A 57,011-nucleotide genomic window follows, 5' to 3' on the forward strand; every position below is an offset into this window, starting at 1 on the left:
CGTCCAGCAGGGTGGGGCCGATCAGGATGTCATAGGCGCGCTCGCCCAAAGCGACGTGGACAGTGTGGTCGATCCGGGTCATGGCGGGCCTTCAGGTCTTGAGGTGATGCAGGGCGGCATTGATGACGTCGCTGGCGACCGCCTCGTGGGGCACGTCGCGGCTGAGCACGGTGATGTCGGCCTCCGCATAGATGGGGTAGCGGTCGGCGATCAGCTTTTCCAGCGTGGCACGGGGATTGTCGGTCTTGAGCAGCGGCCGATTGGCGCGACGCGATACCCGCTCGAACAGAATATCGGCATCGGCCTTGAGCCAGACCGACAGCGCGCCGGCCTTGATCAGCGCGCGAGTTTCGAGATTGACGAAGGCGCCGCCGCCAGTGGCCAAGACGATATCGGTATCCTTGAGTACGCGGGCGATGACGCGGGTTTCCCCGGCGCGGAATTCGGGCTCACCGCGCTGCGCGAAAATCTCGGGAATGCTCATATGCGCGGCTTTTTCGATTTCCTCGTCGCTGTCGAGGAATTGCCGGCCCAGCCGGTTGGCGAGGCGCCGCCCTACCGTGGTCTTGCCGGCGCCCATCATCCCCACCAGCACGAGGGGACGCCCGCCCAGACGTTCGGCCAAGGCCCTGGCTCGGGCGTGCCGCCCCGCCGTCTCCGATTTGCTCACCTGGCCGCTCTCCGTTTCAGGCGCTATCAAACGGTCCGGGCGTGGGCTGTCAAGCGCTAGGGCATGCGAGGTTGATCCATGCGGCGGTTTCCGCAACACTGGTCACAACCGGATTGCAACCATTGGGTGTCACACTGCTCTGTGCCGCCGCCTGTGGGATTATCATGCCGACCCTGTTTCGCCTGCTTATCATCGTGTTGTTCCTTGCCGGGCTCGGTTATGCCGGGATGTTCGCGCTCGTCTCCTTCGTGCAGCCGACGCCGAAGGAAGTGAGCCAGCGCATCCCGACGCGCGACCTGTTGGGCGAGCCCGAAGGCGGGCCGCGTCCGGGCCTGCCGGTCCCCAATGTCAGCAGCACGCCGGCGACGGGCGGGCAATGAGCGGGGCGCATCTGGTCGGCGCCTTCCTCGAAATGATGAGCGCCGAGCGCGGGGCCGCCGCCAATACGATCGAAGCCTATCGCCGTGATCTCAGCGATTATTCGGGCTTCGTCGCCGGCCGGGGACAGAGCCTGCTCGATTGTCCGCGCGATACCATCACCGCCTATCTCGAAAATCTCAAGCTGGAGGGGCTGTCTGCCTCCTCCAGCGCTCGCCGGCTTTCGGCCATACGACAATTGCACAAGTTTTTGTGTGCCGATGGACTGCGCGGGGATGATCCCACGCGGATCGTCGCCAGCCCCAAGCCGCGACGCGCTCTGCCCAAGGTGCTTTCGGTTGCCGAGGTCGATCGCCTGCTCACCCTGGCTGAAACCGAAGCCAATGCGCCTGCCAGCCCGGCCAAGCAATTGGCGGCGCGCCGGCTCTATTGCCTGCTCGAAATGCTCTATGCCACCGGGCTGCGCGTCAGCGAACTGGTGAGCCTCAGGCGCAATGCGGTGGTGCGCGATGCCAGTTTCATCACCGTCATCGGCAAGGGCAGCAAGGAGCGCATCGTGCCGATGAACGACCGGGCGCGCGATGCCGTACGCGCCTGGATCGAGACGCTGCCGCCGGGGCCCTGGCTGTTTCCGGCCAATGGCGAGGACGGCTATCTCGCGCGGCAGGTTTTTGCGCGTGATCTCAAGGGGCTGGCGGGGCGTGCCGGCATCAGTGCGGCGCGGGTGGCACCCCATGTGCTGCGCCACGCCTTTGCCAGCCATTTGCTGGCTGGCGGCGCCGACCTGCGCGTGGTGCAGATGCTGCTCGGCCATGCCGATATTTCCACCACGCAGATCTATACCCATGTGCTGGATGAGAAACTGCGCAATCTGGTGGAGCAACACCACCCGCTGGCGCAGGAATAGGCATTCCTTGGACAGGAAAATCCATCCATTTGGCCCCGGCGGCTTGACTCGGCATTGCGCCATCGCCACTTTCCGGCCACTTTAGCAGGCAACAGGCTGGGCTCGATTTTTCGGGGTCGCCTATAACGACCCCTGACGGGCGGGTGGGATGCAGTCTTATCTCGATTTTGAAAAGCCGGTCGCCGATCTCGAAGCCAAGATCGTCGAACTGAAATCTCTGGCGGCAACCGACCAGGCCGTTTCCATCGATGAGGAAGTCAACCGCCTCTCGGCGCGCGCTGACGAAGCCCTGGTTGAAATCTACCGCAAGCTGACCCCGTGGCAGAAGACGCAGGTGGCGCGCCACCCGCAGCGACCGCATTTTTCGGACTATGTGCAGTCCCTGATCACCGAGTGGCAGCCGTTGGCCGGTGACCGCAAGTTCGGTGAAGACGCGGCCCTGCAGGCCGGCTTTGGCCGTTTCAACGGCCAGCCGGTGGCCATTCTGGGCCAGGAAAAGGGCAATTCCACCGAGACGCGCCTCAAGCACAATTTCGGCATGGCCAATCCCGAGGGCTACCGCAAGGCGGTCCGCATCATGGATATGGCTGATCGTTTCTCCATCCCGGTGCTCTCCTTCGTCGACACTGCCGGCGCCTATCCGGGCATCGGCGCCGAGGAGCGTGGCCAGGCCGAAGCCATTGCCCGCTCGACCGAAAAGGCGCTGGAACTGGGCGTGCCCAACCTCGCCATCATCATCGGTGAGGGCGGCTCGGGCGGCGCCATCGCCATCGCCACGGCCAATCGCGTGCTGATGCTGGAAAATGCCATCTATTCGGTGATTTCGCCCGAGGCCGGCGCCTCCATCCTGTTCCGGGACGCAGCGCGCGCCCAGGACATGGCCACGGCGCAGAAGATCACCGCGCAGGACCTGCTCGGCTTCAGCGTCATTGACGGCATCATCCCCGAACCAACCGGCGGCGCGCATCGCCACCATGGCGCGGTGATGGAGTCGGCCCGCATTGCCATCGACACCTTTCTCAGGGACTTCGAAGGCAAATCGCGCCTCGAGACCCGCGAGCATCGTCGCGAGAAATTTCTCGCCATCGGCACCAGTCTCTAGTTGTCCTGGCGCGCCGGCGCAGCTCGCGCCGGCCGGCCGATGGCTAGACCGAGGGCAAATAAAAAGGCCGGCATTGCTGCCGGCCTTTTCGTTTATCGAAGAGAGGGGACTTACGCCGCTTCCTCGTCGCTTTCGGCATCCGCGGCATCGGCCTTGGTGCGCTTGGGGCTCTTGGCGAGCTGCTTTTCGATCAGCTGCACGGCCTCGGTCAGCGTCAGCTTCTTGACGGCGCTGATTTCGCGGCTCATGCGGTCCATGGCCTGTTCGAACAGCTGGCGTTCCGAATAGGACTGCTCGGGCTGTTCCTCGGAGCGATAGAGGTCGCGCACGACTTCGGAAATGGCGATGAGATCGCCCGAATTGATCTTGGCTTCATATTCCTGGGCGCGACGCGACCACATGGTGCGCTTGACACGGGCCCGACCGGTGACGGTATCGAGCGCCTTCTTGACCTCGTCCTCTTCGGCCAGCTTGCGCATGCCGACAGACTTGATCTTGGCGACGGGTACGCGCAGAGTCAGCTTGTCCTGCTCGAAGCTGATGACGAACAGCTCGAGGGTCAGGCCGGCGACTTCCTGCTCTTCGATGGCGACGATGACGCCGACGCCATGGGAGGGATAGACGACGTATTCGCCGGTCTTGTACCCGAGCCGCTGCTGTACCTTCTTGGCTACCATATTACTGGAACTCCTTGTTGACGCCCCATGGTCGGTTCCTTGCGGGAAGGACCCACCATTCCTACTCATGCCTGGCGTCCGACCCGGACGCCGATGCGCAGTCAAGCCATCTGGCCGCATCGGGATCCGCTTGCCCGATGCGCCACACAACCGTCGATGGTGTCAAAAAAATCGTGCCTTGCGGCACGGGCTGGGTGACGAGCTTAACTGCATAGAAGCCCACCATAGCACAAATTTTCAGCAGAATCAAAAGATACGAATCAGGCAGCCGAAAGCGGTCGCTGACGCGCGGCAAATTGACGAAAATCGGGCCGTGACAAGAGGCGTTTAGTCGCCTTCGCCGGGTTCTTCAGAGAAATACTTGTCGAGCTTGCCACCCTCGCCGTCGCGCTCCTTGGCCTCGGGCAGAGGATCGCGGCGTTCGGTCAGATTGGGCCAGATGGCGGCAAACTTGGTGTTGAGCGCCAGCCATTCGTCGAGACCGCTCTCGGTATCGGGCTTGATCGCCTCGGCCGGGCATTCGGGCTCGCAGACGCCACAATCGATGCACTCATCCGGGTGGATGACCAGCATGTTCTCGCCTTCGTAGAAACAGTCCACCGGGCAGACTTCCACGCAGTCGGTGTACTTGCAGGCAATGCAATTGTCGGTGACGATATAGGTCATTCTGGCAGGCAATCCCGTCCATCGCGGCCGACCCTTGGGTAGGTCAAGCCACCTGTCTCAACGGGTCCGGTGCTAAACCCTTTTTTTGCCTGCTGCAAGACCATGGCGAGGGACGGTTTGGCGCAGGATCGGCTTGGGGCGGAATGGTCTGCCAATCGGCAGGGCCAGCGCTAGCCGCGGGCGGCTGGATAATGACGAAAGACCAGATCCTCGGGGTCTTGCCCGATGGCGTCAGGGTCGAGCACCGCGCCCAGCCTGCGCGCCAGGGCAATCGAGCGCTGGTTTTCCGGATCGCAATAGCTGACGAGACTGACGAGGCCCAGGATATCAAAGGCCCAGTGGCGCATCGCTTCGGCCGCTTCAAAGGCATAGCCTTGGCCTTCAAAGCCCTCATAGAGCAGCCAGCCCAGTTCCTTTTCCGGAAAAAGCGGGCCGTGATTGATGCCGATCTGGCCGAGCACGGCGCCGTCGGCGCGGCGCTCGATCATCAGGCAGCCATGGCCGAAGAACTGCCATTGCGCGGTATCGTTGGTGAACATGCCCCAGGCGGTCTTGAGGTCGAAGGGCCCACCCATATGGACCGAACGAGGGGACATCATCAGGGCGCGATAGAGATCGAAATCGGCAGAGATCATCGGCCGAAGACGCAGACGCGTGGTCTCGAGGGTTGGAATGTCAATCATCGTCGCTATCGATGAGGCGATCTGTGTCGCGCCGTCCCTTCTTGGTCGGGCGTCCGCTGCCGGCCGGCCGTTCGGCGATGGCGGCGTCGAAGACCGACAGTTCAGGCTTGGGCGGCATGGGCGGGGAAATGTCCTCGTAGAGCCCCTGCGCTTCGCTGGCCGGACCGCGCCTGGTGCCGGGGTCGAGAATGCGCCAGACAAGGATGCGGCCATGCAGCGACATGGTCAGCACGTCGCCGGCACCGACCTTGTGGTCGGTGCGCTCGGTCTTTTCAGAGTTTACCCTTATGGCGCCGGTCTCGATGAGCTTTTGCGCCAGGGTGCGCGACTTGACGGCGCGGGAGAAGAACAGGAACCGGTCCAGACGTTCCTTGCGGAGAACGGCGCTGTCCGGCCCGCCCAAACCCTAGTCCTTCTTGTTGCGCAAGGCGGCCAAAGCCGCGAAGGGGCTGTCCGGATCAAAGACCGGCTTGCGCTCTTCACGCGGTGGGCGGCGATCGGCCCGTTCGGGGCGCTCATTGCGCTCGGGGCGGCCGCCGCGGCGCTCGTCATCGCGTGGCCGCGCATGGGCCGGCTTGCCATTGCCCTGCGGGCGCTCTTCGCCTTCCGGCCGGCGTTGCCCCTTGGAGGCGGCGGGACGGGTACGGTCGCGATTGGCGCGCTGGCGCGGCTGGCCCTCTGCCGCATCACCCTCGCGACGCTGGCGCGGCTCGTGGCGGCGCTGCTGCTCGTTGCGGCGGCCACCGGGGAACCAGACCTCGTCGAATTCCGGCTCGGCCGGCGTCGCGGCTTCGCTGGCGTCGGCCGCGGCGGGAGCCGCGTCGGCCACCGCTTCTGCCAGGGACGCTTCGACCGGCACGATGATTTCAGCGGTCTCGACGGTTTCAGTCGCCTCGCCCGTGGCCACTTCCGCAGCCTCGTTGCCGGGCTCGAGAGCGGCTGGCGCGTCGGCCAGGACCTCGGCAAGGGCCGTGGCTTCCGCAGAGGCTTTAGCGGGTACGATCGGAGCGGCAACCTTGGGGGTACGGCGCAGGCGATAGCCCAGGGAGGAGAGGATGGAGGCGAAATCTTCGCCCGAGCAGCCCAGAAGGCTGGTCATCTCGACGGTGACGCGGAAGCCGTTACCTTCGGCAGCGCCGGCCGGCAGGTCGCCCTGATAGGGGCGGGCGGCGTCGAGTGCGATCAGCGGACGGATGATGTCGGCGAGGCGCTCGAGGATATCGATGCGCACGGCGCGCTTGCCGGCCACCTTGAAGCCGGCGATCTCGTACAGGCGCGGATCGACTTCAGGATCGACCAGGAACGAGGTGCGGCCCGACAACACGATGTGCGGAATGTCGGTGACGCCGGGCTGGCGGGTGCCGCCATGCTTGAGCGCGAACAGGATCAGCGCCAGCTCGCGCGGTGCGGGCTTGAGCGAGAGCGGCAGATAGATGTGATAGGCGCCGAACTTGATGCCCAGCTTGCGCATCTTGCCGCGCACATCCTGATCGAGCGCCTTGACGTCGTCGGCGACGACAGCGCGGGGCAAGAGGCCCAGATGTTCGAACAGGCGATAGGCGATGCCGCGGGCGGGGCCATCGAGGTCGGCCGGCGCTTCCAGCGCCATGATCGGCTCGAGCACGGTATTGACGTGGTGGCGCAGCCAGAGCGACAGGCGATCCTGTACCTTTTCAAGGTCGGGTCCGGTCAGGGTCTCGTCGGCAAGGGTGATGATGCGGGGGCGATAGAGGCTGTCGCCCTCGGCCAGTTCCGCGACGACTTCCCCGCGCCAGCGCAGGCGGCCATCGGTGGCCAGCACGAATTCCTCGTTGGGGGCGCCAGCCAGGCGCTCGGCGCGATTGTGGATCTCGGGAGCAACCACCGCTTCCGCAGCGCCGCGAATGCCTCGCGCATCCATGTCGCCTTCAGAGCGCGCCAGGGTGAAGCGGAAGCCTTCAAGCGTTCCGATCAAATGGCCTTCCAGCCGTACTTCGCCTTGGCTGTTGATTTCGGGAGATACCATACGTTTGTCTTTCAGGTGGCGGAGTAGCACGCTGGTGCGCCGGTCAACGAACCGCTGGGTCAGCCGCTCGTGCAGAGCGTCGCTCAGGCGATCCTCGATATCACGGGTCTTTTCGCGCCAATAGAGAGGGTCTTCAAGCCAGTTTTTACGATTGGCGACAAAGGTCCAGGTCCGGACCTGCTTGATCCGGTTGCTGAGCGTATCAATATCGCCTTCCGCATTGTCGCAAAAGCGCACCTGCTCGGCAATCCAATCGGCGTTGACGCGGCCCTTTCGACGCAAATCGGTAAAGATGCGGGTAATGATTTCCCCGTGCGCGGCGGGCGAAATGCCCTGATAGTCCGGCAACTGGCAGCATTCCCACAGCACCCGCACGGCATCGAGCCCGCGCACCAGGCTCGCCGCTTCGTTGCGGGCGAGAAATTCGAGCGCCATCTGGTCGGTGGCGATGGGCACGCGGGTCAGGGTCCGGTCCGTGGGGGAGACATCAAGCGAATCGCGCAGCGCATCGAGCGATGAGAAATCCAGCGCGCTGTTGCGCCATTGCACCACCTTTACCGGCTCGAAGTCATGGGTTTCGAGCTGGACGACCAGTTCTTCGTCGAATCCCTCGGTGCCGCCGGTGACCCCGAAGGTGCCATTGTGCCGGTGCCGACCGGCGCGGCCGGCAATCTGGCCGATTTCGGACGGGGTCAGTGGCCGGCTCTGGCGACCGTCGAACTTGGTGTCGTCGGCAAAGGCGATGTGGTGGATATCGAGATTGAGCCCCATGCCGATGGCATCGGTGGCGACCAGGAAATCCACGTCGCCATTCTGGTAGAGTTCCACCTGGGCATTGCGGGTGCGCGGGCTGAGCGCGCCCATGACCACTGCGGCGCCGCCGCGTTCGCGCCGGATCAGCTCGGCAATGGCATAGACCTGGCGGGCGGAGAAGGCGACGATGGCGCTGCGGGCCGGCTGGCGCGAGATTTTCTTGGAGCCGGAATAGGTCAGCTGCGAAAAGCGCGGCCGGTCGATGATCTCGGCATTCGGAATGAGCTTGCGGATCACCCCGGCCATGGTCGCAGAGCCCAGGAGCAGGGTTTCCTGCAGGCCGCGAGCCTTGAGAATTCGATCGGTGAAGATATGGCCGCGATCGAAGTCGATGGCGGTCTGGATTTCATCGACCGCTACGCAGTCGACATGGATGTCCATGGGCATGGCCTCGACCGTCGCCACCCAATAGCGCGGCTTGGCCGGAACGATCCGCTCTTCCCCGGTGACCAGGGCCACAGCCTGTTCGCCGACCCGCTCGACGACGCGCGTATAGACCTCCCGGGCCAGAAGACGCAAAGGCAGGCCGATCATCCCGGTTGGATGGGCCAGCATGCGCTCGATGGCAAAATAGGTCTTGCCGGTATTGGTCGGCCCCAGAATGGCCTTGACCGAGGGGGAGGAAAAAAAGGTCATTGCGCCCAATGTAAGGGGCCGGGGCCGGGGTTGCGAGAGGCAAGAGGATTTGTCCCAAGAAAGGACAGGGATTGATACCTTTTCGCCACGAGTCTTAACGGGTGAAACCAAAGGTGAACGAAGCAGCATCGAATCGGCGCGAATCGGCAAATCCGGCTTTGTTCACCACGAGATGTGGTGGGCTCTGTCGCCCCGGTGGCACAAGCGGATGGCATGATCATGTCCTTGTGGCACAACTGGTCGCCAAAACCGTTTAGAAGGGTTTCGGTTCCGTTAATCCGGCGCAAAAACGTGTAAAGCTGAAGCAGAGGTAAATTCGCCTGGCGTCGATATTTTTCATCCCTTCATGCCCATGGGCCCGGCTTTGCTGGGATTGGCCGGCGCGCATTGAGGAAAAACTGCATTGACGTGCCAGGATGGCACAGGGCCGGCGCGGGCCCGATAACGACGCGAAAGCTGACGGCAAGAGCAAAAGGCGGCAGCCAAGAGTGTTTCGGGCCGAGTCATTGGCGCGCGTCTTGGCACTGTCACAAGGCAAATAGAATGCGGCAATTGTGGAATAGTATTCTTAAATGCCCATTGGGTGGATTGCGCACAACGCTCGGTTAACTGCTTTCTCCTAGCCTCCCCCGCGACAATGAGGAATTCGGATCGCATCCGACTTAGCAGCGCGAAGAGGGGGACAGGTTTTGGGTACGCTTTCCAAGATCATGGGCAATGTGCGCATGACCACAACCATTCTGGTTCTGGTGATGTGCTCGATCATCGGATCGATCACGGCCATGTCGGCATCGATCTACTTTAACCTGCGCGAGCGGTCGCTTGAGGATAGCCGCATCCAGCAGGAGACCAATATCGGCGTCGCGGCCACCATTCTCGAGCGGCGCATCTCCGGCTCGGTGCTGAGCTGGGGCGAAGATGGGTCGATCGGCAATTTCCAGAGCTGGGCCATTCCGCCCTTCTACGACAGCGAAGTCATCGATTCGGTCACGCGCGTCACCAAGCAGGATGCCGGCATTTTCGCGCTCGATCCGCAGACGCAGACCCTGATGGTCAAGACCACGAGCCTTGTTGGCCCCGATGGGCAGCGCGCCCTCAGCGAAACCTTGGGTCCCGATAGCCCTGCCTATGAAGGCCTGATGGCCGGCGAGCCGTTCCAGGGTGAACTCGGCATGATGGGCGAAAGCTATTTCGCCGCGCTGCAGCCGATCCAGAAGGTCAATGGCGAGGTGATGGGTGCAATCTTCGTCGGCACGCCGATGCGCAATGTCGAGGCGGCGGCCAATAGCGTTTTGGGGCTCATCGCCATTGTCGGCGGTGCCGTGATCATCGCGCTGGGTCTGGTGGGCTTTGTGGTGTCCCGCGCCATCACCCGGCCGATTCCGCGCCTGGCCTCGGCCATGGATCTATCGCCCAGGGCCAGTACGACACCGAGGTGCCCTATGCCGATATGGGCAATGAGGTGGGCGGCATGGCACGTGCTGTGGAAGTGTTCCGCCAGAATGGCGAGCGCGTGGCGCAGATGACCGAGGCGGAAGCCGCCCGCATCATTGCTGATCAGGACAATCGCAAGCGCATGATGGCCGAGCTGCAGGCCGCTTTCGGCGAAGTGGTCGATGCCGCCATTGCCGGCGATTTCGACCGGCGCGTGGAAACCGAATTCCCAGATCCAGAGCTCAACAGCCTGGCTTCGGGCGTCAATCGCCTGGTGTCCACCTTCAAGCGTGGCGTCACCGAAATGGGCCAGGTGCTGGGCGCCATGGCCCATACCGACCTGACGCAGCGCATGACCGGCGACTATGAGGGGGCCTTCGCCCGCCTCAAGGACGACACCAATGCCATGGCCGACAAGTTCACCGAGGTGGTGACCCAGTTGCGCGACACTTCGGGTGCACTCAAGACTGCCACCGGGGAAATCCTGTCCGGCGCCAATGACCTCTCCGAGCGCACCACCAAGCAGGCCGCGACCATCGAGGAAACTTCGGCGGCCATGGAACAGCTGGCATCGACCGTGCTCAAGAATGCCGAGCGCGCCCATGAGGCCAGCACCAATGCCCAGGCGGTCACCAATGCGGCCGAGCAGGGGGTGGCGGTGATGGATTCGGCCAATCAGGCGATGGAGCGGATTTCGGCCTCCTCGGGCAAGATTTCCAACATTATCGGGCTGATCGACGATATCGCTTTCCAGACCAACCTCTTGGCGCTCAATGCTTCGGTCGAGGCCGCGCGTGCCGGCGAGGCCGGCAAGGGCTTTGCGGTGGTGGCTGTGGAAGTGCGCCGCCTGGCCCAGAGTGCAGCGCAAGCGTCCTCGGAGGTCAAGGCCCTGATCGAGCAGAGTGCCGGCGAAGTCAGCAATGGCACCAAGCTGGTGGAGTCGGCGGCCGCCAAGATCGCCGGCATGCTGGTGTCCATCCGCGAGAATACCAGCGCGCTCGAGGCCATTGCTCAGGACAGCCGGGAGCAGGCCTCCTCCATCGAGGAAGTCAGTGCCGCGGTGCACCTGATGGACGAGATGACCCAGCACAATGCGGCCCTGGTGGAAGAGACCAATGCCGCCATCGAGCAGACCGAGGCTCAGGCCAACGAGCTTGACCGGATTGTGGATACGTTCAAGGTCGAGGGTGGGCGCGAAGAGGTGGTCGATTGGGCCAATGTCGCGCGCCAGCAGCGCGAACGCCAATCGCGTCCGGCCCCGCGCCCGATGAGCCAGGGCAATGCGGCGCTCGATGCCGATTGGGAAGCCTTCTGAGGCCAGTGCCCCTTTTACCGATCGCTTTGCCCCCGGGATGTCGCCATCCCGGGGTTTTGTTTTCGACCCGATATGCCCGCAAGTGCAGCAAAAGCGGCGATTTTGCCGCAGAATTGCGCAGCCATTTACCGGCAATTAAGTACGAGCTTGGTATTTATTCGGTGAAGGGAAGATCGGAACTGCCCCCGACGGGAGTGGGGACAGTCCATGCGGCCCAATCAGACAGTGATACGTCAGCCTGCCGGCCCCGGCAGACTTCGTCGGACAGGGTGCTGTTCGCCGAGGACATGACCGACATGTCTGGTGGGTCCCGGCCGGAGTGAAGGGTAACATGAATATTCGCGCCAAAGTTTTTGCCGTTGTGGGGCTGATGGGTCTGGCCTCGATCATCATTGGCGGCATGGCTGGCTATATGGTGATGGAATACAACAAGCAGACCAGCCGCCTCGAGAACCTGGCCGATCGGGCCTATCTCGGGGAACGGCTCAACCGCTATGTGACGGCGGTGGTGATGGAGTCCCGGGGCATCTATGCCGCGCCCAACACCGAAAAGGCTGCGCCTTTCGCCGAAGGTATCATGACCTATCTCGACCGCATCGATGCGCTGCTGGCCGAATGGCAGCCGCTGGTCGATGAGGGCGGCATGGAGGCCTTCAATGCCGTGGTCGCCCGCTCCGCCGAGTTCCGCGCCTTCCGCACCGAAACCGCAAGGCTGGGCCGCGATGTCGCGCCGGCCGAGGCCAATGCGCAGGGCAATAACGAAGAAAACCGCGCCAATCGCCGTGCCTATCAGGGCGAGATCGATGCGGTGGTCGAGCGTGATCTCGAGCTGTTCCACGGGGTCAAGGCCGAGATGGGCAGCTTCCAGCAGAACATGATCATGCTGCTGGTGGGCACTATTGTGCTTGGCCTGGGCGCCGGCATCGCCGTGGCCGGCTATGTCGGTACCGTACACCTCTCCCGCCCGGTCAGCCGGCTGACCCGTTCCATGGAGGCGCTGGCGCAAGGCGAACTCGAGACCGAGATCGACTATCTCGACAGCAAGGACGAGATGGGCGCCATGGCCCGCACGCTGCAGGTGTTCCAGGACAATGCCCGCACCGTCGCGGCGCTGAGCCAGGAAGAAAAATCCCGCGCCATCGCCGCTGCCGAGCGGGCGCGGATGATGGATGTGTTCCAGACCCAGTTCGACGAGGCGGTGGCCGCAGCGCTCGAAGGCGATTTCAGCCGTCGCATCACCACCGATTTTGTCGACCAGGACCTGGTCCGCATTGCCGAAAACTTCAACAGCCTCATCGACAGCGTCGATACCGGGCTGGTGGAGGCCGGCAGTGTGCTGGCCGCGCTGGCGCGCACCGATCTCACCCAGCGCATGGTGGGCGAGCATCGCGGTGCCTTCCTCGATCTCAAGACCAATATGAACGTGGTGGCCGAGACGCTGGCCGATGTGGTGACGCGGCTGCGCTCGACCTCGCGCGCCGTCAAGGTGGCCACCGGCGAAATCCTGTCCGGCGCCAATGATCTGTCGGAGCGTACGACGCGGCAGGCCGCGACCATCGAGGAGACCTCGGCTGCCATGGAGCAATTGGCCTCGACCGTGGTCGAAAACGCCAAGCGGGCGCGCGAAGCCAGTGTCATGGCCACCGAGGTGACAGCGACCGCAGAGGATGGCGGCCGGGTGATGGGCGAGGCCAATCAGGCCATGGAACGCATCACCGCGTCCTCCTCCAAGGTCTCCGACATTATCGGCATGATCGACGATATTGCCTTCCAGACCAATTTGCTGGCGCTCAACGCCTCGGTGGAAGCGGCGCGGGCCGGCGAAGCCGGCAAGGGCTTTGCCGTGGTCGCCGTCGAAGTGCGGCGCCTGGCGCAGAGCGCGGCGGAAGCCTCATCCGACGTCAAGGCGCTGATCCGCCAGTCAGCCGACGAGGTCAATGCAGGCACCAAGCTGGTGGCCGAGGCCGCCGGCAAGCTCGAAAAGATGCTCCAGGCGGCGCGCAGCAATACCAGCTTGATGGAAGGCATTGCCCGCGACAGCAATGAGCAGGCCTCGGCCATCGAGGAAGTCACCGTGGCCGTGCGGCAGATGGACGAGATGACCCAGCATAATGCGGCGCTGGTGGAACAGACCAATGCCGCCATCGAGCAGACCGAAAGCCAGGCCAATGAGCTGGATCGGATCGTCGATATCTTCCGGCTCGACACCAGCGAGGCGGCCAAGCCGGCACAGCGTGCGGCGCCTGCGCCGACGCAGCGAGCCAATGCGACACCGGCCCCGGCCCGCCGCGCCGCAGCGACCTATCTCAGCCAGGGCAATGCGGCGATCTCTGCCGATTGGAGCGAGTTCTAGGGCTCGATTTCAACTCGGCTGTAGGGAAACAAGGGGGCGCAAGTGCCCCCTTCGCAGTTTTTATCACGAATAGCATCGTGCTTTACCGCGCCTTAACGCGGCGCGTGATGACGTGATCACGGACGCAGAAGACGATGCACCCGGTTTGACCTGGGTGAGACTGAGAACGGCGTCGCCTTCCTCAGCAGGACCGTCCGGCCGTGCCGCTTCGATGGAAGCGGTCCGCCGTTCGTGGCGACAGTGACCATAGGGCACCCAGAAGGGTAGCCAGTTATGAGGCAGTAAAATGAAGTTCAGCGATCTGTCCATCCGGATGAAGCTGGTGCTGGGCGCAGGCCTGATGTTCCTCCTGGCCATGGGCGGCATCATCGCCGGCGGCCTGGCTCTGATGTACCAGACGGCCGGCAGCGAGGCCGAAGAGCGGGCGCGCACCCTTCTGGGTCAATATTCCAACCTGGCCGAAGGGGAGATGGGCAAGATCATCTCCGCCACCCGCAGCCTCACCGCTTCCATCGAGGGCGTCATCGCCACGGCCCCGGTCGATCGTGACATGCTGGGCCGGCTGGTCTCGGGCGCCATCGTGGCGCAGCCTTCGGTTATCGGCATGACCCTGGCCTTTAATTCCAACGCTCTCGATGGGCAGGACGCCAACTATATCGGCCATCCCTATTCCGACGCGACCGGCCGCTTTGTTCCCTATTTTACCAGCTCGAACGGCAAGATCGCAGTCGAGCTGCTGCAGATGGGGCCTGAAAACGGCACCGAGAGCTGGTACGACCTGCCCATGCGCGAAGATCGCACCGTGGTCACGCCGCCCTACTCCTATCCGGTGAACGGGAAGGACACGCTGCTCTCCACCGTCAGTGTCGTCGTGCACAAGGGTGGCAAGCCCGTCGGCATTCTTACTTCCGACCTGACGCTGGACGCCATTTCCGACGTCATTTCCGCGCTCAAGCCGTTCGGCGTCGGCAGCGTCATGCTGGTCAGCAACAACAATAGCTGGGTGGTCAATTCCGACCCAAGCCTGGCCGGCCAGGCGCTGGAGCCCGATATTGCCGCGGCCCTGCTCAATACCGAGCTGATGGAACGCGGCATGACCTTTCCGGACGAGAACGGGGTCAGCCAGTTCGCGGTAACGGCTCCGGTGCATTTTGCCGATACTGCGGACCAATGGACCATGATCATGACCGTGCCAACGGCAACGGTCTATGCCGGGGTCGATGCCATGCGCAACATGGCGCTGGTTGCTGCCGGCGTGTTGCTGGCCGTCATCCTGGCGCTGGTCTGGCTCGGCTCGGGCATGATTGCCAAGCCCATCCGCCGCATGACCGGGCTGATGAATGAGCTGGCCAAGGGTCGCTACGATATCGAGGTGCCCTATCAGGCGACCCGCAACGAGATCGGCGACATGGCCCGCGCGGTCGAGGTGTTCCGCGAAAATGGCCTGCGCATCAGCCAGATGACCGAGGCCGAAGCGGCGCGTATCATTTCCGATCAGCGGGCGCGCCAGGAGATGATGACCGAGCTGCAGGCGGCGTTCGGCGAGGTGGTCGATGCCGCCATTGCCGGGGATTTCTCCAAGCGCGTGCATGCCAGCTTCCCCGATGCCGAGCTCAATAGCCTTGCCGGCAGCGTCAACAGCCTCGTTGAAACCGTCGACCAGGGGATTGCCGAAACCGGCACCGTGCTCGGGGCCCTGGCCGAGACCGACCTGACCAAGCGCATGCTGGGCGACTATCGCGGTGCCTTTGCCGAGCTCAAGCATCACACCAATACGGTGGCCGAGACGCTGAGCCAGGTGGTGGGCGGGCTCAAGGAGACCTCGCGGGCGCTCAAGACCGCAACCGGGGAAATTCTCTCCGGTGCCAATGACCTGTCCGAGCGCACCACCAAGCAGGCCGCCACCATCGAGCAGACCTCGGCGGCCATGGAGCAGCTGGCCTCGACGGTGCTGCAGAATGCCGATCGGGCACGGGACGCCAATGTCAACGCCCAGACCGTCAGCCATACTGCCGAAGAGGGTGGAGCGGTGATGGCCCAGGCCACCGAGGCCATGGAGCGGATCACGGCCTCGTCTTCTAAGATCTCCAACATCATTGGCCTGATCGACGATATCGCCTTCCAGACCAATCTCTTGGCGCTCAATGCCTCGGTCGAGGCGGCGCGGGCGGGTGACGCCGGCAAGGGCTTTGCCGTGGTGGCCGTGGAGGTGCGGCGCCTGGCGCAGAGCGCCGCCAGTGCCTCCTCGGACGTGAAGGCCCTGATCGAGACCTCGTCTGGCGAAGTGGGGGCCGGCACGCGCCTCGTGGCCGAGGCCGCCGCCAAACTGGAGGCCATGCTCGATGCGGCCAAGGCCAATTCAGCCTTGATGGACGGCATTGCCCGCGACAGTCGCGAGCAGGCCTCGGCCATTGAGGAAGTCTCGGTCGCGGTGCGGCAGATGGACGAGATGACCCAGCACAATGCGGCGCTGGTGGAGCAAACCAATGCCGCTATCGAGCAGACCGAGGCGCAGGCCAGCGAACTCGACCGGATCGTCGCCGTGTTCCGCACCGACGCCAATGCGGCGCCCGCGCCCATGGCCGAGCCGCCGCGGATGACGGAAGCGCCGGCACGGCCACGGGCCGTCTCGGCCAGCGCCAAGACCAGGCAGGCCGCCAATGCCTATCTCAGCCAGGGCAATGCCGCGATCTCGGCCGACTGGAGCGAGTTCTGACGGCTTAGACGCCAAGCGGGCAATAGCTTTGACCCCCGGTGCAAACACAGTTTGTGCCGGGGTTTTTGTTTTTCTTGTATGGAGCAAAACCTGCCAAAACTATCAGATTACGTATATTTACCCACATATAACAATCTATGTTCATAATATTACTTCTCGTATTGTTTTTCATTAACTATTCGCGCGCAGCCTTGCTTGTGAGCCTGTGTCCTCCTCTTGGATGCGGCAAAATTGCGGGACGGTATCATGCGCGGCATTTCCTGGGGCGGAAAACAGCGTGACGATGCGGCCAAGGTGGCCGCCATCATGCGCAGCCAGGCCGTTATCGAGTTCGAACTCGACGGCACCATCATTACGGCAAACGACAACTTCCTCCGTGCCATGGGTTATGAGCTCGTGGCGGTGGCGGGACAGCATCACTCCATGTTCTGCCCACCCGAGGTGGTGCAGAGCACCGAATACAAGACGTTCTGGGGCGATCTGGCCAAGGGCAAGTTCTATTCGGGCGTGTTCAAGCGGCTGGCCAAGGGCGGGCGCGAGGTCTGGATCCAGGCCAGCTACAATCCGGTGCTCGACAGTGCCGGCCGGCCGGTCAAGGTCATCAAGTTCGCCACCGACGTCACCGAACAGTCCGAACGTGCGGCCGACCACGCCGCCCAGATATCGGCCATATCCCGGGTGCAGGCGGTGATCGCCTTCAATCTCGATGGCACGGTGATCGACGCCAATGACAATTTCCTCACCACGGTGGGTTATGGCCGCGAGGAGGTGGTGGGACAGCACCATTCCATGTTCTGCGACCCGGCCTATGTGCGCTCGGACGACTACAAGCGCTTCTGGGCGCAATTGCGCGCGGGCGAATTCGTCGCCGCCGAGTTTCATCGCTTCGGCAAGGGCGGTCGGGAAGTGTGGATCCAGGCCAGCTACAATCCGATTTTCGATGCATCGGGCCGGCCGATAAAGGTCATCAAATACGCGACCGATATCAGCGAGCGCAAACGCGCCGAAGGTATCATCGCCGCCTTGACCGATAGTCTGGCCCGCATGGCCAAGGGCGATTTGGGTGGGCGTATCGACACCGCCTTTACCGGGCAATACGAGCAATTGCGCCAGGCCTTCAATCGCTCGCTGGGGCAGTTGGAGGGGATCGTGGTCGATCTCCGTCAGGCCTCGCGCGCGCTGCGCACGGCGACCGGGGAAATCCTGGCCGGGGCCAACGACCTGTCCGAGCGCACCACCCGCCAGGCGGCGACCATCGAGGAAACCTCGGCGGCGGTGGAACAGGTGAGTGTTGCGGTCGCGGACAATGCCAAGCGCGCCATCTCGGCCAGCGAGCGGGCGCGGCTGCTCGCGACCAATGCCACGGAAGGCGGCACGGTCATGGGCTCGGCAACCCAGGCCATGCAGGCCATCGAGGCCTCGTCTGCCAAGATTTCCAACATTATCGGACTGATCGACGACATTGCCTTCCAGACCAATCTGCTGGCCCTCAACGCTTCGGTAGAAGCTGCGCGCGCCGGTGATGCCGGCAAGGGGTTTGCCGTGGTGGCGGTGGAGGTGCGGCGGCTGGCACAAAGCGCCGCCGGCGCGTCCTCGGAGGTCAAGGCGCTGATCGAGACCAGCGCCGGCGAAGTGCGCACCGGGGCGCAACTGGTCGGTCGGGCCGCCGAGCGGCTCGGCGATATCCTGATCGGTGCCGAGGAAAGTGCCGGGCTGATCGACGAGATTGCCAGGGCCAATGCCGCCCAGTCCGGCGCTTTGGAGGAAGTTTCGGTCGCGGTCCGGCAGATGGACGAGATGACCCAGCACAATGCGGCGCTGGTGGAACAGACCAATGCCGCGATCGAGCAGACCGAAGCCCAGGCCAGCGAGCTCGATCGCATCGTCGATGTGTTCAAGCTCGACCCCAACTCCGCTGACTCCATGGCGGTGAAAGCAAAGGTGTCATCCGGGGTCAAGATTTTGCGCGCGGCAGGGTAGCCGGACGCCCCGATAATCGGGGGATTTATGAGAAATTTACCATAACGTGGTGTTATTTCTTTCATCTGACCAAGTCCGGATTTGGGAGTCTCGATTGGAAAGACTGACACCGAAGGCAGCGAGAGAGGCGGCACATCATGGCCACGCACGCGCAAGACATTCTGCAATCCAGACTTGATTTTATCGGCCTCGACGAGGCGGCGCGGGCCAGGCTCGCCAGCGTGCAGGGCACCATCGATGCCCATCTTGAACCGGCGCTCGACCGGTTCTACAGCAAGATCGCTACGGTCCCGGCGGTCAAGCAGTTCTTCGACGGCCGCCCCCAGATGGACCGCGCCAAGTCCAAGCAGGTGGGGCATTGGCGGGCCATTGCCACCGGACAGTTCGACGACGCCTATATGCAGGCCAGCACCAAGGTCGGTCTGCGCCACGCCCAGATCGGGCTTGAACCGCGCTGGCATATCGGCGGCTATGGCGTGATCATGGAAACCCTGGTCAAGGGCCTGTTGCGGGACGTGATGGATGCCGCGCTCGAGCCAAGAGAGCGCCGCTTCGGCCGGCCGGTGGCACGCAGCAAGGCCGAGGTGCAGCCCGAGGTCGAGGCCATGTCCGAGATCTTGGTGGCAGTGCTCAAATCCATGCTGCTCGATATCGATATCGGTGTTTCCGCCTATTTCGAAAAGCTCACCGGCGATGCGCGCGACGCCGATGATGCCGCCCGGGGCCGTATCCAGCAGGCGGTGGCGGCCACTGGCGCCGTGCTCAAGGACATGGCGCAGGGCGATCTCACCGGGCGGGTAACGGCCGAGCTCGATGCCGAATTCGAACAGATCAAGGTCGATACCAATGCGGTGGCCGAGAAAATGGCCGGCATTGTCGGCCAGCTGCAGCAGACCTCCCGCTCGCTGCGCACCGCGACCGGAGAAATCCTTGCCGGGGCCAATGACCTGGCCGAGCGCACCACGCGCCAGGCGGCGACCATCGAGGAGACCTCGGCAGCGGTCGAGCAATTGAGCGCGGCGGTGGTCGAAAATGCCAGCCGGGCCTCGATGGCCAGCGGCAAGGCGCAGTCCCTTGCGCGCAGTGCCACCGATGGCGGCGCGGTGATGGAGCAGGCCAATGGCGCCATGGGCGCCATCGAAACCTCCTCGGGCAAGATCTCCAATATCATCGGTCTGATCGACGACATTGCCTTCCAGACCAACCTTCTGGCGCTCAATGCCTCGGTGGAAGCGGCGCGCGCCGGCGATGCCGGCAAGGGTTTTGCGGTGGTGGCGGTGGAAGTGCGGCGCCTGGCGCAAAGCGCTGCCAATGCCTCGGCCGAGGTCAAACAGTTGATCGAGGCCAGCGCCGCCGAGGTCAAGACCGGCAGCCAATTGGTGGCACGCGCCGCCGAAATGCTGCTCGACATCCTCTCAGGCGCCGAAGAGAGCGCGACCCTGATCGATACCATCGCCCAGGCCAATAAGAGCCAGTCCGCGGCGCTGGGCGAGGTTGCCGTGGCAGTGCGCCAGATGGACGAGATGACCCAGCACAATGCGGCGCTGGTCGAGGAGATGAATGCCTCCATCGAACAGACAGAGGCCCAGGCCGTGTCGCTGGACGGCATTGTCGAGGTGTTCCGGGTCGATGGCTCGGCCTCGGCTGCGCGGCGGGCGGGGCAGGGGATGCGGCTGGTGCGCGCTGGGTAGCGGGGTCGGACGTAGACAAACGCTTAACCCTAAGCCGATAGCACAGGACCAGGCCTTGGGGCGCCATGCCCCATGGCCAGCGTCAAACTCACTGCGATCGGCTTCTCGGTATGTCTTTTCCGGCCCAACCCAACCTGCAAACACGCCTGGATTTCGTCGGGCTCGACATGGAGGCGCGGGCAAGGCTGGCCCAGTCGCAGGCCCGGGTAGAGGCGCATCTGGAGCCGGCGCTCGATCGCTTCTATGGCCTGCTCGCCGCCGTGCCCGAGGTGGCGCGCTTCTTCGACGGCAAGGCGCAGATGAACCGCGCCCAGGGCAAGCAGATCGGCCATTGGCAGGCCATTGCCGGCGGTCAGTTCGACGACGACTATTTCCAGTCCAGCACCCGCATTGGCCTGCGGCACGCCCAGATCGGGCTCGAGCCGCGCTGGCATATCGGGGGCTATAGCCTCATCATGGAAACCCTGGTCAAGGGCCTGGTGCATGACCTGATGGCCGAGGCCCTGACCCCGCAGAAAGGCTTGTTCGGCCGCGCCGTGCCGCGCGATCCCGAAGCGGTGCTCGCCGATGCCGACGCCATGGCGGAGACGCTGGTGGTGGTGCTTAAGGCGATGATGCTCGACATCGATATCGGCGTCTCCGCCTATTTCGGCAAGCTCACCGAGGACGCGCGGGCGCTCGAAGAGGGGGCGCGCGACAAGATCCGCAAGGCGGTTAGCGCCACCGGGTCGGTGCTGCGCGACGTCGCCGCCGGCGATCTCACCAGCCGGGTGACCGCCGAGCTCGATGCCGAGTTCGACCAGATCAAGGCCGACACCAATGCGGTGGCCGAGCGGCTGGCCGATATCGTGGGCCGGCTGCAGCAGACGTCGCGGTCGCTCAAGACCGCGACCGGGGAAATCCTGGCTGGAGCCAACGATCTCTCCGAGCGCACGACACGGCAGGCCGCGACCATCGAACAGACCTCGGCGGCGATCGAGCAATTGTCCTCCGTCGTCATGGAAAATGCACGTCGCGCCCTTACCGCCAGCGAAAAGGCCAAGGTGGTGGCTCAGAGTGCCACCCAAGGCGGCGAGGTGATGAGGCAAGCCAATGACGCCATGACCGCCATCGAGACCTCATCGGCCAAGATTTCCAACATTATCGGTCTGATCGACGATATCGCCTTCCAGACCAATCTGCTGGCGCTCAACGCCTCGGTGGAAGCGGCGCGCGCCGGGGAGGCCGGCAAGGGTTTTGCCGTTGTCGCGGTGGAAGTGCGCCGCCTGGCCCAGAGTGCCGCCAATGCTTCGGCCGAGGTCAAGGCGCTGATCGATACCAGTGCTGCCGAAGTGCGCGGTGGCAGCCACAAGGTGTCGCAGGCCGCCGAAGTGCTGCTCGACATTCTGGCCGGCACTCAGGAAAGCGCGGAACTGATCGACACCATCGCCCAGGCCAATCGCAGCCAGTCCACCGCGCTGGACGAGGTGACGGTGGCGGTGCGCACCATGGATGAGATGACCCAGCATAATGCGGCGCTGGTGGAAGAGACGAATGCCGCCATCGAGCAGACCGAAGCCCAGGCCAGCGATCTCGACCGCATCATCGACGTGTTCCGCATCGGCGCGGAGGCCTATCGCCCCATGCGCCGGCTGGCGTCTTGAGCGCGTCGGGGCTACTGGTCTTGAGCGTTTCAGGAGAGCTAAAAATGGTTCGTATCGGCCTTGTTGCCCATGACGACAAGAAAGACGATCTCTGCCGCTGGGCCGAGCATCACCGCGACAAGCTCGCCTTGCACGAGCTGTGGGGTACCGGCACCACCGGCAGCCGGATCATGGCGGCCACGGGCCTCGAGGTTACCCTGCTCAAGAGTGGCCCGCTGGGCGGCGACCAGCAATTGGGCGCCATGATCTGCGAGGGACGGCTGGATGTGCTGATCTTTTTCATCGATCCGCTCTCCGCCCAGCCTCATGACGTGGATGTGAAGGCGCTGACGCGGCTGGCAACACTCTACGATGTCCCGCTTGCCAACAATAAATCGACTGCGGACGCGGTTCTGGCGGCTGTCTAACCGGCCGGTTACTGTTGACCGCTCCGTGCTCTTATGAGCAGATGCCACAAAATTGCCCGGATTAAACCGGGCGGCATGGCACTCAGGAATCCGGGACGGTTTTAGTGACCTCCGACTTGGTTATTGACGTTCGCAACGTCACAAAACGCTTTGGCGGCCTGGTGGCCGTCAATAATTGCTCCCTTGCGGTCCGACGCGGCTCCGTCACCGGCCTGATCGGGCCCAATGGTGCGGGCAAGTCGAGCCTGTTCAACATCGTCGCCGGCAATATCGTGCCCGACGACGGGCAGGTGATCTTCGACGGCACGGATGTGACGGGGATGAAGCCGCATCAGCTGTTCGGCATCGGCATGCTGCGCACGTTCCAGATCGCGCATGAATTCAGCCAGATGACGGCGCTGGAAAACCTGATGATGGTTCCAGGCGACCAGCCGGGTGAGCATCTCATCGATACCTGGTTCCGGCCGCGCCTGGTGCGCAGCCGCGAGACCGAGGTGCGCAAGAAGGCGCTCGACGTCATCGATTTTCTCAAGCTCGGCCATGTGCGCAACGAGCTGGCCGGCAATCTCTCTGGTGGCCAGAAGAAGCTGCTCGAACTCGGTCGCACCATGATGGTCGATGCCAAGGTGGTGCTGCTCGACGAGGTGGCGGCGGGCGTCAACAAGACGCTGCTCAACGATCTGGCCGCCAATATCGAGCGGATGAACCGCGAGCTGGGCTACACCTTCTTCGTCATCGAGCACGATATGGACCTGATCGGGCGGTTGTGCGATCCCGTGATCGTCATGGCGCAGGGCGAAAAGATTGCCGAGGGCCCAATGGCCGACATTCGGGCCAATCCGGCCATCGTCGAAGCCTATTTCGGCACGCCGGTGGAGGCTGCTTGATGCCCCTGATCGAATTGAAACACGTCGTGGGCGGCTATGGCGGCGCGCCCATCCTCAATGGCGTCAACATGGCCATCGACAAGAGCGATATCGGCGTCATCGTTGGCCCCAATGGTGCCGGCAAGTCGACCACGCTCAAGGCTATTTTCGGCCTGCTCAAGGTCACCGGCGGGACCATCGAATTTGGTGGCGAGAACATCGCCAATTCCCTGCCCGACAGGCTGGTGCCCAAGGGGCTTTCCTTCGTGCCGCAGGAGAAGAATGTCTTCACCTCGATGAGCGTCGAGGAAAACCTGGAAATGGGTGCATTCACCCGCACCGACGATTTCTCCGAGACCATGCAGTGGGTCTATGAAATGTTCCCGGTGCTGGCGGAAAAGCGCCGCCAGCCCGCGGGGGAACTCTCGGGCGGTCAGCGGCAGATGGTGGCCATGGGCCGCGCGCTGATGAGCCGGCCGAGCCTGCTCATGCTCGATGAACCCTCTGCCGGCCTCAGCCCGCGCTATGTCATCGAAATCTTCGAGACCATCGTGCGCGTCAACCAGGAAGGCGTCGGCATTCTCATGGTCGAGCAGAATGCCCGCCAGGCGCTGGCCTTTGCGTCCAAGGGATTTGTGCTGGCCCAGGGCCAGAACCGTTTCACCGGCACCGGGCCGGAACTGATTGCCGACCCCGAGGTCGCCAAGTCTTTCCTGGGGGGCTGAGCCATGACCGAGCTGATTTTCTTCATCAACCAGGTGGTGATCTCCGGTCTGGTCCTGGGCTGCATCTATGCGCTGGGGGCGGTCGGCATCACGCTGATCTTCGGCATTCTGCGCTTTGCGCACTTTGCCCATTCCGAGCTGATGACCTCGGGCGCTTTCTTTGCCTTTCTGTTGGCCGGCGCCTTTGCTGCCTGGGGCATTGTCACGCCGATCCCTACCGGCTTCGTCGTCCTGCCCATCGCTATGGTGTTGTCGGCGATCCTGGCGCTGGGGATCGACAAGGGCTTTTATGCACCGCTGCGCAAACGTGGCGCCAAGCCGGTGACGCTGCTGATCGCCTCGATCGGCGTGACGCTGATGATCCAGGGCCTTATCCGCCTGTTCTTCGGCGCCGGCTCCTACTCCTTTTTCGAGAACGAGCCCAAGGATGTGTTCCGCATCGACCTCAACATGCTCGGCTCGACCCGGCCGCTGGTGATCACCGAGCCGCAGGTGCTGATGATCGTGCTGACGCTGATCGCGGTTTTGGCGCTGCACTTCTTCCTCACCCGCACGCGGCTGGGCAAGGCGATGCGCGCCATGGCCGACAATGCCGATCTGGCGCAGGTGTCGGGCATCAACACGGCTCTGGTGGTGCGGGTCACCTGGATCATTGCCGGAGCGTTGGGGTGCCTGGCCGGTACGCTGCTGGCGCTCGATGTGACGCTGAAGCCGGACTTGGCCTTCAACATCATCATCCCGATCTTTGCCGCCGCCATCGTCGGTGGGCTGGGCCAGTCCTATGGCGCCATTGCCGGGGGGCTGCTCATCGGCTTTGCCGAGACGCTGGCTGTCTTCAACTGGACCATGGTTCTGCGCCCGCTCAACGCCATCCTGCCCGACTGGATGCAACTGCCCCCAACCCTGGCGCTGGTGCCGACGGAATATAAGCTCACCGTGGCTTTCGTCATCCTGGTCATCACCCTTCTGGTCCGACCGACGGGTATCTTCAAGGGAGCCTCGTCATGATCGCTCGTTCCCTCTCGCTGTTTGGCGGCCTGTTCGTACTCATCCTGGTGATCGGCTGGGTCATGGGCGCGCCCTTTACCTCGTCGCGCCTCGTCGAAGCGGCCGCCTATGCGCTCATCGCCCTCGGCCTCAATATCCAGTGGGGTTATGGCGGCCTGTTCAATTTCGGCATTATGGGCTTCCTGATGGTGGGCGGCGCTGCCGTCACCTTCATATCCTATCCGGTCAATGCAGTGTTCTGGGGCTCGGAAGGTCCCGCCATGCTGGGGCGGGCGCTGCTGGCCTTCTTTGTGGGCGCGTTGATCGTGCTCGCCGCGCGGCAGAGCCATCGCGTCGGTATCACCGGCAAATGGAAGACGGCGCTCACCGTACTCGCCTGGTTCCTGGCCTATGTGCTCTATCGCAGCCAGCTCGATCCGGCCGCGGCCTATATCGAAAGCGCCGCCGGTGGCGGCTGGGTCGGGGGGCTGGGTGCCCATCCGCTCTTGGGCTGGGTGTTCGGTGGGGTTCTGGCTGCCGGCATCGCCTATGTCATCGGCAAGATCTGCCTTGGCCTGCGCACCGATTATCTGGCCATTGCCACGATCGGTATTTCCGAGATCCTGCGCGCGCTGATCAAGAACATGGACTGGCTGACCCGCGGTACGCTCACCGTCTCGCCCATTCCATGGCCGACGCCCCTGCCACAAGCCTACCAGGCGCAGGGCCTGGACACCGCCACGGCGCTGATCGCGGCTCGCGCCGGCTATCTGGCCTTGGCTGTATTGGTGCTGGCGATTGTCGTCTGGCTGATTTCGCGCGCCTATGCCGGGCCCTGGGGCCGGATGATGCGCGCCATCCGCGACAACCACATTGCCGCCTCCTCGATGGGCAAGAATGTTACGGCCCGCCAGCTCGAGATTTTCGTCTTCGGCTCCGTGCTGATGGGCATTGGCGGCGCCATGCTGGTCAGTTTCGTGCAGATTTTCGATCCCTCCAGCTACCAGCCGATCAACCACACATTCCTCATCTGGGTGATGGTGATCGTGGGCGGCGCTGGTAATAATTGGGGTGCGATCTTCGGGGCGGTGTTGATCTGGCTGATCTGGGTCATTTCCGAACCGCTGTCCAAGGCGATCTTCGATTTTGTCAGCACCTGGTCCAGCCATGCCGGCTGGGGGGCCATTCCCGATATCGAGGCCCGCTCGGCGCAAATGCGGGTTTTTGTGCTGGGCCTGGTCATTACCATCGCCCTGCGCTTCGCGCCGAAGGGATTGATCCCGGAAGTGGTCAAGCGCGACAATTAAAGTCCAAATTTGGACATTTGACTTGCAACCATGTCTGATTTGGGCCATTTACATGTCAAGGAGACAGTGAATGGCCCAGGGGTTCAGTGACATGTATCAGGCTGGTTTTTCGGTTGCCGATGCCCTGCCCGCTCCGGCGGGGCGCTTTGAGCCTGCAACGCGCCGGCGGCTGAGCGGTCCGGCGCTGCGCAGCTTTGCCGCTATCGCTGAGCTTTGGGGGCTGAGCGAAGAGCAGCGCCGGCTGGTGCTTGGCTATCCCTCGCGCTCGACCTATCACAACTGGATGAAACAGGCGCGCATCGCAGCCGAGGTGACGCTCGACGTCGATACCTTGACCCGCCTCTCGGCCGTGTTCGGCATTCATCAGGCGCTTGGCGTGCTGTTCGCCACGCCAGAGGCGGGGGTGGAGTGGCTGAGAGGCCCGCATCAAGCGCCGGTGTTCGGCGGGCAGGCGCCACTAACCCTGGCCACCAATGGCACGCTCGATGGCTTGATGCTGGTGCGGCGGTTTCTTGATGCGGCGCGGGGTGGGCTCTATATGGCGCCCAATGCCATCGACGCCGTCTTCGCGCCCAGCAGCGACCAGGACATTGTCTGGCGGTGACGCCCCGTTCTCCGGCGCCGGTGCCGAGCCACCGGCTGATCCCGTCGCAATTTCCGCCCGTTGCGTTGTTCGAAACCGTCACCCGTCCCGAAGATCTCGAGGCGGTGATGGAATTGGCCGGCTGGACCAATGACCGGCTGGTGGCCGAGCGCCTGGCCCGGCTGCCCAGGGCCGATTGGGTGCATGGCCGGCCCAATGCCTCCATCGTGCTGGCGGCTTTTCTGCACGCTCCGCCTTCGGGTGGCCGCTTTTCCGGGCCGGATCTGGGCGCCTGGTATGCGGCGGCGCGGCTGGAAACCGCGATTGCGGAGGTGGCGCACCATCTGCGGCGCGAGGCTTTTGCCCGCGGCAAGGCCGAGGCCCGCCGTACCTATCGCGCCTATCGCGCCACGCTTGAGGGCGACTATGTCGATCTGCGCGATGGCAGCCGCCCCGAACTCATGGGCAATGCCGACTATGGTCCCAGCCAGGCTTATGGCGAGGGGCTGCGGGCCATTGGCGAGGACGGCATTCTCTATCCCAGCCTGCGCCACCGCAATGGCAGCTGCATCTGTGCTTATCGGCCCCGCCGGGTTTTGAACGTCATGCAGGCCGAGCATCTCGATATCACCGTGCGCACCGACGGTCCGCAGATATTCGTCACGCAACTGAGTGCTTGAAGGGAAAAGGCCCGGGATTGCTCCCGGACCTTTCACAGTCATGCCCATTGGAGATACCCACTGGGGTACTCCGGAAGAGTCAGATCAGTCGATCAGGCCCTTCTCGACGAAGGCGCCGCCTTCGACAGCCAGCTCGACGATGATGCCGTCGACGTCGCCAGCGGCGTCGAAATCAAGCGAACCACCGGCGCCCTCATAGTTGATGTCGGTGCCGGCCTTGATCAGCTCGACGGCCTTCTGCCATTCGCCAGGGCGGATGATTTCGCCGGGAGCGGACGAGACGTCGCGCAGCGCGGCCGACAGGCCGTCGCGGCTGGTCGAGCCGTTCTTCTCGATGGCCAGCGCCATCAGGAAGGCAGCGTCATAGGCTTGGGGAGCATAGGTGGCGTCGGCCTTGAAGGCATCGCTGGCAAAGCCGTTGTAGATGTCGACCGACTCGCCGCTCGGCGCACCGGCGCGGGTCGCGATCAGACCTTCGACGGCAGCAGCGTCGATGCCGTTGAGCAGGTCGTTGCCGACCATGCCGTCACCGCCGACATAGGTGGTGAAATTGCCCGATTCCACGGCCTGGCGCAGGATGGTGTTACCGGAGGCATTGGCATAGGCCAGGATCACCAGGTTCTGCGAAGCCACCAGATTGCCCAGCTCGGCGCGGTAGTCGGCCTTGCCTTCTTCATGGGCGAGGTTGGCTGCCACGGTGCCGCCACCGGCGGTGAAGGCAGCGCTGACGGCGTCGGCGAAGCCCTTGCCGTAGTCGTTGTTCACATAGGTGATGGCGATATCGTTGATGCCCTTGGAGAGCAGAAGGTTGGCCAGCTTGACACCCTGCAGGGCGTCCGAAGGGGTGGTGCGGTAGACGAGGTCGTTGTCGTCCAGCGTGGTCAGGGCCGGAGCCGAAGAGGCCGGCGAGATGAACACGACATTGCCCGACAGGCCCGAACCGTTAAAGGCGCCGATGGTCTCGCCGGTGCACAGGGCGCCGACAATGCCGGTGACGTTGTCGGTGTTGATCAGGCGGTCAGCGGCGGCGGCGGCAGCGGTCGCGTCGCAGGCGCCGTCGGCGGAAAGCAGCTTGAGCTCGCCGCCCAGGATGCCGCCTTGTTCGTTGACCTGCTTCACCACCAGTTCCGCACCGGCGAAAATCGGCGGGGTCAGCGATTCGATGGGGCCGGTGAAGCCACCGATGAAACCGATCGTGGCGCCGCTGTCCTGGGCCAGGGCCGGAGCCGCAATGGCCAGGGTGGAAGCTGCGACCGCCAGGGTCAGGGTTTTCTTGATTTGCAACATAGACGTCCCTCTGATGGGTTGCGCGCCCGATGGCCTTGCCAGCCTCATTCTTACGGCGCCGCAACGGCTAAAGGGGGCACGACGAGCGCCCCGCTGGGCCAGACTGTTGCATATTCTGCGATCAAAAGTCACCGGGATTTGCGCGTCAATCCGGCAAGCCGTCGCGGTTGCTTAACGGGTGCCCTTTCGGCATAGACTGGGCCCGGATTTGGTGGGGATTATGCATGATGGTTCGCCGGCTCGCAGCGCCCTTGATCGCGATCGCCATGGCGGCGGCGCCTTTCGGCACGGCCCATGCTCAGTTCACGGTGCTCGATCAGGCCCAGGACGGCGGGACCCCGCAGTCTCAATTGACGCCGCCCTCCGACAGCTCAGGTGTTGAGCCGGCGCTCCCTGCCGCAGCGGACCCGGCACCGGTCGCTGGCGCGGCGCCTGCCGGCCCCTGCGGCAGCCAGCCTTTCAGCATCGCCCGGATGAGCTGGCCGTCGGCGGCGCTGCTGGCTGAAATCCACGCCCGCATCCTCACCCAGGCCTATCAGTGCCAGGTGCGCTTTGTCTCCGGCGATCTGGGGGCCACGGCCTCGTCCATGGGCTCGACCGGGCAACCGGCCATGGCTCCGGAAATGTGGGTGACCCGCATTGCCGATGTGTGGAATGGCGCCACCGAAGCCCAATTGGTGCGCAGTGCGGCCCCGAGCTATGTCGAGACCAGCTTCGAGGGTTGGTACATGCCCACCTATGCGGCTGCAGGCCTGCCCGCGGCGCCGGCCGCAGCGCGATTGACGATGGACCTGCCGGTGCTGCAGCCAGAGGGCAAGGTGCGCTTCATCTCCTGCCCGATGGATTGGGCCTGCTCGGTGATCAATCGCAATCTGCTGGCGGCCCATGGGCTGGATGCCCTGGTCGAGATCGTCGAGCCGGCCAACCGTTTCGAGATGGACCGGCTGATCGCCGAAGCGGTCAGTCGGCGCGAGCCGTTTCTGTTCTATTACTGGCAACCCAATGCCGTGCTGGCGCAGGTTGATGTGGTGGCGCTCGACATGGGGGCCTATGACCCCGATGCCGCCAAGTGCCTTGCCGATCGGGACTGCGCCGATCCCAAGATTTCGGCCTTCCCCACCGAAATGGTGGTGATCGCGGTGGCCGAGCGGGTGTTCGCCGATATTCCGGTGGTGGCCGGCTATTTCCAGCGCGCCAGCCTGCCCCTGGCGGAGATGGATGCCATGCTGGCCCAGCTCAATGAAGCCGGTGCCACACCCGAAAGCGTTGCCGATCGGTTCATCGCCGAAAAGACGTCGATCTGGCAGGGCTGGGTGGGCAACAGCGCACCCTGAAAGCGCAGGGCCAAAAAGGTTCCGCGAATTTTTCGAAATTCTTTTGATTTGGTTTTTAGTTGTGCAGCAGCATGTCGAGTGCGGCGCTCGAGTTGCTGGGCGTTGCGTTCAGTTTAATTCGGCGTTCGAATAGTCTGTCATGCAAGAAAAGAGCGGCATGATTGTCTGTTGTTGATCAAATATTGCCAAATTTGACACACAATTCTGCCATGTTTATGGTCCGCTGCATTCCATAACAGCAGGAGTTAGCCTGATGATTTTCAAATCCGGTGGCATTGCCGCCGCGATGGCTGTTGCCTTTTTCGCGGCAACCAGCCTTCCCGCCACTGCCCAGGATGATGCCGCCCAGTGCGGTACCGATCGCACCATCGACATTGCCGAGATGACCTGGCCCTCCGCTGCTGCTCTGGCGCATATTCATGCGACGATCCTGGACAAGGGATTTGGCTGCAGCGTCGAGATCGTCACTGGCGATACCGTGCCGACCTCGTCCTCCATGCTCACCCGCGGCACGCCTGCCGTTGCGCCAGAACTCTGGACCAGTGCTATCGAAGACGCCTGGGCCAAGGGCGTCGAAGAGGGCACTGTCGTGCAGTTGGCCGACGCCATCACCGATGGTACGGTCGAGGGCTGGTTCATTCCCCAGTATACGCAGGCCGAGTATCCCGAATTGACCACCGCCGAGGCGGTGATCGCGCGTCCGGACATTTTCCCCGACCCCGAGGACAGCAGCAAGGGCCGTCTCTATTCCTGCCCGCCGGGCTGGGCCTGTGAACTCTCCACGTCCGCGCTCTACGAGGCCTATGACATGGCCGATAGCTGGAACCTGTTCTCGCCGGGTTCGGGCGGTGCGCTCGACGCATCGATTGCGCGCGCTTTCACCCGAGAAGAGCCCATCCTGTTCTACTATTGGGGTCCGACCGCAATTCTCGGAAAATATCCGGCGGTTCAGCTCGAGCAGGGTGAAACCAAGCCTGACGTCTATGCCTGCAACACCGATCCCGATTGCACGGATCCGGCCGGCGTGACCGCCTATCCATCCAGCCCCGCCGTGGTGGGTGCTGCCGCCTGGGTGCGGGACGAGGCGCCCCATGTCGCGGACTATTTCTCCAAGGTTGGCCTGACCAATGCCGAAATCAGCGAACTGCTGGTCTATGGCGACGAGAACCAGGCCGACGCTGCCGCAACGGCGGAAAACTTCCTGCGCACCAAGCAGGATGTGTGGACCAGCTGGGTCCCCGATGCCGTGGCCGAGAAGGTCCTGGCAGAGCTGGGCTGAGCCCATTGCAGTGATGAGCGGTGCGGCCGGGTTTCGACCTGGCCGCTCTGCGTTCCACCTGCCCAACGCAGCCCGTGCCCTCCCTGGGCGATGACGCCGACATTATCGGCTCATCGGCTGCAGCAATGAGAACAAACATGTTTCCTGAATTGATTGATACGCGCCCCCTGCGCCGGGCCATCGACGATGGCCTCAACTGGGTCGTGCGCAACTGGGGCGGCGAACTGGAAGCGGCGGCCTATCCGCTGCTCATGCTGCTCAACGGCATCGAGCGCCTGCTTGTCGCCACCCCATTCTGGCTGATCATGGCCATACTGGTTGGCATTGCCTGGCTGGCTACCCGCAGCTGGAAATTGCCGGCGCTGGTGCTGGTCTCGCTGCTGTTCCTCGGCATCATGGGTCTTTGGCGCGATGCCATGGCCACCATGGCCCTGATGATCTCAGCCACGCTCACCGTCATCGTTGCCTCGATCCCCATCGGGGTGTGGATGAGCCGATCGCAGCGCGTGCGCCAGATCATCACACCCATTCTCGACCTGATGCAAACCCTGCCCAGCTTCGTCTATCTGATCCCGACGGTGATGATTTTCGGTCCCGGCAAGATCCCGGCACTGCTGGCCACGATCGTCTATGCCGCGCCGCCTTTGGTCCGCCTTACCGATCTCGGCCTGCGCTCGGTCGATCCGGCGGTCATGGAGGCCAGCCGCTCCTTCGGCACCACGCCGAGCCAGCGCCTGTTCGGCGTGCAGATCCCATTGGCACTGCCCACCATTCTGGCCGGGGTCAACCAGACCACGATGATGGCGCTGGCCATGGTGGTGATCGCTTCGATGATCGGCGCTGGCGGCCTGGGTTACCAGGTGTTGCAGGGCATCGGTCGGCTCGAGGTCAGCCGCGGCCTGTTTGCCGGTCTGGGCATCGTGGTTCTCGCTATCATCTTCGACCGCATCACCCAATCTTTCGGCAAACAGCTACAGGCCAAGATCGGCCTGGCGGAGGCGCGTTGACATGAACGCCATTGATACGACCACCGACCTCGCCATTTCCATGCGTGGCGTCACCAAGATTTTCGGTGACAATCCGCAAGCGGCGCTGGAGCTGTTGCGCAGCGGCAAGTCCAAGTCGGAGGTGCAGGCTGAAACCAACCATGTGGTGGGGCTCGACAATGTCTCGCTCGATATCGCCCGCGGCCAGATTTTCGTGGTCATGGGCTTGTCGGGGTCCGGCAAGTCGACGCTGATCCGCCACGTCAACCGGCTCATCGATCCCACGGCGGGCGAAATCTTCGTCGAGGGAGGCGATGTGCTCAAGATGAGCCTGCCCGAATTGCGGACTTACCGCCGCAACACCGTGGCGATGGTGTTCCAGAAATTCGGCCTCTTGCCGCATCGTTCCGTGATCGACAACGTGGCCTATGGCCTCGAGGTCAAGGGCGTCGCCAAGGCCGAACGGTTGGAGCGCGCGGCCAAATGGATCGAGACCGTGGGGCTCTCCGGCTATGAGAACAGCCGGCCGCGGCAATTGTCGGGTGGCCAGCAGCAGCGCGTGGGCCTGGCCCGTGCCCTGGCGCTCGACACCGACATCATTCTCATGGACGAGGCCTTCTCCGCCCTCGATCCGCTGATCCGCTCGGGCATGCAGGATCAGTTGATGGAGCTGCAAAAATCGCTGGGCAAGACCATCCTGTTCATCACCCATGATTTCGACGAGGCACTCAAGATCGCCGACCGGATCGCGGTGCTCAAGGATGGTGCGGTGCAGCAAGAGGGCAAGCCCGAGGATATCGTGCTCAAGCCCGCCAATGACCACATCGAGGAGTTCGTGCGCGAGGTGAACAAGGCCCGCGCCATCCATGTGCGCTCGATCATGGAGCGGGGCGAATTCGAGCCCTGCGAATTCACCGTGCCCGAAACGGCGCGCTGCGAAGACGTGTTGCCCTATTTCGCCGAGCACCAATGGGTCGGAGTGGTGGACGAGACCGGACACCAGATTGGCCGCGTTACTGCCAAGCGGGTGATCAAGGCCCTGGCGCGCTATACGCCGGGCGCCAATGAGGGCTGATTGAAATGGGGTGCGGCGCTGTCATGCACGCGTCACGGCCAAGCGGTAGTGTCGTGCCCCAATTTTCCCCTGAATCGCATATTTATCTTTCTATATCAGCAATTTAGCATTCCTTCAGACTTGTTCGTCAATGCTGGCGCATCTGTTCCTGCCGGTAGCGTCATGAAGGTTCGTCCCGCTTTTGATCGAGTCAACGCCACCTATGCCCGCCTGCGCGGAATCGTGGGCGCCATGGCCATTGCCGTTATGGTGCTGGGGATCAGCAATATCGTCCGACCCGATCTCGATGGTGTGGCCTGGGGCATTGTGGGCCTTTCGGGACTGATCCTGGTGATGATGGCGATCACGCAGCGTCTGATGCGCCAGCGGCTGGGGGAGACCGCGCTCGCCATGGCCGATGCGCTGGCCCGCGCCAATCGCGATGCGCTGACCGGTGCCTTTACCCGCTCCTACTTCCTCGATCAGCTGTCGGGTCATGCCCAGGCCGGCGCGCTGGGCGCCATGGGTTATCTCCAGGTCGACATGGATAATCTCAAGGTCCTCAACGACAGCGTCGGCCATGGGGCGGGCGATGCGGCCCTGGTGGCGCTGGTGCGCGAGATCCGCGCGCTGATGCCCGATGCCATCATCGGGCGGCTGGGCGGCGACGAGTTTGGCGTCCTGGTGCCCGGCCATGACAACAAACCGGCTTTGTGCCGCGTCGGGCAGCGCCTGCTGCGCCAGCTCGACGAGCCGCGAAGCATTGGCGGCAGGATGACCCGGCTTTCGGCGACGATAGGCGTGGCGCTTGCACCGCTCGATACCGACGATCCCAACGAGCTGATCGCCATTGCCGACCTGGCCCTCTACAAGGGCAAGCAGGCGGGGCGGGGCAGCGTCGTGCCCTTCGATCCCGACATGCTGGGCGAGGAGCGGCATCGGCGCTTCGTCGAGCGCGAGCTGCGCGCCGCCTTGCTGATGGACGAGCTCGAACTGCACTACCAGCCAGTGGTCGGCGCCCGTGACGGCCAGGTGGTGTCGCATGAAGCATTGCTGCGCTGGCGCCATCAGGTGCGCGGCATGATCGCCCCCAATAGCTTCATACCGGTCGCCGAACAGAGCAGCCTTATCGATCGGTTGGGTGAGTGGGTCTTGCGCCAGGCCTGTCTCGATCAACCCCGTCTGGGCACGCCGGTGGGCGTCAATGTGTCCCCCGTGCAATTGCGGCGGCAGGACTTCGTCGCCCGCTTCACCTCCATTCTCGAGGACACCGCCACCAACCCGGCCCTGATCATCGTCGAAGTCACCGAAAACGCGCCGCTGGCAAAGGGCAGTGTCGAAATGGACAATCTTGCCCGGCTGCGGGCGATCGGCGTGCGGGTTGCCATCGATGATTTCGGGGCAGGGCATGCGAGCCTGCATTATCTGCGCGACTTCGTCTTCGACATCATCAAGATCGACCGCACCTATGTCGCCGACTATGCCGTCAATCCCGTCAATGCCATGGTGGTGGCCGCGGTCTGCGACATTGCCCGCAGCCTGCGCCTCGATGTGATTGCCGAGGGCGTCGAGACCGAGGAACAGCGCCGGCAACTGGCTTCGGCCGGCTGCACCGGTCTTCAAGGCTATCTGCTTGGCCGTCCCGAACCGCTGGTCCGTCGCCACACGGCTGAGGCCGCCTGAGGTCGTAGAACGACAGTCTCATGACAGCTTTGCATTCGGGCAGTTGCGTCATGGCCAAGCGCTTGGCTATAACGGGCGCGGGAAGCCAATGGGCGGCAGGGAGTGCAGGCTTTGGATTTGAAGCGGATCAACGATCACGTCAGTGTTTCCGGGCAGATCGAGCCCGATGATCTGGCAACGCTCAAAGCCCTGGGATTTGTCGCCGTCATCAATAATCGGCCGGACGGGGAATCGCCCGAACAACCGGCAGGGACTGACATCGAGGCCGCCGCCAAGGCTGCCGGGCTTGCCTATCATGCCATTCCGCTGGGACGCGAGGGGGTCAACCCCGACCTCGTCGCCAGGACCAAGGCCGCGCTTGAGGGGAGCGATGGTCCGGTTCTGTGCTTCTGCCGGTCCGGCACCCGCTCGACCACGCTGTGGGCCTTGAGCCAGGCGGGTGAGCAATCGGCCGAGGACATCATCGCCCAGGCCGCTGAAGCCGGCTACGAAATGAGCCATCTGGCCGGGTATCTCGGCCGGAACTGACTATCTGGGAATTCGGCGTTCAGGCGGACGTCGGTCCGTTTCGTCGAGCCTTGCTGAGCCTGGCCTGATTTCAGGCCATTCGCCCCTCCTGCTCGGAATGTAAATTTATGCCCATCAAGAAGATCCTCGTCGCCAATCGCAGCGAAATCGCCATTCGCGTGTTCCGCGCCGCCAACGAGCTCGGTCTCAAGACCGTTGCGGCCTATGCCGAGGAAGACAAGCTGGCGCTGCATCGCTTCAAGGCCGACGAGGCCTATCTCATCGGCAAGGGCAAGGGCCCGGTCGAAGCCTATCTGCAGATCGACGAATATATCCGCATCGCCCGCATTTCCGGCGCCGATGCGATCCATCCCGGCTATGGCCTGCTCTCGGAAAGCCCTGAATTCGTCGATGCCTGCGAGGATGCCGGCATTATCTTCATCGGCCCGCGTGCCCAGACCATGCGCGATCTCGGCAATAAGGTCGCCGCCCGCAACATGGCGCTGGCCTCCAATGTGCCGGTGGTTCCCGCGACCGAAGCACTGCCCGACGATCCGGAAACCATCAAGAAGCTGGCGGCCGAGATCGGCTATCCGCTGATGCTCAAAGCCTCCTGGGGTGGCGGCGGTCGCGGCATGCGCCGCATCATGGACGAAAAGACGCTGCTGTCCGAGGTTTCCGAGGGCAAGCGCGAGGCCAAGGCTGCTTTCGGCAAGGACGAGATGTATCTCGAAAAGCTGATCGAGCGGGCCCGCCATGTGGAAGTGCAGCTGATCGGCGACGACCACGGCAATCTCGTGCATCTTTATGAGCGCGACTGCTCGGTGCAGCGCCGCAACCAGAAGGTGGTCGAGCGCGCGCCCGCGCCCTATCTCGATGACAAGGTGCGCAAGGACCTCACCGACGCCGCTGTGCGGCTGGGAAAGGCCGCCAATTATCGCGGCGCCGGCACCGTCGAATTCCTCATGGATGCAGACACCGACAAGTTCTACTTCATCGAAGTGAACCCGCGCATCCAGGTCGAGCACACCGTCACCGAAGAGGTGACGGGGATCGACATCGTCAAGGCGCAGATCCATCTGCTCGACGGCGCTGTGATCGGTACCCCCGAATCCGGCGTCCCGCTGCAGGAAAACATCCGCCTCAACGGCAATGCCATCCAGTGCCGCGTCACCACCGAAGACCCCGAGCAGAACTTCATTCCCGACTATGGCCGCATCACCGCCTATCGTGGTGCCACCGGCTTCGGCGTGCGTCTCGATGGCGGCACCGCCTATTCGGGTGCGGTGATCACCCGCTATTATGATCCGCTCTTGGAAAAGGTCACCTGCTGGGCCCCGAGTGCCGACGAGGCGATTGCCCGCATGCATCGCGCCCTGCGTGAATTCCGTATTCGTGGCGTGGCGACCAATCTCGCCTTCCTCGAAAACATCATCACCCATCCCGACTTCCTCGAGAATCGCTATACGACGCGCTTCATCGACACGACGCCGGACCTGTTCAACTTCAAGCCGCGCAAGGACCGGGCGACCAAGCTGCTGTCCTATATTGCCGACGTGACCGTGAACGGTCATCCCGAAGTGCGCGACCGTCCGCGTCCGCCTGCCGATGCTGCCGCCCCCATCGTGCCGGAATTCGAGCCGTTGACGATTATCGACGGCAGCCGCCAGGTGTTGGACCGCGATGGTCCGACGGGCCTCGCCAACTGGATGAAGGCACAGAGCCGCGTCCTTTTTACCGACACCACCATGCGCGACGCGCATCAGTCGCTCTTGGCGACGCGCATGCGTTCTTTCGACATTACCCGCATCGCCCAGGCCTATAGCCGCGGTCTGCCCAACCTGTTCTCGCTCGAATGCTGGGGCGGGGCGACCTTCGACGTCTCCATGCGTTTCCTCAACGAGGATCCGTGGGAGCGCCTCGCCAAGGTGCGCGAAGGCGCGCCGAATATCCTGACGCAGATGCTGCTGCGCGGCTCCAATGGCGTGGGCTACACCAATTACCCCGACAATGTGGTGCAGTTCTTCGTCAAGCAGGCGGCCAAGGGCGGCGTCGATATCTTCCGCATCTTCGACTGCCTCAACTGGGTCGAAAACATGCGCGTCTCCATCGACGCGGTCGCCGCCGAAGGCAAGGTGGCCGAAGGCGCCATCTGCTATACCGGCGATCTCTTCGATCCCGATCGCAGCAAGTACGACCTCAAATACTATGTCGGCCTGGCCAAGGAACTGGAAGTCGCTGGTGTCCATGTCCTGGGCATCAAGGACATGGCCGGGCTCTTGAAGCCTGCTGCCGCCAAGAAGCTGGTCGAGGTGCTGAAGCAGGAAGTCGGCCTGCCCATCCACCTGCACACCCACGACACCTCTGGCGCCTCCGCTGCCACGGTGCTGGCGGCGGTGGCGGCCGGGGTCGACGCCGTCGACGCGGCCATGGACGCTCTCTCCTCCACAACCAGCCAGCCGACCCTTGGCTCGCTCGTAGCGGCGCTCGAGGGCGATGCCCATGATCCCGAGCTCGACGCCAAGGCGATCCGGCAGATATCTTTCTACTGGGAAGCCGTGCGCAACCAGTATGCGGCCTTCGAGAGCAATCTCAAGGGCGGCGCTTCGGAAGTCTATCTGCACGAAATGCCAGGCGGCCAGTTCACCAATCTCAAGGAACAGGCGCGCTCGCTGGGTCTAGAAACCCGCTGGCACGAGGTCGCCCAGACCTATGCCGACGTCAACCAGATGTTCGGCGATATCGTCAAGGTGACGCCCTCTTCCAAGGTGGTCGGCGACATGGCCCTGGCCATGGTTTCGGCCGGGATCACCCGAAGCGATGTCGAAAATCCGGACAAGGACATTGCCTTCCCCGATTCGGTCGTCGGTTTCTTTGCCGGTGACTTGGGCCAGCCCCCGGGCGGCTTCCCGGAAAAACTGCAGAAGAAGGTTTTGAAGGGCAAGACCGCGCTCACCGAGCGTCCCGGTTCCTATCTCAAGCCCATTGATCTGGAAGCGGAACGCAAGAAGATCGCCGAGGAAGTCGGCCAGCCGGTCGACGATTTCCGCCTCGCTTCCTACCTCATGTATCCAAAGGTCTATTCGGATTTCGAAAAGACCCAGGATCGCTACGGCCCGACCGAAGTGCTGCCGACGCCGGTCTATTTCTACGGCCTCGAAGAAGGCGACGAGCTGCTCGTCGATATCGAAAAGGGCAAGACGCTGGTCGTGACCTATCAGGGTCGTGCCGAGACCAATGAGAAGGGCGAAGTTCGCGTCTTCTTCGACCTCAATGGCCAGCCGCGCACCATTACCGTGCCGGATCGTTTGAAGGCCGGGGAGGTCAAGGTGCGCGCCAAGGCTGCTGCCGGTGACCCCAAGCAGGTCGGCGCACCCATGCCGGGTGTGATTTCGACCCTCGCCGTCAAGGAAGGCCAGAAGGTCACCGCCGGCGACGTGCTGTGCTCGATCGAAGCCATGAAGATGGAAACCGCCATCCATGCCGAAGTCGATGGCACCGTGGCGGAACTGCTGATCAAGCCCGGCGACCAGATCGACGCCAAGGACCTGCTGGTGCGGTTGGATTGATTTCCAACCCCGTGGCCGTACAAGCCAGCGCCTAAAAGCAAAGGCCCGGAGCGATCCGGGCCTTTTCCTTATCGGTGTCAGAAGCGGCGGTTACATCCGCCGCGCATGGCCGTCGACGGTCTTGCCATACTTGCCGGCATAGGCGCGGGCCGGAACCGGCAGGCGGCTGACGATCCAGCTGACCATCAGCGGGATGAGGACGATATCGTCCACCCAGCCGAGCAGGGGAATGACATCGGGGATGATGTCGAAGGGATTGACCAGATAGAAAGCGGCAAACAGCGTCGCCGCCTTGAGATAGAGCGGGGTCTCGCGCGCCCAGAAAGCGGTCCAGAGCTGCACGACTTCCTTGCGGAAGAGAAAAATGCGGGGAAGGAGCCTGTTCATCATGCTCAATAAATGGCCCCGCGCTGCTCGCATTCAAGATCATGCCGATCACGATTTTGGCGATGACATCTTCCCGATCCGGGACAGTTTCGACCTGCGGTCGTCGGCGCCGTTAACGCAGCGATCAAAACCGGAACGAACAGAGACAGAATCGCGGCAAGGCGCGCAATCGTGCTTTGTTCACCGCCAGATATGGTGTGGCGCCGAACCCTTACCCACAAGCGCCGGACGCTGTGCCGGCAATGCGCCAAAAATTGGCGAAAACCCGTTCATCAGGGTCAACAAAGGGTAAATTTCGGACCTCGAGGCGGCTTTCCTGCCAAGCTCTTTCGGTTCCAGGCCGGCGGGGTACGGTGCCCATTAACGATTTGCCCCAGGCCTTGCGGGACCCGGGGCAGATAAAATTGGCAAAAAAGGCTTTGACCGTCCGAAATCGGGACAGCCGGATCAGGAGCTGGCGCTGACCAGCACCATGGAAAGGTCGCCGGCCGAAGTGCCGAGCAGCACGCGATAGGGGATGAAATAGCCGGTTGCGCCCAGGGGTGCGAACCAGACCAGGATGCGGCTGGTATCGGCAAGATAGGTGGTCATCTCGGACGAGGCATAGTGCCCCGAAATCGGCTGGTACTTGATTGAACACAGCACCACCGGACCCTGATAGCCGGTGCGCGGCGAGGTGGCCTCATCGGTCTTGACGAAGCTCATGGCCAGATTGAAACGCTCCACACCGGTAAAGATGTTCATGCGCCGCTCGCAGATGGACTTGTCGAGCGCACCGGCCTTGATGACGAAGGCGGAGACGAAATCACCCACCCCGGTTAGATGGCTGCGCTCCAGCGCCACCCGATCCCAGCTGTCGAGCACCGGGGGATCGACCTTGAAGGCGGAGACTGACTTGTTGGCAAAGCTGACGGTGACGTCGAAAGTTTCGCCATTGGCCTTGGTCTGGAGATCGAAACTATCGGCAACCAGGCTATTGCCGGCCGAATTGCCGCTGGCGCTGGCCTTGGCGGTGCCGCTGGCCACCAGTGTTCCGAGGCCGGCGACATTGGCATTCACATCGAGATCGTAGCGACGCCCGGTGTCGTTGAGATCGACCTGCATGCGCGCCACATTGATGCCGCCCAGCGTCAGGACATAATTGGCGCTGGCCTTGGTCTGGGCCAGTGCGGGATGGGCCAGGCCGAGAAAGGCGATGGCGGTAGCAAGGGTGGATCGGATCAAGGCAATCTGCTCATATGCTATACACCCACCGGTGACGCTTCCGGGCGGGGCGAATCAGACAATCGGCTCCACGGTGCCGACAGCAAAAGGCGCTGGCAAGGCGCTCTCGGGCCTTTGAGGCCGCATTTGCTTGACGGCAAGGGCCTAAGGCTCTAAAGACCGCCCCATTCAACACAACCGAGGCCCGTTGCGGGATCGCCCGCCACGCAGGACCTTTACACAAACAGGATATATTCACATGGCACGTCGCTGCGAACTGACCGGCAAGGGCGTTATGGTGGGCAACAATGTTTCCCACGCTCTCAACCGTACCCGTCGTCGTTTCCTCCCGAACCTCGTCAACGTCACCCTGCTGTCCGACGCGCTGAACCGTCCGGTCAAGCTGCGCATCTCTGCCGCTGCCCTGCGCTCGGTCGAGCATCGCGGTGGCCTCGATGCATTCCTGATCAAGCAGGACGACGCCGATCTGAGCCCCCTGGCTCTGGGCATCAAGAAGGAAGTGCGCGCCGCCCTCGCCGGCTGAGCCTTTCCGGATTAAAGTTTTTGGCCGCGTGGCGCCCCGGTGCCGCGCGGCCTTTGTTTTTTGAAGGGGTGCTTCGTGCCCCGACATCATCCGCGCCGGTCTTTTGCCGGAACGCGGCTCATAGAAGGTACAGTCTGATGCTGTCTCGTTTCCTCGCGGCCGTGGTCGCCATGGTGGCCATTGTCGCCGCTTCCAATTTTCTCGTGCAGTTTCCGGTCGATGTGACCCTGGGCAGCGTGCATGTGGGCGAAATCCTCACCTGGGGCGCCTTTACCTATCCGGTCGCTTTCCTTGTCACCGACCTCTCCAACCGCACCTTTGGTCCAGCCAAGGCCCGTCTGGTCGTGGTCGCCGGCTTTGTCGTCGCCGTGCTACTGTCGATCTGGCTGGCCACTCCGCGCATCGCCATCGCCTCCGGCACGGCCTTCCTCGTCGCGCAATTGCTCGATGTGTCGATCTTCCATCGCCTGCGCCACGGCGCCTGGTGGCATGCGCCGATGTTTTCCTCGCTGGTGAGTTCGGCGCTTGATACCGCCATCTTCTTCACCCTCGCCATGGCCCCGGCCTTTGCCGGCATCGACACATTCTTCGGGATGGAAGATTCCTCTCTGCCGTTCCCGGCGCAGCTTTTGGGTGTGGGCCCCGAAGTCGAGCTCTGGCAGTCCCTGGCGCTGGGCGATTTCCTGGTCAAGCTGGTGCTCGCCGTGGTGATGCTGGCGCCCTACAAGACCATTCGCGACCTGCTATTGCCGCATCTGCCGGCCAGCGCGCGCTGAGAACGTCCGATACAAGGCGGCATCAGCGCTGCCTTGTGTCTAGGACTTGTCGCCGAGCATCTGGGTCATGCTGACCTTGGCGCTGCCGGGCCGCAGCGGCTTCTGCTGGCTTTCATGCGGCACCCAGCCGGCGATCCAGACGATCTCCAGCGTGGCGCGAATACGCCCATCGGCATCGGCGTCCTTCTGGGCATAGGCCTCCGCCGCCGCCGCGAGCAAAGTGCGGGTGGCAAAGCGCCGTGGCCGGTCGACCAGCGGATTGGCGGCGCCCAGCGCCTTGAGTTCGGCCATCAGCGCAAACGGGGTGCCATAGCGCACCACATGGGTTTCGACATCGGCCACCGGCAAGGCAAAGCCGGCACGCTGCAGCAAAGCCCCGGCGTCGCGTACCTGCACCATGGGCGCGATGCGGGCGGAGGCGCCGCCCGATATGGCGAGGTCGGCACTCAGGAAGGCCTCGCGCAGTTCGGTGAGGCTTTCGCCGCCGATAAAGGCGGCCATCAACAGCCCATCAGGCGCCAGTTGCGCCCGCAGCCGCGCCAGATGGCCGGGCACATCGTCCACCGCCTGCAGGTGCAGCAGTGAGATGATGAGATCGTGCGGCCCCTCAGGCACATCCGGAAATTCGGTACCGGAAAAGGCCTCGACCACGCTTAGGTTGACCGGCCCACTGCCGGTATGGAGCGTTTTCGGCAGGCGATCGGCATCCGGCCCGATCAGCACTGCGCGCGAAAAGGCGCGCATATGCGCACCCAACCGGTCGGCCAGATCGTCGAGCACGAGGTCGAGCACGAAATTGTCGCTGGCCGGGCGGCGCTGGAGATTGCGGGCGATCTGGGCGGGGTCGAACAGGCGGGGCAGCTGGGACATGGTTGGGCTTTCGCCGGGGCTGGCCAAAGGGGCTGGACGTGGCAATATGGTGCTTATGGAGAGCGGGGCGCGCGAAGTCAAAGCCGGGTTTGGAGCTGCAGCGCTGGGTGCGGGCCTCGCCCGGCTTGGCACCATGGTTCTCGACCAGCTCTACCCGCCCTGCTGTGCCGGTTGCGGCGTGCCGCTGATGGGCGATGATGGGCTCTGCGCCCGCTGCTTTGTTGCCCTGCGCCCGATCACCGCGCCCTATTGTCCGGTGCTGGGCCTGCCCTTCGAGGTCGATCTTGGTGCGGAGGCGCGTTCGGCTGAAGCGCTGGCCGACCCGCCACCCTTCGAGCGGGCCCGGGCTGCCGTGCAATATGGCGAGGTGGCCGGCACGCTGGTCAGCCGGCTCAAATATGGCGACCGTCCCGAACTGGCGCGGCTTTGCGCCAGGTTGATGGTCGGGGCAGGCGCCGATTTCTGGGCCGACAAGCCAGTGCTGGTGCCGGTGCCGCTGCATGCCAGCCGGCTGCGCTTTCGCCGCTACAACCAGTCCATGCTTCTCGCGCGCGAGATCGCCCATTTGGTGGGCCTGAGGGTCGATCCGCATCTGGTGCGCCGCAAGCGCCGGACCCGACAGCAGGTCGGCCTTTCCGAAGACGGCCGGGCGCGCAATGTGCAGGGGGCGTTCGAAGCCCATCCCCAGCTGCTGGAACGGTTGCGCGGAAGCCGGGTTGTGCTGGTCGACGATGTCTATACCACCGGCGCGACGGTCAAGGCGGCGACGCGCGCCTTGCGCAAAGCCGGCGTCACGCAAGTCGATGTGCTTACCTTTGCCCGCGTTGTCATCGGGCAGGATGTGACCATATAAGACCACAGAGAACCAATGGCGGAGCCCGAAATGGCCAAGGTCGAAATCTACACTACCCCAACCTGCCCCTATTGCCACGCCGCCAAGGCGCTGCTGGCGGACAAGGGCGTCGACTATACCGAAATCACCGTACTCGATCCGGCCCTGCGCGAGGCGATGACAGCGCGCGCCAATGGCCGCCGCACCGTGCCGCAGATCTTTATCGGCACCACCCATGTGGGCGGTTATGACGACATGGCTGCGCTCGATCGTCAGGGCGGCCTCGACCCCTTGCTGGCCCAGTAGGCATCATGAAGATCGCCGCCATCCAGATGCAGTCCGGTCTTGATCCGGACGCCAATCTTGCTGCGCTCGTGCCGCTTCTCGCAGAAGCCAAGGGGCAGGGGGCAGACTATGCGCTGACCCCCGAGGTGACGCTGATCTTCCCGGAAAACCGCGAGCAGCTGCGCGCGGTGGCGGCCCCCTTCGAGAACCATCCGCAATTGGCAGCGGTGGGGCGGCTCGCCAAAGAGCACGCCATGTTCGTCCAGATCGGCTCGCTGCCCATTCCGCTCGAGGACGGGCGCTTCGCCAATCGCTCGGTCTTGTTCGGCCCGGATGGCACGCAGCGCGCCACCTATGACAAGATCCACCTTTTCGATGCCGATATTGCCGGGCTCAATGCCTATCGCGAAAGCGCCACCTATAGGGGTGGCGAACAGGCGGTAACAGCGCCGGTCGGCGACATGGTGCTGGGCTTTTCCATTTGCTATGACATGCGCTTTCCGCGCCTTTACAACAGCCTTGCCAATGCTGGCGCCAATCTCATCGCCGTGCCGGCGGCCTTCACCGTGCCCACGGGCCAGGCGCATTGGCACGTGCTGCTCCGCGCCCGTGCCATCGAAACCGGCTCCTATGTCATCGCTGCCGCCCAAGGCGGCCAGCATGAGAATGGCCGCGCCACCTATGGCCATTCGCTTATTGTCGATCCCTGGGGCAGGATCATCGCCGAGCTCGATCACGATCGACCCGGTGTGCTGGTCGCCGAGATCGATCCGGCGGCGGTCACTGAAGCGCGCGGCCGCGTGCCGGCCCTGGCCAATGCGCGGGATTTTTCGCCCCCGGGTTTGCAGAGCTGAGCTGCGGACCTATATGCTGAACCGATTGGCGCGGTCCTGCGCCGCAAAAGAACGACGAGAGCCGTGATCCAGTATTCGCTTCAGTGCTCGAAGGGACATCGCTTCGACGCCTTGTTCAAGAGCGCCGCTGCCTTTGACGAACAGCAGGCCCGCGGCCTGGTCGAATGCGCCGTGTGCGGCGCGAGCCCGGTCGAAAAGGCACTGATGGCCCCGGCCATTGCTCGCAGCGATTCTGAGCGGGTGCCGCTCTCGGCTGCCCATCCCGATTTCGTCCGCTTCCGCGAAATGCTGCGCGATTATCGCAAGAAGGTGATGACCGAGGCCGATTATGTCGGCGATCGCTTTGCCGAGGAAGCGCGCAAGATGCATTTCGACGAGGTCGAGGCCCGCGGCATCTATGGCGAGGCGACGCGCGAGGAGGTGGTGAGCCTGCTCGAAGAGGGCATCGACTTCCTGCCCCTGCCCGATATGGGCGAAGACAACTGAATTCTTCCGTTCAAGGAGACTGATATGGCCAAGCTCGACGCATCCCTGTCGGGGACGTTTTCCATTGGCGGCGACCTCACGGTCAATCGCCTCGGCTTTGGCGCGATGCGCCTCACCGGTGATGGCATCTGGGGTCCGCCCAAGGATCGCGACGAAGCCATTCGCGTGCTCAAGCGCCTGCCCGAAATCGGGGTCGACTTCATCGACACCGCCGAAAGCTATGGCCCCTATGTCAGCGAAGAGCTGATAGGCGAGGCGCTCGCCCCCTATGACAAGGGCACCATCATTGCCACCAAGAGCGGGCTGACCCGCAGCGGTCCCAATCAATGGCCACCGCTGGGGCGTCCGGAATTCCTGCGCCAGGGTGTCATGACCAGCCTGCGCCGGCTCAAGCTCGAGCGCCTCGATCTCTGGCAATTGCACCGCATCGACGCCAAGACGCCGCGTGCCGAGCAGTTCGAGGTCATTGCCGCAATGCAGAAAGAAGGCCTGATCCGCCATGCCGGGCTTTCCGAGGTCAGCGTCGCCGACATCGAGGAGGCCAGCAAATATTTCAAGGTCACCACGGTGCAGAACCTCTACAATTTCGCCAATCGCAAGAGCGAAGCGGTGCTGGACTATTGCGAAAAGCACGGCATCGGCTTCATCCCGTGGTTCCCGCTGGCCGGCGGTGATCTGGTGGAGGGTCATGAAAAGGCCCGCGCCGTCATGGAAAAGCATGGCGCCAGCGGCAGCCAGATTGCGCTCGCCTGGCTGCTCAAGCGCTCCCCCGTCATGCTGCCCATTCCCGGCACCAGCAAGGTCAAGCATCTCGAGGACAATTTGGCCGCTGCCGCCATCGATCTCAGCGACGAGGACTTCGCCGCACTTGATGCCATCGGCCGCGCCTGACGCATAAATTTGGCCGCAGCAAATCCGCTGGCGCGCGCGGGCCGTATAGGCTCCAATAGCGTCAAAAGGCTGGTGTGCTGTGGCCACTCCCGAAAAATCCTCCCGTCCCGTCCTCAAGCGGCGCAAGCGTCGTTGGGGATGGCTGGTGCTCGCGCTGCTGCTGGTCGGCGGCGGGGGCACCTATGCCTGGTTCGAACGCCCCTGGGAGGCCAAGGCCAACCTGGTGGCTGCCGAAACCGTGACAGCGGGGCCAGTGTCGCAGGTTCTCGCGGTCAATGGGCGCATCGCCGCCCGCACCTCGGTCACGGTGCGCGCCGCGGTCTCCTCGCAGGCGGTGCTGATCGGTGCTGCCGAAGGCGATGAGGTTTCGGCGGGGCAGGTGCTGGTCGAACTCGATACGGCTCTCGTGCAGGCGCAGTGGCAGCAGGCCAAGGCGGCGCTCGAGGCCCAGCAGGTCAAGCAGAGCCAGGCCGCCGCCACCGCCGAGCGCACCCGGGCCCTGGGCGACAATACCACCCGTTCCAGCCTGCAGGATGCCGAGCTGGCGCTGGCTGCCGCCGCCAATGAGACCGCGCGCCTGCAGGCCGCTCTGGATCAGGTGGAGCAGCAGCGCGCCCAATACACGATCACCGCGCCGATCTCGGGCGTGGTTCTGTCGCGCGGTGTCGACCAGGGGCAATTGGTCGATCCGCAGACCCAGCTTTTCGTCGTCGCCGATACCAGTGACCTCGTGGTCGAAACCGATGTCGACGAGCTCTATTCCTCCCGCGTCACCAGCGGCCTCAAGGCGCTGCTGAAGCCGGTCGGTGCCACCGTCGCCCAACATGGCACAGTGGTGTTCGCTGCCCCCACCGTGGATGCGTCCACCGGCGGTCGCGCCATCAAGATCGCCTTTGACGACAAGGTGTCCCTCCCGGTGGGGCTGACTGTCAACGCCAATGTCATCGTCGAGGAAGTGCCCGACGCGCTGTCCATCCCGCGCGGCGCCATCGTGACCGAGGGCACGCAGAGCCATGTCCTGGTAATCGAAAACGGCATTGCCACGACACGGCAGATAGATTTCGACGACTGGCCGGCCGAGCGTGTCATCGTCACGTCCGGCCTCAAGGCCGGTGACGTGGTCATTCTCGATCCCAGCGCCGTCGAGGCGGGCGACATGGCGGCGGCGGAGTAGGGCGGTGATCTACGGCTTCAAGATCGCCTGGCGCTATCTCACCTCCAACAAGGCGCAAACGGGCCTGCTTATTGCCGGAGTGGCGGTGGGCGTCTTCGTCTTCATCTTCATGAGCGCGCTGATCGGCGGGCTGGCCAGCTATCTGGTGCAGCGCACCGTCGGCGATATTTCCCACGTCACCATTGAGGCGCCGAGCCGCGAGGCGGGCCTGTTGCTGCCCGAGGCCGATGCGCTGCTGGTGCAGCAGCGGGCGAGCGGGCAACGCGAGACGCTGCGCACCGCCGAAGCCTTCCTCCCCTCCATTGAGGCCATGGCCGGGGTCAAGGCCGTGTCGCCGCAGATCGTGGGCAATGGCTTCGTCATTCGCGGCCATTCCCGTGCCCCGGTCGGCGTCACCGGCGTCGAGGCCGACAAGGTGTCCGCCATTGCCGATCTGGGCAAGCGCATCGTGGCCGGCGATACCGTGCTCACCAATTCCACCGTCATCATCGGCAAGACGCTGGCCGATGATCTCGGCATCGGCGTCGGCCAGGTCATTCGGCTGCAATCGGATCGCAATGTCGAGCGGCCCCTGGTGGTCACCGGCATTTTCTCGATCGGCCTTGATGCCCTCGATGCCCGCGCTGCCTTTGTCAGCACCGCGACCGCGCGAACCCTGTTCGAATTGCCGCAGGGGCTGAGCCGCGTCGAAATCAAGCTCGACGATCTCAACCGCGCCGCCGAGTTTGCCCGTCGCATCGCCGCCGATACCGGGCTCAAGGCGACACCCTGGACCGAGGGCAATGCGCAATTGCTCGATGGGCTGAGGGCCCAGGCCAGTTCGGGCAATCTCATCAAGGCCTTTGCGCTTATTACCATCGTCATTGGCGTGGCCTCGGCGCTGCTGCTGTCCACCTATCGACGCCGGCCCGAGATCGGCATCATGCGCGCCTTCGGGGCCAGCCGCGGTTTCGTGGTGCTGGTCTTCGTGGTGCAGGGCGCCTTGATCGGCATTCTGGGTGGGCTGATCGGCGCGGGGCTGGGCTATCTCGCCCTTTCGCCCTTCCCGGTGCCGGAAAATGCCCAGCCCGGCGGCTTGCCTGTCGATGTGCGACAGGGCGCCTATGGCCTTGCCATCGCGCTCACCGCCATTGGCGCCATCCTCGCCTCAATCCTGCCTGCCCGAGCGGCGGCGCGGGTGGACCCGGTTTCGGTGATCGGCCAATGAGTGCGCTCGTTACCGTGCGCGATCTGGTCAAGACCTATGGCGAGGGCGAGGCGGAAACGCGCGTGCTCAAGGGCCTGGACATGGAATTGGCCGAGGGCGATCTGGCCGCGCTTCTTGGTCCCTCCGGCTCGGGCAAGTCCACCCTCCTCACCATTTTGGGCACGCTGATGCAGCCGACGAGCGGGCAGCACATCATGCTGGGCGAGGACCTGACCCGGGCGCGGGATGCGGCGCTGACCGAGTTCCGCAATCGCCATATCGGCTTCGTATTCCAGTTCCACCATCTGCTGCCCGATTTCACTGCGCTCGAAAACGTCATCTTCCCCACCGCCATTGCCGAGGGGCGGGAAACCGCCGGTGCGCGGCGGCGGGGCGAGCAATTGCTGGATCGCGTGGGTCTCGCCCATCGCATGGATTTTCGTGCCACCGCCCTGTCGGGTGGTCAGAAGCAGCGCGTGGCCATCGCAAGGGCCCTGATGAACCAGCCCGAACTGGTCGTGGCAGACGAGCCTACCGGCAATCTCGATCGCGAATCGGCCGAGCAGGTCATGGGCCTGATCGCTGAGATCAATGAACAGGAAAAGACCACCTTCCTCATCTCCACCCATGACGAAAAGATCGCTGCCGCCTGCAAAAGGCAGATCAAGGTGGTCGACGGCAAGACCGTCTCGGATTGATGGCAATGTTGGGGGGATTAGGGTCGGTTCGATAGGGAGGGTGGAATCCCCGCTATCGAACCTGACCAGTTCAGCTGTCTTGGCAGACCGCTGAGTGGCTAGTCGGGGTGTTAGCACCGGCCGGGGGGCTTGTCACGACAATTTCATGACGCCGGCGGCGCTGGGCCGAAAACCACAGCCGCGATAGAAGGCGTCGAGATGCGGCTCGCAATCGACATGCAGCCATTCGGCGCCGCGCTCGCGCGCGAGGAGGGCGGCCTGCCGCACCAGTTCGGTCGCAATGCCACGGCGCTGGAAGTCGGGGTCGGTACAGGTGTCGAGGATGAAGGCGTGCACGCCGCCATCCCAGGCAATGTTGACGAAGCCGACCAATTGCTTGCCGTGATAACACCCGACATGGCCAAGGCTTCGCGCCAGGACCGGCTGATAGGATCGCCCCAGCGGCGCGGTCCAGGCGCGCCGCCAGAGGCTGTCGAGTTCCTGATCGGATGGATGCGGGTCGATCCGATAGACGATCACGTCTGGGATCAGTCCATCATCTTGTTGATGGCGTCGACGTCGCGCACGGCACCCTTGGATGCGGACGTCACGAAGGCGGCATAGGCCTTGAGCGCGGTGGTCACCTTGCGCTTGCGCGGCTGGGCCGGCTTCCAGCCGATCCTGTCCTGCTCGGCGCGGCGCGCTGCCAGTTCGGCATCGGTCACCAGCACGTTGACGGTGCGGTTGGGGATGTCGATTTCGATGATGTCGCCTTCGCGCACCAGCCCGATGGCGCCGCCTTCGGCCGCTTCGGGCGAAGCATGGCCGATGGAGAGGCCCGACGTACCACCCGAGAAGCGGCCATCGGTCAGCAGCGCACAGGCTTTGCCGAGGCCCTTGGATTTCAGGTAACTCGTCGGATAGAGCATTTCCTGCATGCCGGGGCCGCCGCGCGGACCTTCATAGCGGATGACGATGACGTCGCCTTCCTTGATCTCGTTGCTGAGAATGGCCTTGACGGTGGAGTCCTGGCTTTCAAACACGCGGGCCGGGCCGGTGAATTTCAGGATCGAATCGTCGACGCCCGCCGTCTTCACGATACAGCCATCGAGCGCGATATTACCCTTGAGCACGGCGAGCCCGCCGTCCTTGGAAAACGGGTTATCGGCCGAGCGGATGGCGCCATTGGTGCGGTCGGTGTCCAGCTCCGCCCAGCGATTGGACTGGGAGAAAGCCTGCGTTGTGCGCACGCCGCCGGGAGCGGCCATGTAGAAATTGCGCACGCTTTCCGAATTGGTGCGGGAAATATCCCACTTGTCGATGGCGTCGCCCATGGTCGTGGCATGGACAGTGGGTTCCTTGCGATTGATCAGCCCGGCGCGATCAAGCTGGCCGAGAATGGCAAAGATGCCGCCGGCACGGTGCACGTCTTCCATGTGCACGTCGTTCTTGGCCGGAGCGACCTTGGACAGCACCGGGACGCGACGGCTCAGCGCATCGATATCGTCCATGGTGAAATCGACGCCGCCCTCATGCGCGGCGGCCAGAATGTGCAGCACGGTATTGGTCGAGCCGCCCATGGCGATGTCGAGCGCCATGGCGTTCTCGAAAGCCTGCTTGGTGGCGATGGAGCGCGGCAAAACGCTCTCGTCTTCCTGTTCGTAATAGCGGCGCGCCAGATCGACGATCAGGTGCCCGGCCTCCTGGAACAGGCGCTTGCGATCGGAGTGGGTGGCCAGCGTCGAGCCATTGCCCGGCAGGCTGAGGCCCAGCGCTTCGGTGAGGCAGTTCATCGAATTGGCGGTGAACATGCCCGAGCAGGAGCCACAGGTGGGGCAGGCATTTTCCTCGACGGCCTGCACCTCCTCGTCGGTATAATGATCATCGGCGGCCATCACCATGGCATCGACCAAGTCGAGCGCCTGCAGCTTGCCCTTGACGATAGCCTTGCCGGCTTCCATCGGCCCGCCGGAGACGAAGACCACGGGAATATTGAGGCGCATGGCGGCATTGAGCATGCCGGGAGTGATCTTGTCGCAATTGGAGATGCAAACCATGGCGTCGGCGCAGTGCGCATTGACCATATATTCCACCGAGTCCGCGATGATGTCGCGGCTGGGCAGGGAATAGAGCATGCCGTCATGGCCCATGGCGATGCCGTCATCGACCGCAATGGTGTTGAATTCCTTGGCGACGCCGCCGGCCGCTTCAATCTCGCGGGCAACGAGCTGGCCGAGATCTTTCAGGTGCACATGGCCAGGCACGAACTGGGTGAAACTATTCACCACGGCGATGATCGGCTTGCCGAAATCCTCGTTCTTCATGCCCGTGGCGCGCCACAATCCGCGCGCGCCGGCCATGTTGCGGCCATGGGTGGTGGTGCGTGAACGATAGGCGGGCATGGCGAAGTCCTCGAAAGCTGCCGGTGGGGCCGGTTCTATAATGGCCCTGTTTAGACCCATTCCAGCCCGGCGGCAAGAATTTTCCGTACCGTACCGTACGGTACGGTTGTACGGTTCCGAGCGCCCAGCCAAGTTGCGCAGATGCGGTCTGCCTGCACCGAAGCGCCCTCGGGCTCGACCCGGGGCCACACACCCCTGCCTCGATCCCCGCACGTTTGAAATGATCCAGACGTCATGCCTCCGCCCCCCTCCACAGAATGAAACCTGGTGGTTCGGAGGAATTGGTCGCCTGTCTCAAATCAAGCCTGAGGCTACCGAGGGTTCAGCCGCTTTCAAAAACTTATCCACCCTCCCCAACTGCCGGACCATACTCGCAGCATTCCCGCACATGCTGCGCGGTCGCGACGAACGGTCGGTGCGGGAATGGCGGATGATCATGGGGTCGCCCACGGTCCTTCGGCGGTTGGATGATCCGGGACCGATTCGAGCGCCCGGTCCGGGAGCAAGGCTCCAGCGTTTGGCACGCGCTTAAGCCACGGACGGTCCACCCCGAAGAGTCTCCGTCAGTGATGGGGCGAGGTTTTCCTCACCATCTATTTTTCGCCGGACGACCGGCATCGAGGCGAAGCTCGCCCCATCCCGCAGTACCCGCAGGCGCCAGGCGCCGTGCGGAGATTTCGCTTGCGCAGGACACTATGCAGGCTCGCCTCACTAGAATTTATAGCGCACGCCCAGCGTCGCCGCATTGGACCCATCGATATGAGCAATCGAGCCAAAACCGCCCGAGCGGTGCTGGATGCGCGCAAAGGCCTCCAGTTGCGGATGTTCGACATGCGAAACGGCGATTTCCGGGCCGAGATAGTATAGGATCGGCACGCCGCGATTGATGCTTTGCGCGCGTTCGGTCTCGATGCCGATCGTGTCGGTCACCACAGAAAATCCTGCCGTCAGCGACGGGGTGATGCGGATGTCGCCCAGTTGGAACATGTCGAAACGGGCCACGCCGCCGGCCCAAAGCTCGGCCGAGGTCCGGTCGCCAGCGCGAAGGCCCAGGCCGGCTTCGACGCCGAACTTGAAGCCGGCATCATTGGCATAGATGAAATGCTGGTAGCCCACGCCTGCAAAGAAGTTGGATTCATAGTGATCCTGCCAGAACAGGAAGGAATCGCCAAAATAGCCGGTCGTGAAGGGACCGCCCATGACGAAGACATTGCTCTCGGAAAACGGCTCGGTCCCCTGGGATTGGGCCAGGGCAGGCGAGGCAAAAAGCGCTGCCGCCCCGAACGCCAGCAGCGCGCAGGCAGTCGATTTCATGTTCAATCACTCGATTTGTTTCCAGGGCTAATGCCCCGAAACGTCTCAAGGTTCAGCCCAGGGCGATCACAATTGCGTCCGCCGGCGCACCGACAAAAAGGTGAAGGAACACTCCTCTGCTCCTGCCGTTCTGCCTCTATAGAAACGAGGAGAACCCAAATGCACGCTATTCCCGAGAACATTCGCGAAGGCATGAAGGTCTATGACAGCGCCATGCATGCCATTGGTACGGTTGAAAGTTTCCGTGCCACTGACGAGGCGCCGGACCATCCGGATGTCGACGCTGCCGGCGTCAGCCCGGTGCTCGAAGAAAACCCGCGCACCCTGCCCAATCTCATCGCCGATGTCTTTCGTCCCGATGACGAGCTGCCCACCGAGATGAAGGAACGGGCCCTGCGCGAAGGTTTCGTCGTGCTGGACGCGGACGGCTTCCTGGCCTCCGACCGCTATATCTTTCCCGAGCATATCGACCGCGTCGAAGGCGACAGCCTGGTGCTGTCCGTGCGCAAGGACGATCTGCTGAAGGTCTGACGCCAGCAACCGGCAATGCGGGGCCGTACAATTCCGCATTGCCGGACTAAGCCTCTCGAAACGCTGATCGGCCATTCTGGGTCAGGACAACCTGGAGCGGTTCATGCGCTGCGATCTCGTTCATATCGAGCAGGTCCCCCTGGGCGAATGCGCCCTGCGCCTGTTTGTTGCCGATGCCGAACTCACGGCCAGCATCATCGAACATCGCTGCGATGGTCGCCTGGTTCTGTCGGATGCCCCCAAGCCGGGGCTTGACGGTATAGTTCCGACGATCACCCTGCTGCTGCAGCGCCGCCCCGATCATCTCTATGTGGTGCTCGAACAGGACGCCTACTGGCCGGAAACCTTCCCCAAGCTGCATGGCGCCTGACGCCCCTCATTGTGCGGTCCGGCAAGTCAAAATCGGTTAACCGATAAAATTCTATTCAGATTAACCGGATTAAAATCTATTAACTCCAATCCCTGTTGTGCCAAAATCTAAGTAGAGGCGCGGATATTTTTGTCCGCTCTGCTCCGGAATGATTTCCCCATAGGAGGCGCTTGGTCGCCGGAAGTGGAGGTAGTCATGATTTCTCGGAAGAATTTGACGGCCATTGTTGTGGTGGCGGCACTGATGCCGTCCGCTGCATTCGCAGATGGCCTTTTGGGCGGCCTGCTGGGCGGCGGCTCCGATGGTGGCAGTTCCAGCAGCTCAAGCCTGTTGGGCGTCATCGGTGGCTCCGATAGCGGCGCGCTGGTGACCCTGGGGAGCGGCAATGCCGGCAGCAGTGGTCTGGTCAATGTCGGCCTCGGCGGCAGTGAAGGCCTCGTCACCACCAATGTCGGCGGCGGCTCCAAGCCTCTGGTCGACGCCTCGGTGCTCGGCTCCAACGGCATTGTCGACGTCAATGCCAATCTCGGTTCGCTCGGTGCCAACGTCAATGTTGGTGGCCCCAACGGCCTGGTCAATGTCGATATCGGCAACAATTCCGGCGGCGGTGGCAATAATGGCGGTGGCAATAATGGCGGCGGCGGAAATGGCGGCAATGGTGGAAACGGCGGCAATGGCGGCGGCGGTAACGGTGGCGGCAATGGCGGTGGTGGAAATGGCGGCGGTGGCGGGTCCGGCGGCGGCAATGGAGGGAATGGGGGCAATGGCAGCAATGGCGGGAATTCCAGCCATGTCGGCTCCGGTTCCGGCGGCTTCAGCAGCAATGGCTCGGCCGCCTGCGCCGGCAGCAATCCCAACCAGCTGGTGACGCTGTTCCGCCAGTCCAATCTCAACAACTGGAACCGCGCCAGCAGTATCCAGCTGATCCCGATCCGCGTCTGTGCCCAGGTGCGCCAGCAGATCGCCAACTGGCTGGCGTCCAATGGCGATTACCACCGCATGGTGAGCCAGGTTGCGTCCGATGCGCTGATCAACGCAGCGCTGGGCCGGACCAAATATCAGGCCGGCCACGTCCTGGGCGTGCAGCGCCAGGGTGGAACGCTCATGGTCTATGTGTTCTGACCTGCCCAGTCAGGCACATGACGCCGGCCGCCATGCCCGTGGCGGCCGGCACCTATTTGGCGGCAGGCCGTTCGGCCAAAATCATGTAATTGATCGCCATGTCAGGCGAGAGGCCCCAGCTGTCGGCAATGGGATTAAAGGTCACGCCGATCTCGTCGATCACCGAAAGCCCGTTGCGACGCAACTGGGCGGTGATCTCCTCGGGGGTGAGGAATTTCTTCCAGTCATGGGTGCCACGCGGCAGCCAGCGCAGGATGTATTCGGCGCCGATCACCGCCAGGGCCCAGCTCCTCGCGGTCCGGTTGAGCGTGGCGGTGAACATCAATCCGCCGGGGGCCACGAGGTCGGCGCAGGACTTCATGTAAAGCGGCACATTGTCGACATGCTCGACCACTTCCATGTTGAGCACGACATCGTATTTTTCGCCGGCGGCCACCAGGGCCTCGCTGGTGGTGGCGCGATAGTCGATATCCAGCCTCGACTGTTCGGCATGGATTTGCGCGATCCGGATATTGCGCTCGGCCGCGTCGATGCCGGTCACCTTGGCCCCCAACCGCGTCAGCGGTTCGCACAACAGGCCGCCGCCGCAGCCGACGTCGAGGATGGAGAGACCCTCGAAGGGGCGGATCGAGGCCGGGTCGCGGCCGAAATGGCGCACGAGGTTGTCGCGGATATAGCTCAACCGCACCGGGTTGAACTTGTGCAGCGGCTTGAACTTGCCCTTGGGGTCCCACCACTGCTCGGCCATCGCGGTGAATTTGGCGACTTCGGCATCGTTGACGGTGGTGGCGGTCATGGGCAGGCTCCTTGCGGTCCCCATATGACCTCTCCACCCCCTCGCGGGCAAGGCGCTCCGTGTCGCAGCCCTATTGGCTGGACTTGTAGGTCATCCAGTTGTGGAGAATATAGGTGAATCCGGTCTGGATCTGGTTGTTGTCCGGCATCGGCATGGCGGGATTGGCGGCGCTGGAAACGAAGAAGCGATAGGACTGGTTGGCTGAGTCGGCCAATATGGTGTCGAGCGCTTCCTTGGGGAAGACGAAACACGGCCCGCCGATGCAGGTCTCCTCGGAAACCTGCGCGGTAAAAACCTCGCATCGTCCAACCAGTCCTGGCTGCGAATGTAGGAAAAGCTGGTCGTTTGCTCGGGGCTGAGCTTATTGGGATTGGCGAGCACTGTCAGCGAACCGCTGGCCAGCAGCGTTCTGGCGTTCTCTCCCCAGGTCATGGCCAGCAATTCACCCTCTGGTGTCGAGGCGAAGATCAGGTTCACCGGTCCGGTCCCCTCGAGCGTCTCGTAGGCGCCGGGAATGTCGATGAGTTCATAGCGGGTCGTGCCATTGCCATCGACCATCAGGTCAATGGCGGTGTCATTGGGCAGATAGGCCGAGCGCACCCGGTAGCCGGCTTCGCCGGCGGTCAGGTCGAACAGCATGGCATCAATGATGCGGGTTGCGTCCTTGCGCAATGCTTCCACATAGACGCCGTCGTCAGTAAGGCCATAGGCCTCCAATTCGGCCTTCATCTCGGGGTCGTCATCCCACATGCCGGCAAGGGGGTTTGAGTCGTCGTCCTTCTGGGCGGCCTGATTGTACCTGATCTGCGCCTGGCTACGGGCATAGTCGACAAAGCGCGGCCAGGTCTCGCCGTAGAGTGGCGAGATCATTGCCTCGTAGATTTGCGCGGCCTGGCGCTGTTCGTCACTCAACCCGTTGCCGTCGAAGGCGATGATCAGATCCGAATAGATGAGGATGGCTGTCAGTTCGCGCAGCTTGAGGATGAAAGGCGCCGCCTTGGCTTGGTAGGCGCAGTCGATTCCTGCCGCCTTGGCCCGCCCCGCTTCGGCGAGCTTCTCATAGGCAGCCAAATATTCCCCGTCATCGATCTTGCCGCTATCATGGGCCGCGGTAAACCAGAGGGGGGCCAGCAGATTGAGTTCCACATTGCGCATGGTGCTGAGTTCGAAATAGCGCAGGAAGTGGCATTGCGCGTCGATGGCGCGCGCTGTGTGATAATCGATGAAAGCTTGTTCGGCGGCATCCTGTGCTGCGGCAGGGGCCGCAAGGGCTACACAAGAGGTCAGGGCAAGGCAGAGGCGACGCAGCATCGGCTAATCTCCGGAAGAGTTTAGACCCTGCCGCAGCTTTTCCCACCAGGCACCCCGCATATGAGGGGTGCGCCAGC

General features: G+C 63.3%; 53 protein-coding genes (1 of these 53 cut by a window edge). 37 read left to right on the forward strand and 16 right to left on the reverse strand.

Annotated elements, in window-relative coordinates; genetic code table 11:
• A protein-coding gene (gene aroB, locus DEVEQU_RS10325; protein ID WP_126150487.1) for a 3-dehydroquinate synthase crosses the window boundary here: on the reverse strand, positions 1-82 show its start. The gene continues 1,034 nt to the left of window position 1, outside the view; 82 of the gene's 1,116 nt are visible here — the first part of the coding sequence; the start codon lies at positions 80-82; its stop codon lies off the left edge, out of view.
• Between the two features lie 9 nt (positions 83-91).
• Positions 92-670 (reverse strand): shikimate kinase, encoded by a 579-nt coding sequence (locus tag DEVEQU_RS10330; protein ID WP_126150488.1) that lies wholly within the window; start codon positions 668-670, stop codon positions 92-94.
• 164 nt (positions 671-834) lie between these two features.
• On the opposite strand from DEVEQU_RS10330, the gene DEVEQU_RS20275 reads away from it, so the two are divergent.
• The 3 genes from DEVEQU_RS20275 (at position 835) to DEVEQU_RS10345 (ending at position 3,057) form a co-directional block, all read left to right on the forward strand.
• The gene (locus DEVEQU_RS20275) at positions 835-1,050 is read left to right on the forward strand and encodes a histidine kinase (protein WP_329601459.1); all 216 of its coding nucleotides are present in this window, start codon (positions 835-837) and stop codon (positions 1,048-1,050) included.
• Positions 1,047-1,955, forward strand: a complete 909-nt coding sequence (locus DEVEQU_RS10340) for a site-specific tyrosine recombinase XerD (protein WP_126150489.1) — start codon at positions 1,047-1,049, stop codon at positions 1,953-1,955. Before DEVEQU_RS20275 ends, DEVEQU_RS10340 begins: the two co-directional genes overlap by 4 nt.
• Before the next feature lie 148 nt (positions 1,956-2,103).
• On the forward strand, positions 2,104-3,057 hold the full coding sequence (locus DEVEQU_RS10345) for an acetyl-CoA carboxylase carboxyltransferase subunit alpha (protein WP_126150490.1): 954 nt from the start codon (positions 2,104-2,106) through the stop codon (positions 3,055-3,057).
• Positions 3,058-3,167: 110 nt separating this feature from the next.
• Here the strand turns inward: DEVEQU_RS10345 and DEVEQU_RS10350 are convergent, their stop codons facing one another.
• From DEVEQU_RS10350 to DEVEQU_RS10370, 5 genes are all read right to left on the reverse strand, one after another.
• Positions 3,168-3,734 (reverse strand): CarD family transcriptional regulator, encoded by a 567-nt coding sequence (locus DEVEQU_RS10350; protein WP_126150491.1) that lies wholly within the window; start codon positions 3,732-3,734, stop codon positions 3,168-3,170.
• Between the two features lie 327 nt (positions 3,735-4,061).
• A complete protein-coding gene (fdxA, locus tag DEVEQU_RS10355) occupies positions 4,062-4,400 on the reverse strand; it encodes a ferredoxin FdxA (RefSeq protein ID WP_126150492.1) in 339 nt (112 codons plus the stop codon).
• A 170-nt stretch (positions 4,401-4,570) separates the two neighbouring features.
• A complete protein-coding gene (locus DEVEQU_RS10360; RefSeq protein WP_126150493.1) occupies positions 4,571-5,083 on the reverse strand; it encodes a GNAT family N-acetyltransferase in 513 nt (170 codons plus the stop codon).
• The gene (locus DEVEQU_RS10365; protein WP_126150494.1) at positions 5,076-5,486 is read right to left on the reverse strand and encodes an RNA-binding S4 domain-containing protein; all 411 of its coding nucleotides are present in this window, start codon (positions 5,484-5,486) and stop codon (positions 5,076-5,078) included. Before DEVEQU_RS10365 ends, DEVEQU_RS10360 begins: the two co-directional genes overlap by 8 nt.
• Before the next feature lie 3 nt (positions 5,487-5,489).
• A complete protein-coding gene (locus tag DEVEQU_RS10370; RefSeq protein ID WP_126150495.1) occupies positions 5,490-8,537 on the reverse strand; it encodes a helicase-related protein in 3,048 nt (1,015 codons plus the stop codon).
• A 689-nt stretch (positions 8,538-9,226) separates the two neighbouring features.
• Between DEVEQU_RS10370 and DEVEQU_RS10375 the strand changes: the two genes are divergently transcribed.
• The 14 genes from DEVEQU_RS10375 to DEVEQU_RS10440 all read left to right on the forward strand — a co-directional run bounded on the left by DEVEQU_RS10375 (position 9,227) and on the right by DEVEQU_RS10440 (position 27,224).
• A complete protein-coding gene (locus DEVEQU_RS10375; protein WP_126150496.1) occupies positions 9,227-10,063 on the forward strand; it encodes a Cache 3/Cache 2 fusion domain-containing protein in 837 nt (278 codons plus the stop codon).
• Positions 10,009-11,286, forward strand: coding sequence for a methyl-accepting chemotaxis protein (locus DEVEQU_RS10380; RefSeq protein WP_223214174.1), 1,278 nt, complete (start codon positions 10,009-10,011; stop codon positions 11,284-11,286). Before DEVEQU_RS10375 ends, DEVEQU_RS10380 begins: the two co-directional genes overlap by 55 nt.
• 331 nt (positions 11,287-11,617) lie before the next feature.
• Positions 11,618-13,639, forward strand: coding sequence for a methyl-accepting chemotaxis protein (locus DEVEQU_RS10385; protein WP_126150497.1), 2,022 nt, complete (start codon positions 11,618-11,620; stop codon positions 13,637-13,639).
• 286 nt (positions 13,640-13,925) lie between these two features.
• Entirely contained in the window at positions 13,926-16,355 is a 2,430-nt protein-coding gene (locus tag DEVEQU_RS10390) for a methyl-accepting chemotaxis protein (RefSeq protein ID WP_126150498.1), read from the forward strand.
• Between the two features lie 246 nt (positions 16,356-16,601).
• Positions 16,602-18,335 carry a methyl-accepting chemotaxis protein gene (locus tag DEVEQU_RS10395; RefSeq protein ID WP_126150499.1) on the forward strand — a complete coding sequence of 578 codons (1,734 nt, stop codon included), beginning with the start codon at positions 16,602-16,604 and terminating at the stop codon, positions 18,333-18,335.
• A 137-nt stretch (positions 18,336-18,472) separates the two neighbouring features.
• A complete protein-coding gene (locus tag DEVEQU_RS10400; RefSeq protein ID WP_126150500.1) occupies positions 18,473-20,026 on the forward strand; it encodes a globin-coupled sensor protein in 1,554 nt (517 codons plus the stop codon).
• 110 nt (positions 20,027-20,136) lie between these two features.
• Positions 20,137-21,669 carry a methyl-accepting chemotaxis protein gene (locus tag DEVEQU_RS10405; protein ID WP_223214175.1) on the forward strand — a complete coding sequence of 511 codons (1,533 nt, stop codon included), beginning with the start codon at positions 20,137-20,139 and terminating at the stop codon, positions 21,667-21,669.
• Between the two features lie 44 nt (positions 21,670-21,713).
• On the forward strand, positions 21,714-22,076 hold the full coding sequence (locus tag DEVEQU_RS10410; protein ID WP_126150502.1) for a methylglyoxal synthase: 363 nt from the start codon (positions 21,714-21,716) through the stop codon (positions 22,074-22,076).
• 116 nt (positions 22,077-22,192) lie between these two features.
• Positions 22,193-22,963: an ABC transporter ATP-binding protein gene (locus DEVEQU_RS10415; RefSeq protein WP_223214176.1), complete on the forward strand. Its 771-nt coding sequence runs from the start codon at positions 22,193-22,195 to the stop codon at positions 22,961-22,963.
• Positions 22,963-23,667, forward strand: a complete 705-nt coding sequence (locus DEVEQU_RS10420) for an ABC transporter ATP-binding protein (RefSeq protein WP_126150504.1) — start codon at positions 22,963-22,965, stop codon at positions 23,665-23,667. The genes DEVEQU_RS10415 and DEVEQU_RS10420 overlap by 1 nt, the downstream gene beginning before the upstream one ends.
• Positions 23,668-23,670: 3 nt before the next feature.
• Positions 23,671-24,675, forward strand: a complete 1,005-nt coding sequence (locus DEVEQU_RS10425) for a branched-chain amino acid ABC transporter permease (RefSeq protein WP_126150505.1) — start codon at positions 23,671-23,673, stop codon at positions 24,673-24,675.
• Positions 24,672-25,961 carry a branched-chain amino acid ABC transporter permease gene (locus DEVEQU_RS10430; RefSeq protein ID WP_126150506.1) on the forward strand — a complete coding sequence of 430 codons (1,290 nt, stop codon included), beginning with the start codon at positions 24,672-24,674 and terminating at the stop codon, positions 25,959-25,961. Before DEVEQU_RS10425 ends, DEVEQU_RS10430 begins: the two co-directional genes overlap by 4 nt.
• A 91-nt stretch (positions 25,962-26,052) precedes the next feature.
• Positions 26,053-26,565, forward strand: coding sequence for an MbcA/ParS/Xre antitoxin family protein (locus DEVEQU_RS10435; protein ID WP_126150554.1), 513 nt, complete (start codon positions 26,053-26,055; stop codon positions 26,563-26,565).
• Positions 26,562-27,224, forward strand: a complete 663-nt coding sequence (locus DEVEQU_RS10440; protein ID WP_126150507.1) for an RES family NAD+ phosphorylase — start codon at positions 26,562-26,564, stop codon at positions 27,222-27,224. The genes DEVEQU_RS10435 and DEVEQU_RS10440 overlap by 4 nt, the downstream gene beginning before the upstream one ends.
• 84 nt (positions 27,225-27,308) lie before the next feature.
• On the opposite strand, the gene DEVEQU_RS10445 is transcribed toward DEVEQU_RS10440, so the two are convergent.
• On the reverse strand, positions 27,309-28,511 hold the full coding sequence (locus tag DEVEQU_RS10445) for an ABC transporter substrate-binding protein (RefSeq protein ID WP_206437823.1): 1,203 nt from the start codon (positions 28,509-28,511) through the stop codon (positions 27,309-27,311).
• Between the two features lie 224 nt (positions 28,512-28,735).
• On the opposite strand from DEVEQU_RS10445, the gene DEVEQU_RS10450 reads away from it, so the two are divergent.
• From DEVEQU_RS10450 to pyc, 7 genes are all read left to right on the forward strand, one after another.
• Entirely contained in the window at positions 28,736-29,845 is a 1,110-nt protein-coding gene (locus tag DEVEQU_RS10450; protein WP_126150508.1) for a glycine betaine ABC transporter substrate-binding protein, read from the forward strand.
• 253 nt (positions 29,846-30,098) lie between these two features.
• Positions 30,099-31,124, forward strand: a complete 1,026-nt coding sequence (locus tag DEVEQU_RS10455; protein WP_126150509.1) for a glycine betaine ABC transporter substrate-binding protein — start codon at positions 30,099-30,101, stop codon at positions 31,122-31,124.
• A gap of 137 nt (positions 31,125-31,261) precedes the next feature.
• The gene (locus DEVEQU_RS10460) at positions 31,262-32,131 is read left to right on the forward strand and encodes an ABC transporter permease (RefSeq protein ID WP_126150510.1); all 870 of its coding nucleotides are present in this window, start codon (positions 31,262-31,264) and stop codon (positions 32,129-32,131) included.
• Position 32,132: 1 nt separating this feature from the next.
• On the forward strand, positions 32,133-33,185 hold the full coding sequence (locus tag DEVEQU_RS10465) for a quaternary amine ABC transporter ATP-binding protein (protein ID WP_126150511.1): 1,053 nt from the start codon (positions 32,133-32,135) through the stop codon (positions 33,183-33,185).
• A 162-nt stretch (positions 33,186-33,347) separates the two neighbouring features.
• Positions 33,348-34,847 (forward strand): putative bifunctional diguanylate cyclase/phosphodiesterase, encoded by a 1,500-nt coding sequence (locus DEVEQU_RS10470; protein ID WP_126150512.1) that lies wholly within the window; start codon positions 33,348-33,350, stop codon positions 34,845-34,847.
• Positions 34,848-34,958: 111 nt separating this feature from the next.
• Positions 34,959-35,375: a TIGR01244 family sulfur transferase gene (locus tag DEVEQU_RS10475; RefSeq protein ID WP_126150513.1), complete on the forward strand. Its 417-nt coding sequence runs from the start codon at positions 34,959-34,961 to the stop codon at positions 35,373-35,375.
• A 107-nt stretch (positions 35,376-35,482) separates the two neighbouring features.
• Entirely contained in the window at positions 35,483-38,923 is a 3,441-nt protein-coding gene (pyc, locus tag DEVEQU_RS10480; protein ID WP_126150514.1) for a pyruvate carboxylase, read from the forward strand.
• A gap of 90 nt (positions 38,924-39,013) precedes the next feature.
• On the opposite strand, the gene DEVEQU_RS10485 is transcribed toward pyc, so the two are convergent.
• Complete coding sequence (locus tag DEVEQU_RS10485; RefSeq protein WP_164550344.1) at positions 39,014-39,313, reverse strand: YkvA family protein; 300 nt, start codon at positions 39,311-39,313, stop codon at positions 39,014-39,016.
• A gap of 444 nt (positions 39,314-39,757) precedes the next feature.
• Positions 39,758-40,534 (reverse strand): DUF3108 domain-containing protein, encoded by a 777-nt coding sequence (locus tag DEVEQU_RS10490; RefSeq protein ID WP_164550345.1) that lies wholly within the window; start codon positions 40,532-40,534, stop codon positions 39,758-39,760.
• A gap of 238 nt (positions 40,535-40,772) precedes the next feature.
• Here DEVEQU_RS10490 and rpmB point away from each other — a divergent pair, with 238 nt between their 5' ends.
• Together rpmB and DEVEQU_RS10500 are read left to right on the forward strand one after the other, a co-directional pair.
• On the forward strand, positions 40,773-41,057 hold the full coding sequence (rpmB, locus tag DEVEQU_RS10495; protein ID WP_126150517.1) for a 50S ribosomal protein L28: 285 nt from the start codon (positions 40,773-40,775) through the stop codon (positions 41,055-41,057).
• A gap of 137 nt (positions 41,058-41,194) precedes the next feature.
• A complete protein-coding gene (locus DEVEQU_RS10500; RefSeq protein WP_126150518.1) occupies positions 41,195-41,833 on the forward strand; it encodes a VUT family protein in 639 nt (212 codons plus the stop codon).
• Positions 41,834-41,872: 39 nt separating this feature from the next.
• On the opposite strand, the gene DEVEQU_RS10505 is transcribed toward DEVEQU_RS10500, so the two are convergent.
• Positions 41,873-42,703, reverse strand: a complete 831-nt coding sequence (locus tag DEVEQU_RS10505) for a class I SAM-dependent methyltransferase (protein WP_126150519.1) — start codon at positions 42,701-42,703, stop codon at positions 41,873-41,875.
• Between DEVEQU_RS10505 and DEVEQU_RS10510 the strand changes: the two genes are divergently transcribed.
• The 8 genes from DEVEQU_RS10510 (at position 42,702) to DEVEQU_RS10545 (ending at position 49,109) form a co-directional block, all read left to right on the forward strand.
• Positions 42,702-43,556: a ComF family protein gene (locus DEVEQU_RS10510; RefSeq protein WP_223214177.1), complete on the forward strand. Its 855-nt coding sequence runs from the start codon at positions 42,702-42,704 to the stop codon at positions 43,554-43,556. The genes DEVEQU_RS10505 and DEVEQU_RS10510 overlap by 2 nt on opposite strands.
• 30 nt (positions 43,557-43,586) lie before the next feature.
• Entirely contained in the window at positions 43,587-43,841 is a 255-nt protein-coding gene (grxC, locus tag DEVEQU_RS10515; RefSeq protein WP_126150520.1) for a glutaredoxin 3, read from the forward strand.
• A 5-nt stretch (positions 43,842-43,846) separates the two neighbouring features.
• Positions 43,847-44,674 carry a carbon-nitrogen hydrolase family protein gene (locus DEVEQU_RS10520; protein ID WP_126150521.1) on the forward strand — a complete coding sequence of 276 codons (828 nt, stop codon included), beginning with the start codon at positions 43,847-43,849 and terminating at the stop codon, positions 44,672-44,674.
• A 63-nt stretch (positions 44,675-44,737) separates the two neighbouring features.
• Positions 44,738-45,160 (forward strand): DUF1178 family protein, encoded by a 423-nt coding sequence (locus DEVEQU_RS10525; protein ID WP_126150522.1) that lies wholly within the window; start codon positions 44,738-44,740, stop codon positions 45,158-45,160.
• A gap of 24 nt (positions 45,161-45,184) precedes the next feature.
• A complete protein-coding gene (locus DEVEQU_RS10530; protein WP_126150523.1) occupies positions 45,185-46,051 on the forward strand; it encodes an aldo/keto reductase in 867 nt (288 codons plus the stop codon).
• Positions 46,052-46,130: 79 nt separating this feature from the next.
• Positions 46,131-47,225, forward strand: a complete 1,095-nt coding sequence (locus DEVEQU_RS10535; protein ID WP_164550346.1) for an efflux RND transporter periplasmic adaptor subunit — start codon at positions 46,131-46,133, stop codon at positions 47,223-47,225.
• Between the two features lie 4 nt (positions 47,226-47,229).
• Positions 47,230-48,432 (forward strand): ABC transporter permease, encoded by a 1,203-nt coding sequence (locus DEVEQU_RS10540; protein WP_126150525.1) that lies wholly within the window; start codon positions 47,230-47,232, stop codon positions 48,430-48,432.
• A complete protein-coding gene (locus DEVEQU_RS10545) occupies positions 48,429-49,109 on the forward strand; it encodes an ABC transporter ATP-binding protein (protein ID WP_126150526.1) in 681 nt (226 codons plus the stop codon). The genes DEVEQU_RS10540 and DEVEQU_RS10545 overlap by 4 nt, the downstream gene beginning before the upstream one ends.
• Before the next feature lie 132 nt (positions 49,110-49,241).
• Here the strand turns inward: DEVEQU_RS10545 and DEVEQU_RS10550 are convergent, their stop codons facing one another.
• From DEVEQU_RS10550 to DEVEQU_RS10560, 3 genes are all read right to left on the reverse strand, one after another.
• A complete protein-coding gene (locus tag DEVEQU_RS10550; protein ID WP_386849561.1) occupies positions 49,242-49,628 on the reverse strand; it encodes a GNAT family N-acetyltransferase in 387 nt (128 codons plus the stop codon).
• A gap of 8 nt (positions 49,629-49,636) precedes the next feature.
• A complete protein-coding gene (gene ilvD, locus DEVEQU_RS10555) occupies positions 49,637-51,490 on the reverse strand; it encodes a dihydroxy-acid dehydratase (RefSeq protein ID WP_126150528.1) in 1,854 nt (617 codons plus the stop codon).
• Between the two features lie 711 nt (positions 51,491-52,201).
• On the reverse strand, positions 52,202-52,804 hold the full coding sequence (locus DEVEQU_RS10560) for a hypothetical protein (protein ID WP_126150529.1): 603 nt from the start codon (positions 52,802-52,804) through the stop codon (positions 52,202-52,204).
• Positions 52,805-52,963: 159 nt separating this feature from the next.
• On the opposite strand from DEVEQU_RS10560, the gene DEVEQU_RS10565 reads away from it, so the two are divergent.
• The 3 genes from DEVEQU_RS10565 to DEVEQU_RS19895 all read left to right on the forward strand — a co-directional run bounded on the left by DEVEQU_RS10565 (position 52,964) and on the right by DEVEQU_RS19895 (position 54,827).
• Positions 52,964-53,335, forward strand: a complete 372-nt coding sequence (locus tag DEVEQU_RS10565; RefSeq protein ID WP_126150530.1) for a hypothetical protein — start codon at positions 52,964-52,966, stop codon at positions 53,333-53,335.
• A 103-nt stretch (positions 53,336-53,438) separates the two neighbouring features.
• A complete protein-coding gene (locus DEVEQU_RS10570; RefSeq protein ID WP_126150531.1) occupies positions 53,439-53,705 on the forward strand; it encodes a hypothetical protein in 267 nt (88 codons plus the stop codon).
• Between the two features lie 195 nt (positions 53,706-53,900).
• Entirely contained in the window at positions 53,901-54,827 is a 927-nt protein-coding gene (locus DEVEQU_RS19895) for a hypothetical protein (RefSeq protein WP_164550347.1), read from the forward strand.
• Positions 54,828-54,879: 52 nt separating this feature from the next.
• On the opposite strand, the gene ubiG is transcribed toward DEVEQU_RS19895, so the two are convergent.
• Both ubiG and DEVEQU_RS10585 read right to left on the reverse strand, forming a co-directional pair.
• Entirely contained in the window at positions 54,880-55,623 is a 744-nt protein-coding gene (gene ubiG, locus DEVEQU_RS10580; RefSeq protein WP_386849560.1) for a bifunctional 2-polyprenyl-6-hydroxyphenol methylase/3-demethylubiquinol 3-O-methyltransferase UbiG, read from the reverse strand.
• A 90-nt stretch (positions 55,624-55,713) separates the two neighbouring features.
• Positions 55,714-56,934, reverse strand: a complete 1,221-nt coding sequence (locus tag DEVEQU_RS10585; RefSeq protein WP_126150532.1) for a hypothetical protein — start codon at positions 56,932-56,934, stop codon at positions 55,714-55,716.
• Positions 56,935-57,011 lie beyond the last annotated feature (77 nt).

This window comes from Devosia equisanguinis (assembly GCF_900631955.1).
GTDB lineage: Bacteria > Pseudomonadota > Alphaproteobacteria > Rhizobiales > Devosiaceae > Devosia > Devosia equisanguinis.

Bases quoted from the DNA above. Each gene is read 5' to 3' on its own strand.
- DEVEQU_RS10565 (WP_126150530.1), top strand. From the start codon at position 52,964: ATGCACGCTATTCCCGAGAACATTCGCGAAGGCATGAAGGTCTATGAC.
- DEVEQU_RS10455 (WP_126150509.1), top strand. From the start codon at position 30,099: ATGATTTTCAAATCCGGTGGCATTGCCGCCGCGATGGCTGTTGCCTTT.
- DEVEQU_RS10470 (WP_126150512.1), top strand. From the start codon at position 33,348: ATGAAGGTTCGTCCCGCTTTTGATCGAGTCAACGCCACCTATGCCCGC.
- ubiG (WP_386849560.1), bottom strand. From the start codon at position 55,623: ATGACCGCCACCACCGTCAACGATGCCGAAGTCGCCAAATTCACCGCG.
- DEVEQU_RS19895 (WP_164550347.1), top strand. From the start codon at position 53,901: ATGATTTCTCGGAAGAATTTGACGGCCATTGTTGTGGTGGCGGCACTG.
- DEVEQU_RS10340 (WP_126150489.1), top strand. From the start codon at position 1,047: ATGAGCGGGGCGCATCTGGTCGGCGCCTTCCTCGAAATGATGAGCGCC.
- DEVEQU_RS10420 (WP_126150504.1), top strand. From the start codon at position 22,963: ATGCCCCTGATCGAATTGAAACACGTCGTGGGCGGCTATGGCGGCGCG.
- DEVEQU_RS10560 (WP_126150529.1), bottom strand. From the start codon at position 52,804: ATGAAATCGACTGCCTGCGCGCTGCTGGCGTTCGGGGCGGCAGCGCTT.
- pyc (WP_126150514.1), top strand. From the start codon at position 35,483: ATGCCCATCAAGAAGATCCTCGTCGCCAATCGCAGCGAAATCGCCATT.
- rpmB (WP_126150517.1), top strand. From the start codon at position 40,773: ATGGCACGTCGCTGCGAACTGACCGGCAAGGGCGTTATGGTGGGCAAC.
- DEVEQU_RS10370 (WP_126150495.1), bottom strand. From the start codon at position 8,537: ATGACCTTTTTTTCCTCCCCCTCGGTCAAGGCCATTCTGGGGCCGACC.
- fdxA (WP_126150492.1), bottom strand. From the start codon at position 4,400: ATGACCTATATCGTCACCGACAATTGCATTGCCTGCAAGTACACCGAC.
- DEVEQU_RS10350 (WP_126150491.1), bottom strand. From the start codon at position 3,734: ATGGTAGCCAAGAAGGTACAGCAGCGGCTCGGGTACAAGACCGGCGAA.
- DEVEQU_RS10500 (WP_126150518.1), top strand. From the start codon at position 41,195: ATGCTGTCTCGTTTCCTCGCGGCCGTGGTCGCCATGGTGGCCATTGTC.
- DEVEQU_RS10465 (WP_126150511.1), top strand. From the start codon at position 32,133: ATGAACGCCATTGATACGACCACCGACCTCGCCATTTCCATGCGTGGC.
- DEVEQU_RS10425 (WP_126150505.1), top strand. From the start codon at position 23,671: ATGACCGAGCTGATTTTCTTCATCAACCAGGTGGTGATCTCCGGTCTG.
- DEVEQU_RS10405 (WP_223214175.1), top strand. From the start codon at position 20,137: ATGTCTTTTCCGGCCCAACCCAACCTGCAAACACGCCTGGATTTCGTC.
- grxC (WP_126150520.1), top strand. From the start codon at position 43,587: ATGGCCAAGGTCGAAATCTACACTACCCCAACCTGCCCCTATTGCCAC.
- DEVEQU_RS10360 (WP_126150493.1), bottom strand. From the start codon at position 5,083: ATGATTGACATTCCAACCCTCGAGACCACGCGTCTGCGTCTTCGGCCG.
- DEVEQU_RS10390 (WP_126150498.1), top strand. From the start codon at position 13,926: ATGAAGTTCAGCGATCTGTCCATCCGGATGAAGCTGGTGCTGGGCGCA.
- DEVEQU_RS10505 (WP_126150519.1), bottom strand. From the start codon at position 42,703: ATGTCCCAGCTGCCCCGCCTGTTCGACCCCGCCCAGATCGCCCGCAAT.
- DEVEQU_RS10570 (WP_126150531.1), top strand. From the start codon at position 53,439: ATGCGCTGCGATCTCGTTCATATCGAGCAGGTCCCCCTGGGCGAATGC.
- DEVEQU_RS10485 (WP_164550344.1), bottom strand. From the start codon at position 39,313: ATGATGAACAGGCTCCTTCCCCGCATTTTTCTCTTCCGCAAGGAAGTC.
- DEVEQU_RS20275 (WP_329601459.1), top strand. From the start codon at position 835: ATGCCGACCCTGTTTCGCCTGCTTATCATCGTGTTGTTCCTTGCCGGG.
- DEVEQU_RS10385 (WP_126150497.1), top strand. From the start codon at position 11,618: ATGAATATTCGCGCCAAAGTTTTTGCCGTTGTGGGGCTGATGGGTCTG.
- DEVEQU_RS10445 (WP_206437823.1), bottom strand. From the start codon at position 28,511: ATGTTGCAAATCAAGAAAACCCTGACCCTGGCGGTCGCAGCTTCCACC.
- DEVEQU_RS10510 (WP_223214177.1), top strand. From the start codon at position 42,702: ATGGTTGGGCTTTCGCCGGGGCTGGCCAAAGGGGCTGGACGTGGCAAT.
- DEVEQU_RS10400 (WP_126150500.1), top strand. From the start codon at position 18,473: ATGGCCACGCACGCGCAAGACATTCTGCAATCCAGACTTGATTTTATC.
- DEVEQU_RS10460 (WP_126150510.1), top strand. From the start codon at position 31,262: ATGTTTCCTGAATTGATTGATACGCGCCCCCTGCGCCGGGCCATCGAC.
- DEVEQU_RS10410 (WP_126150502.1), top strand. From the start codon at position 21,714: ATGGTTCGTATCGGCCTTGTTGCCCATGACGACAAGAAAGACGATCTC.
- DEVEQU_RS10395 (WP_126150499.1), top strand. From the start codon at position 16,602: ATGCGCGGCATTTCCTGGGGCGGAAAACAGCGTGACGATGCGGCCAAG.
- DEVEQU_RS10450 (WP_126150508.1), top strand. From the start codon at position 28,736: ATGATGGTTCGCCGGCTCGCAGCGCCCTTGATCGCGATCGCCATGGCG.
- DEVEQU_RS10380 (WP_223214174.1), top strand. From the start codon at position 10,009: ATGGCACGTGCTGTGGAAGTGTTCCGCCAGAATGGCGAGCGCGTGGCG.
- DEVEQU_RS10530 (WP_126150523.1), top strand. From the start codon at position 45,185: ATGGCCAAGCTCGACGCATCCCTGTCGGGGACGTTTTCCATTGGCGGC.
- DEVEQU_RS10345 (WP_126150490.1), top strand. From the start codon at position 2,104: ATGCAGTCTTATCTCGATTTTGAAAAGCCGGTCGCCGATCTCGAAGCC.
- ilvD (WP_126150528.1), bottom strand. From the start codon at position 51,490: ATGCCCGCCTATCGTTCACGCACCACCACCCATGGCCGCAACATGGCC.
- DEVEQU_RS10520 (WP_126150521.1), top strand. From the start codon at position 43,847: ATGAAGATCGCCGCCATCCAGATGCAGTCCGGTCTTGATCCGGACGCC.
- DEVEQU_RS10430 (WP_126150506.1), top strand. From the start codon at position 24,672: ATGATCGCTCGTTCCCTCTCGCTGTTTGGCGGCCTGTTCGTACTCATC.
- DEVEQU_RS10585 (WP_126150532.1), bottom strand. From the start codon at position 56,934: ATGCTGCGTCGCCTCTGCCTTGCCCTGACCTCTTGTGTAGCCCTTGCG.
- DEVEQU_RS10435 (WP_126150554.1), top strand. From the start codon at position 26,053: ATGTATCAGGCTGGTTTTTCGGTTGCCGATGCCCTGCCCGCTCCGGCG.
- DEVEQU_RS10545 (WP_126150526.1), top strand. From the start codon at position 48,429: ATGAGTGCGCTCGTTACCGTGCGCGATCTGGTCAAGACCTATGGCGAG.